Raw genomic sequence first — 55,714 nt, 5'->3', positions numbered from 1 at the left:
GCGGCGGCGCATCTCAACCTGTCGCAGACGGCGCTGAGCCACCGGCTGAAGAAGCTGGAGGACGACCTCGGCCTGAAGCTGCTGGCCCGCACCACGCGCTCCGTATCGTTGACGCCCGCGGGGGTGGAGCTCCTGCCCAAGGCGCGGCGGCTCATCGAGGACCTGCAGGCCTCGTTCGAGGACCTGCGCCGCCAGGGAAAGGCCCGGCAGGAGCGCCTCGAGATCGCCTGCCTCCCAACCCTGGCGGTGCACTACCTGTCCCGCGTGCTGAAGGACTTCGCGGCGGAGCATCCTCAGGTCTCGGTGCGGGTGCACGACAATTCTGCCGGAACCATCGCCGAACTGGTCCAGTCGGGCCAGGCGGAGTTCGGGCTCTCCATCGTGTCCGCCAACCGGTGGGACCTGGAGATCGAGCCCCTCTTCAAGGAGCCCTTCGTGCTCGCCTGCCCGAAGGACCACCCGCTCGCCCGGAACGACGTGGTCGCGTGGTCGGACCTGGAAGGCGCGCCGCTCGTGCGCATCAGCGCCCAGACGGGTAACCGCGCCCTGATCGACGATGCGCTGGGCCCGCGGCGCGAGCAGATGACGTGGCGCTACGAGGTCCAGCACCTGGCGAGCGCCGTGAGCCTGGTGGCGGCGGGCGTGGCGCTCGCGATCGTGCCGCGGCTCGCTGTCAGCGCCGCCGACACGCCCGGCATCGCCACCGTGACCCTGCGCAACCCCGGCGTGAGCCGCACGCTCGGCATCGTGTCGCGGCGGGGCCAGCCGCTCTCGCCCGCCGCGGCGGCCCTGCGGGCGCTCATCGAGCGCCGCATGCGCCAGGAGGCGGGGGAGGGCGGCCGCACGCGGAAGCGCCCGGCCCGCATTCGTGCGGCGGATGCATCAATGGACGCGTAAGCATCATTTGAGCTCACCGGCGGCTTCTTCCAGTTTGCGCCCAGGCAGGAGAGGCGCGCATGCCGGCACGGGACGGGCTCATCAGGATCGCGTTCATCGGGTTCGGGGAGGTCGGCGACCTCTTCGCCCGGGGCCTCAGGGCCACCGGCCGTGTCTCCATCGCGGCCTACGACATCAAGCTGGATGATCCCGCTGCGCGCGACGGCATGGCGGCGCGCATGCTCCGGGCGGAAGTGCGCCGCTGCGCCAGCACGGCGGACGCGGTTGCGGACGCCGAGATCGTGATCTCGGCGGTCACGGCCTCCTCGGCCGAAGCCGCCGCCCAGGCCGCCGCGCCCCACCTCGCCAGCCATTCCATCTTCTTCGACATCAACTCCGCCGCGCCCTCCACCAAGCAGCGCGCCGCCGCGGCCGTGACCGAGGGCCGGGGCGACTATGTGGAAGGCGCCGTGATGGCGCCAGTCTCCGAAGCGGGGCTGCGCGTCTCCATCCTGGCCGGCGGCTCGCGGGCCGCTGAACTCGCCGAAGCCCTGAACGGGCTCGGCATGAATCTCACGCCTGTGGCTCACGAGATCGGCCGCGCCTCCGCAACGAAGCTCTGCCGCAGCATCGTGATCAAGGGGCTCGAGGCCCTGATGATTGATTGCGCCACGGCGGCCCGGCATTTCGGCGTGCAGGACGACGTGTTCGCCAGCCTGAGCGCCTCCTTCCCGTCCATCGATTTCGCCCGCCTGGCCGAGCTGATGGCCGGGCGCGTCGCCCAGCACGGGGTTCGGCGCGCCGCCGAGATGCGCGAGGCCGCCGAGATGCTGGCCAGCGCGGGCCTGCAGCCGGGGCTGAGCCTGGCCATCGCCGACGCCCAGGAGCGCGGCGCCAAACGCTGAGCCAGGGCGGCATTTTCCGGAGACCCGCAATGCCTGACACGTCCAAGACCGGCCTGGTCATCACCGCCCATCCGGGCGATTTCGTCTGGCGCGCCGGCGGCGCGATCGCCCTGCATGCCGCCAGGGGCTACAGGATGAAGATCGTCTGCCTCTCCTACGGCGAGCGCGGCGAAAGCCAGTTCGCGTGGAAGACGGCGGGAGTCCGCCTGGAAGACGTGAAGGCGCAGCGCCGCGAAGAGGCCGAGCGGGCCGCCGCGATCCTGGGCGCCGAGATCGAGTTCTTCGACGCCGGCGACTATCCGCTGCGCGTCACGGAAGAGATACTCGACCGCACGGTGGACATCTACCGCGAGTGGAAGCCCTCCTTCGTGCTCACCCACGCGCTGGCGGACCCCTACAACTTCGACCACCCGGCGGCGGCTCACCTCGCCCAGGAGGCCCGCATCGTCGCCCAGGCGGCGGGCCACAAGCCGGACCCGAACCGCGCCTATGCGGCCCCGCCGGTGTTCTGCTTCGAGCCGCACCAGCCGGAGCAGTGCGGGTTCCAGCCGAACGTCATCCTCAACATCACCGAGGTCTGGGAAACGAAGCGCAAGGCCTTCGAGGTGCTCGCGGCCCAGAAGCACCTCTGGGAGTACTACACGCGCGTCGCCCTCAACCGCGGCGTCCAGGGCGGCCGCAACTCGGGCCGGCCCATGACGTACGGCGAGGCCTACCAGCGCCTGTTCCCGGACGTGGTGCAGGAGTTGGGCTAGGGCTGAAGCCGCTTCCGCTCCCCGCAGGCGCCCGCTTGCGCCGACGCAAACCCGCGACCCTGTTTCCTTGCGCGGGAGCGCTTATCTTGGCCTCAACGACGCGCGGCCCCCGTCCGCGCCCGGAGAGGACCCCGCCATGCAGCTCACCGGCATTCACCACCTCACAGCCGTCACGGCCGACGCCAAGGGCAACCACGACTTCTACACCCGCGTGCTCGGCATGCGGCTCGTGAAGAAGACCGTGAACCAGGACGACGTCAGCGCCTACCACCTGTTCTACGCCGACGCCGAGGCCTCCCCCGGTACGGACCTGACCTTCTTCGATTGGCCGGTCGGCCCCGAGCGCCGCGGCACGCACAGCATCGTGCGCACCGCGCTGCGCGTGGCGGGCGAGGACACGCTGCGCTGGTGGGCTGATCGGCTGGACCAGCACGGCGTCAGGCAGGGCGAAATCCAGACGCTGGATGACCGCCTCACGCTGGAGTTCGAAGACCCGGAGGGGCAGCGCCTCGCGCTCGTGGATGACGGCGGAGCCGGTCCGGCTCACGCCTGGGACCGCAGCCCTGTCCCGGCGGAACGCCAGATCCGCGGGCTCGGCCCGATCACCCTGAGCGTGCCCAACCTGGAGCCCACCCAGGTGGTGCTCGAGCACGTGATGGAGATGCGCCACGCGCGCAGTTACGAGCACGCGGGCCGGCCGGTGCACGTCTTCGAGATGGGGGAGGGCGGCCCCGCCGCCGAGCTGCACGTCGCCGTGGAGCCTGACCTGCCCATCGCCCAGCAGGGCGCCGGCTCGGTCCATCACGTGGCCTTCCGCACGCCGGACGCCGAGCAGTACCAGGCCTGGGCTGAGCGCCTACGCGAAATGCGGGTTCCCTCGAGCGGCCCGGTGGACCGGTTCTATTTCCAGAGCCTGTACTTCCGGGAGCCCAACGGCATCCTGTTCGAGATCGCGACGGACGGCCCGGGCTTCGCGACTGATGAGCCCAAGGAGACGCTTGGGGAGCGCCTCGCCCTGCCGCCCTTCCTGGAGCCCCGGCGCGCCCAGATCGAAGCCGGCCTCAAGCCGCTCTAGAGGCCAGCCATGGACAAGCTGTTCGGCGTGGCCATGGCCCTCGGGGCCCTCGCGCTCGTGGGACGCGGCATGGGCATGCGCACCGTTGCGGTGGGCGCAGCAGCCGGCCTCGCGCTCGTCGCCATCGTGCTCGCGCTCGAATGGCTGGGCCTGCTGGCGCGGTGAGGAGCGCTCGCGAATCCCTCTCCCGCAATAGCGGGAGAGGGGCAGGGGTTAAGGCCTCGACGGTGTGGGCTCAGGCTTCGAAAACTCCAGCGCCTCCGGCCGTTTCACCTCGATCTCGACAAAAGCCAGCGGCTCGGAGCCGCCATTCATCACGTCGTGCTGCACGCCCGCGGGCCGATTGTAGGCCTGCCCGGCCTGGAGCCGCGTCTCGATCACGGTCTCGCCGGAGTGGGCGTGGAGCACGCCATCCGTCAGCATGATCACGAAATAAGGCCAGCCATGCGTATGCCAGCCCGTCGTGGCGCCGGGGACGAAATCCCATCGCGTGATGCGCACGTTGTCGTCATCCTGCTGAACGGTGGGAACGGCCGGGGTGACGCATTTGAAAGTCATGCAAGGAAGGTCCTCTGAAAGCGAAGGCCCGCCAGAGTGGCTCCGCCCTCTGCTTAGCGCAAGCTGAGCCGGGTTTTTCGTCCTTGCGAGGAGAGCAGCGACGAAGCCATTCAGGGAGGCGGGCGGGCTCTGCTCGCTGGCCCCCTGAATGGCTGCTGTGACGGCGGGCAAGCCGTTGACGCCCTGAAGAGCCCCCCAACGGCTTGCCGCGTCTCACGCCTTCCTCTTGGCCGGCCGCAGTTCCAGGAGCAGCAGAGATCGGCCTGTCACCTCGTAGGCGTGGCCCAGCGGCAGGCGCTCCTCTTCCTCCTCGACGTCCGGGAGGTTCGTGTCCACGAGTCGCCGCCAGTCGCGCCCGCCGGCGACCTCGGGTAGCACGAACTCCACCACGTCGTGGTGGGCGTTGAGGATGAGCATCAAGGTCCGGTCGCTTCCGCGCCGACGGATGCCGGAGGGCTGCGCCCGACCGTCCAGCACCACCCCGAAGCAGCGGGCGTTGCCGTCGTTCCAGTGTTCCGGCGTCATCTCCTCGCCGGTCGGCGTCAGCCAGGTGACCTCCTTGATGTCCATCTCGGCGTTATAGGCGCCGCTGAGGAAGCGGCCACGCCGCAGCATGGGTTGCGACTGGCGGATGGCGATGATGTGCCGGACGAACTCGGTGAGCTGCTTGCCCTCGTCCGAAATGCCGTCCCAGTCGATCCAGGAGATCTCGTTGTCCTGGCAATAGGCGTTGTTGTTGCCGCCCTGGGTCCGGGCGAACTCGTCCCCGGCCAGCAGCATGGGCGTGCCCTGGGAGAACATAAGCGTAGCCAGGAAGTTGCGCATTTGCCGGAAGCGCAACTCCCGGATCTCGCGGTCATCCGTGGGCCCCTCGGCGCCGTGGTTCCAGGACAGGTTGTCCGAGTGGCCGTCCCGGTTGTTCTCGCCGTTCGCCTCGTTGTGCTTCTCGTTGTACGAGACGAGGTCGTTGAGCGTGAACCCGTCGTGGGCGGTGATGAAGTTCACCGAGGCCCAGGGCTTGCGGCCGCGCTTGTTGAAGAAATCGGCGGAGCCCGTGATGCGCGCCGCGAGCTCGGGCAGCTTGCCCTCGTCGCCCTTCCAGTAGGCGCGGACCGTGTCGCGATAGCGATCGTTCCACTCCGCCCATCCCGGGGAGAAACGTCCCACCTGGTACCCGCCGGGCCCGCAGTCCCACGGCTCGGCGATCAGCTTCACCTTGGCGAGCGTCGGGTCCTGCCGGCAGGCGTCGAGGAAGCGCCCGTCCTCCTCGAATCCGTGCGGCTCGCGCCCCAGGATCGTGGCGAGGTCGAAGCGGAAGCCGTCGATGTGCATCTCCTCCGCCCAGTAGCGGAGGCTGTCCGTCACCATCTGGAGCACGCGGGAATTGCTGAGGTTCACCGTGTTTCCGGTGCCCGTGTCGTTGATGTAGTAGCGCTTGTCCGGCGCGAGCCGGTAGTACGAGGCGTTGTCGATGCCCTTGAACGACAGCGTCGGGCCGAGCTCGTTGCCCTCGGCCGTGTGGTTGTAGACCACGTCGAGGATGACCTCGATCCCCGCCTCGTGGAAATGCGAGACCATCTCCTTGATCTCGTTGACGAAGGGCGTCGCCAGGTAGCGCGGCTGCGGGGCGAAGAAGCCGATGGAGTTGTAGCCCCAGTAGTTCCGCAAGCCTTTGTCCATCAGGTAGCTGTCATCCACGAAGGCGTGCACCGGCAGGAGCTCGATGGCGGTCACGCCCAGGCTGCGGACATACTCGATCACTTCGTGCTGCATCATGCCCGAGAAGGTGCCCCGCAGGTCCTCCGGCACGGCCGGGTGGCGCATGGTGAAGCCGCGCAGGTGCGCCTCGTAGACGATCGCCCGGTCCCAGGGCGCGGCTGGGCGCCGCTCCTGGCCCCAGGTGAAGGCGGGGTCGATCACCCGGCACCTCGGCATGAAGGGCGCGCTGTCGCGCTCGTCGAAGGAGAGGTCCTTGTCCGCGTGGTCCAGCGTGTAGCCGAACAGGGCGGGATTCCAGGTCAACTGCCCGTCGATCTGCTTGGCGTAGGGGTCCAGCAGCAGCTTGTTCGGGTTGAAGCGGTGGCCGGCCGTGGGCTCATAGGGCCCGTGCACCCGGTAGGCGTAGACGGTGCCGGGCCGCGCGTCTGGCAGATAGCCGTGCCAGACTTCGTCGGTGTATTCCGGCAGCTCGACCCGTTCCAGCTCCTTCTCGCCGCTGATGTCGAAGAGGCAGATCTCGACCTTCGTGGCGTTGGCGGAGAACAGGGCGAAGTTCACCCCCAGCCCGTCCCAGGTGGCTCCCAAAGGGAAAGGCTGCCCCTCCCGCACCCGCGCCTTTTTGAGGACCTGCGGGGCTGGCGTGGGCTTCGCCGCGGGCGGATTCCCCGACTGAATGTTCATGAAGGCCTCGGATGCGGGAGAGCGGGATTGCCGGCTCAACGCGCCACGAGGCAAGAAGCTCCACGGTCAGGCCTCAGTTTGTCGTGAAAGGCGGGCTTGTTTCACGACGCCCTGTGCAGCGTCAGTAGCGAGCGGAAATGATGGCCGGGTAGGCGACCGCCGCCGGGTAGACCGGGAAGGGCTGGTTGTAGAGCACGCCCGCGCGGTTGATCACCGCCACGGGACGCAAGGGAGCGCGACGCGTGTAGTCGGGGTAGACCGCCGGCGCCGTTTCGGCCACGACGAGCGGCTCGAACGGGCCCGACACCGGCACCCGGCCGTTGAACAGGTCACCGGCCTGGCATGTTCCAGCGGTGACGATGAGCGCTGCGGCGCAAGCGGCGCCAAGACGAGCCTTCATGGCGGTGCTCTCCTGATCGGAATTCTTCCCCGCCCCATCCTGGCGGCACAACCTTGACGCGTCCTTCAAGGTGCGGCGGAATCCAGCGACATGGTGAACGCAGTGTGATCGCCCAAGCCGAATCGCGGACGCGACAGGCTTGTCGGATGGGCCTAAACTTCCCGCCATGGTTGCGGCGGGAACGACTGGCGACCATCGCGCCGATCGGCCGCCGTGGCTCCACTCACGGGAGGTACGGCCATGGCGAATTTGCATGTCCTGTCGCACTACGGCGCGGTCCAGGCGATGCCGGCGGTGCGGCGGATTCGGACGGCTGACCTGAAGCGGGCCCTCGCCGAGGGACTCGAGGACTTCTGGGCCATGCCCACGCATGTCCTGTTCATCGGCGCGATCTATCCCATCGTCGGCCTGATCCTGGGCCGCGTCGCAATGGGCTACGACGCCCTTCCGCTCGTCTTTCCGCTGATCTCCGGCTTCGCCCTGCTGGGGCCGGTGGCCGGCGTAGGCCTTTATGAACTGAGCCGCCGTCGCGAGCTCGGCATGGACACCCGCTGGCGCCACGCGCTGGAGGTCGTGCATGCGCCGGGCTTCCCCGGCATCCTGGCGCTCGGCGCGCTCCTCACGCTGATGTTCCTGGCCTGGATCGGCATTTCGCAGGGCCTTTACGAGTGGCTGTTCGGCCCGCGCGGGCCGGTGTCCGTTAGCGCGTTCCTGCATGACATCGTTTCCACCCGCGAGGGATGGACGCTGGCCATCCTGGGCAACCTCATCGGATTCACGTTCGCCGCCACCGCCTTCGCCATCAGCGTGGTGTCGTTCCCGCTCATGCTGGACCGCGGCGTCGGCCCGGCGGTCGCGATCTCGACCTCGCTGCGCGCCTGCGCGGCGAATCCGGGCGTCATGGCGGTCTGGGCGGCGTTCGTGGCCGCCATGCTGGTGATCGGGTTCGTGCCGCTGTTCTTCGGCCTCGCAGTGGTGATTCCCGTCCTGGCGCATGCGTCATGGCGGCTTTATCGGCGCGTGGTGGTCTAAACAGGCAAGGCGGCGCCCATCGCCGCGCGAGCGCCGTAATCGCGAAGGGCCGAGGCTAGCGCTCGCGCACAGAATTGCAGAAGTAAACCGCAAGCATACGGCCGCGCGAAAATTGCAGCGCAAGCTTGCGACACTGATGGTCAGCGGCCCAACGCGGCGGCTTTTGGGGCGAATTCACAGCTTGTCCACAGGCCGGGGGAGCCGCGCAGCGAGCCATTAGGCGTCGATGCAAATTTGCAACAAGAGTGTTCAATCTGTGGTTGTAGGCGGCTCGCGCCGGCTTTCCCAATTGTTGCAACCATCGGTTGTGGTACTTTCCGACTCGCTCGACCGAGGGGGGGGGGCTTCCTCTCCGAGCACGAACCTGGAGCGGCGCTCGGCTGGTAAAACGCCTGCCAAATGCTGGCCAACAAAATCGAGACCTCCGCTTTGCGGGGCATCGCCAGTCGGACGAAACCGGCGGCGGCGCGCGCGGGGTGGATGCCTTAAGGAGCTGAAAATGAACATCAAGACGAGGCTGCTGATGGCCACGGCGGCGGGCATCGCCACCGTGTCCGGCGCGCAAGCCGCCGATCTGCCGTCGAAGAAGGCGGCTCCGGTCGAGTACGTTCGCGTTTGCTCGACCATGGGTGCTGGCTTCTTCTACATCCCCGGCACCGACACCTGCATCCGCGTCGGCGGCCGCGCCGCCTACGAGTTCCAGTACGGCACGCCGTTCGCTCGCAACGACGCCACGACCGGCTCGCGCACCACGGGCCGCATTTACATGGACGCCCGCACGGCGACCGAGTACGGCCTGGTCCGCGCTTACGTCCGCGTCGACGTCCGTCGCCGTATCGGCCAGATCTACTCCGGCTCGCAGCAGCGCACGGGCATCGCCTTCACCGGCACCAGCGTTGACTACGCCGGCCAGGCGCAGACCACGGTCGACCTGAACCGCGCCTTCGTGCAGTTCGGCGGCATCACCGCTGGTCGCACGCAGTCGTTCTACGACTTCTACTCGGGCGATCTCGAGTACGTCGGCACGACCGCCGGTTCGGCTCTCGTCAACAACCTCCTCGCTTACACCGCGACTTTCGGCTCGGGCTTCAGCGCCACGCTGTCGATGGAAGACTCGGTTGAGCGTCGTTCGGGCTTCTCCGGTCCGTTTGGCCCGGGCGTGGCGGCAGTCGGCGGCGTCGTGCCTGCGATCGCGGGTAACACGGCGAGCTATGCCTACACGGGTGAGGGCATGCCGGACGTGGTCGCCAACCTGCGCTACGACTCCGGTTGGGGCTCGGTGCAGCTGTCGGGCGCGCTCCATCAGGATCGCGTCGGAGCTTACTATGCTGGCCCCGGTCTCCCCGCGATTGGCCTGAACAACGGCAACTCGCCGGACGCCAAGTACGGCTGGGCTGCGAACCTCGGCGCGAAGATCAACCTGCCGATGCTCTCGCCTGGTGACGCCCTCTACCTGCAGGGCACCTACACCAAGGGCGCGCCGTCCTACATCTTGTCGAACCCCTTCGGAACGGGTAAGCCCGGCAACTGGAACTTCGGCGGCGCTGGTGCCCTCATTCCGGACGCCTACCTGGTTCCGACTTCGGTCGACGGCGCTGGCGTGATCAATGGCTACAACCTGTCGCAGCCGACGGTGTGGGGTCTGACGGCCGCCATGCTGCACTACTGGACCCCGACCATCCGTCAGGCGTTCCTGGCGTCGTACATCAAGAGCGACACGCCCACCGCGGCGACGATCTCCGGTGGCTTCGCTGGCGGCCCGACCTACACGAACCGCGCCCGCGACCTGACCTACTGGACGCTTGGCACGAACGTGACCTGGTCGCCGATCAAGGACCTCGATATCGGCGCGGAGGTGAACTACATCCACGCCAATGTCAACGGCGGCCTCAGCCAGTCGTTCATTGCGACCGACCCCACGGGTCTCTCGGTCCGCAACGACTCGATCTGGAACACCCGCCTGAAGATCCAGCGCGACTTCTGATCCGTCCTCACGGACGGGTCTGGGACCCCGGCGCTTGCGCCGGGGTCTTTTTTTGTGGACGTCCGGCCCTCAACGCAGAATGGGTTTAGGTGTGCAGAGCGCCGCCCATGCGTGCGATGAAAATGGCCCGCGTGGATCGAACAGTGCGCGCGCTTGAGTTCGCCCACTGTCGTGTGGGATCGTCCAGTAGGACTCGTCGGGCGTCCCGGCCGGGAGGTTAGGGCGCGCCGACTTTCTCAGCCCCAGCCGGCGCATATGGGGGCGCGACGGTGGCCGCCGACCACGACTTGCGCCAATCCATCAGCACCAGAACCGCCCAGAGCGGATGGCTGGCGTCAACGCGCTTCGAGAGATGATCGGCCCACGCCTGCCGAACGGGCTCCGGACGGACGAGACCGCTGGTCGCCAGACTGGCCGGCGCTAGCAAGTCCTCCGCCCAGTCCCGGAGTGGGCCTCGTAGCCAGTGAGCCATGGGAACGCCAAAGCCCTGCTTGGGCCGATTCACCAGTTCGTTCGGCACGTAGCGATCCAGGATGTGGCGCAATATCCACTTGCCTGTCCTGCCCCGCCGCTTCGACTCTGGTCCCAAGCGGAAGGCAAGTTCAGCCAGCCTGTGGTTGAGGAGCGGCACCCGAACCTCGAGGCTTGCCGCCATGCTGGCCCGGTCCATCTTGGCAAGCAGGGTGTCGGGGAGCAGCGTGCGGCAGTCCGCGATCTGGAAAGCCAGCTCAGGATCGCGCTGAGCGATTGGCAGGGCAAGCCAAGCCTCTGGCAGGGCTGGTTGTGCGAGCGCCGGCGACCGGCTCTCGGGCCAGAGCTCGACCAGGCTCCGGTAGACGTCCAGCCGCGAGCGCGCCCGGAGCGCCTGCGATAGACGGGATGCGCGCGTGGCGCCCCGTCCTGGCGCAAGCCCGGGCGAAAGGAGGGCGGCGATTCCGTTGAGGACCGTTGACGGGGTGGCGTCGATCAGCTCGGCCGCCGGGGCGCGAGCCGCTCTGGGAAGCCGGAGCAATCTGTCCGCCATGAGGGCGGCCTGGGCGTAGCGGTCATAGCCGCCAAAAAGCTCGTCCCCGCCATCGCCGGAAAGCGCCACCGTCACGGTTTTGCGAGCCAGGTGCGAGACCAAGTATGTGGGCAACTGGGCCATGTCGGAGATTGGCTCGTCGAACATCGCCGGCAGGCGATGAATGATGGTGGCAGCCTCCGCCGGGCCAAGCTTGACCTGATGATGTACGACGCCGAGATGCGCAGCAATGGCGGCCGCGTGGGGCGACTCGTCATAGCCGGCCTCCTCAAAAGCCACATTGAAGGTGTGGATGGGCCCACCCGCCAGGCGACGCATCAACGCGGTCACGAGTGTCGAATCGACCCCACCTGACAGGAAGCAACCGATCGGGACGTCAGCCACCATCTCCTGGGACACGCTCCGGACCAGTTCCGCTTCGATGCGGTCGACGAGCGCGGCGCCCTTTTCCTCAAGCGGGGTTGTTGCGGCCGCCCGGGCGGCTTTCTCGACGGACCAGTACGACTGAACGGAAGGCTCCTGGCCGGGGCTCCAGGACAACGCCGCGCCAGGCGGCAATTTTCGCACGCCGCGCAAGATAGATCGCGGGCTCGGCACGTTGCCGAAGCGCATCAAGAGCGCGACCGCGTCCGGATCGACCTCTGGCGCGAAGCCGGGCAATTCCCGGAAAGCTTTCAGTTCTGAGGCGAACGCAAGTCGACCCGTCTGGAAGTTCCAGTAGAGTGGCTTCACGCCCATCGGGTCCCGCACGAGATGAAGTCGCCGTTCCCGCCTGTCCCAAAGCGCAAAGGCGAACATGCCCTCCGCACAATTCAACAGGTCGGAGAGCCCGCGCCGGGCAATCCACTCCAGTATCACTTCAGTATCGGAATGCCCCCGAAAGACCAGGCCAGCCGCAAGAAGTTGGGCTCGCAGCATCGAATGATTGTAGATCTCGCCATTGTAGCAGATGAGCCAGCGGCCATCCGCCGACGCCATGGGCTGCAGGCCGGCCTCGCTGAGGTCAACGATAGCCAAGCGCCGGTGGCCGAACGCCACCGCGCCGTCCTCCTCCGCGCGCACGCCCTGTGCGTCAGGCCCGCGATGGGCAAGGCATCGCGCCATTGAACTGGCGATCCGCTCAGCTTCCCTGCCGCCGATGGGCGCGCCCGCAAATCCTGCAATCCCGCACATTCCTGACTTCTAGATGATGAACCAGGCCAGGCAAAGGGTAGGGCTGGTCCAAGTCAATGGGGGGCAAGGACGACTTCGTTCCAGAGTGCCATATAGCGCTCAGCGACGGCCTCCAAGGAATAGCGAATGGAGGCAAGGTCGCGGTCCCTCTTGCCGATCCGGGCTCGGGCCTCCGGTCCTGCGTCAAGCAGCCGCGCCACCGCGACGGCCAGCAGCTCCGCGTTCCCGGGCGGAGCAACGCGTTCCGGGTCGTCCAGGATGGCGGCGGCGTCGCCCACATCAGTGGTCACCATGGGCACGCCACAGGCCATCGCTTCGCCCACGACGTTGGGGAAGGCCTCTCCACGAGATGAACTGGAGAGCGCGACATCGAAGGCTGGCGTAATGCGATGGACATCGGCACGCCGTCCGAGCAGGAGTATGGCGTCCGCGACGCCTGCCATGGCAGCCGCGGCGGTCAACTCCTCGTTCTCGGTGTCCATCCCCTGGCCGACCAGGACGAGACGGGCTTCCGGATAAGCCTGCCTGACGCGAGCGAAGGCGGCCAACAGAGTAGCGTCATCCTTCATGGGATGCGAACGCGCCACGCGCCCGAGCAGTGGGGCGTCAGGGGGTATCCCGTGCTCGGCTCGGAACCGGACACGTGCCTGCGCGTCCGGCTGAAAGAGATGCAGGTCGAAGCCGTTAGGAATGAACACCCGCCGAGACGCGTCAAAGCCGATCCGCTCGTGCCACTCCGCCGACCGCTCTGCGTTGTAGATGATGCGCGCGGCCGATCGCTGCAGTGGAATGCCCGCCAAGAGCGCGGCTCCGGTGAGCAGGGTTTCATCCCTCAGCCGCGACGGCGTATGCCGGATATTCCATAGCAGGGGAGGACGCTCCCGCATGCCCGCGAGCGCCAAGGTTGAAAGTATGTTGGCGTGGTACATCCAGCTTAGGACGACCGAGGATCTTGCGCGAACCACGCTGCTCTTCAGGTCAGAGAGGGTAGAGAGTGTCCGCCAGGAGCGTGTGCCCCCCAATTCTTCCACTTTTGCGCCGGCGGCGCGGGCGTCATCGGCCAGGGCGCCCCCTGCAATGAGCGTCACGATGTGATGGCGGAAGCGCTCGCGCGTGGCGCCACAAAGCTTCACCAGCATGCGCTCTGCGCCGCCTACATGCAGGCTGGAAATGACGTGCTGGATAAGGGGGCGTTGCTTCATACGAGTTAGCGCTTGCGATCGAGTTGGTCCACGAACGCGAGAAGCTCCCGCGCGAACCGCTGCTGTCCGAAAACCCTTGCGATCAAGTCAGGGCTGCCCGGGTCAGCGCGGATCGAGCGCACTCGGCTGGCGAAGACCTCAGGACCTGGCCCCGCGACGGCGAGAGCTTTCGTGTTAAGGATGCTGCTGATTTCGCGATGGGCGGGAATGTCAGAGGCTACGACCGGTATGCCGGCACCAAGCGCTTCCAACACGGCCAGGGGCTGGTTTTCATAGCGCGAGGGCGCCAGCAGCACATCCGTCTCAGCCAGGGCCTCCCCGACCTGCTTATGCCCTGCGAGCCGAACCATGTCACCGAGCCCGGTCTCGTCAATCAGCCTGCGCAGGGCGCCGGCGTAGGCCGCTTCGACCTGCTCGCCATAAAGGGTGAGCCTGACTGACAGGCCAGAATCCCGCAGCACCCGGGCCGTATCAATCGCGAGAGCTTGGTTCTTCCGCCGGGAAAGCGACCCCACAACGGCGAGGCGCAGGGCTCCATCGTCGCGTGGGATAGCGCGAAGCACCGGGATTTGGACCGGGTTGCGGATGACGGTGTGCGGGAGAGTCTGCTCCGGCTGGACCGAAAACTCGGAAATGAAGATCTTGGCCGAAGCTAGGGCCTCACGGACATAGCGCGTCAGGCCAGAGCCCTCGCGCATGTGGACATGCCAGATCACCGGGATCCTGAAGCGCTTGGCCAACAGGCCATAGACATAGAGCGCGATCTCATCGTGAACGTGGATGAGATCCGGGCGGCGTCCCGATAGCCAACTGGCTTCCTGAAACGCGGCGCGAGCCAGAATCGGAGCCGCCGCCGCCTTCGCCGCAGCGCCGGATACGCTAGCGGGAAAAGCGAGGCCGTGCCGGGAGCTCGCCTCGGCAAGGGGGGCGCGAACGATTACCTCGTGCTTGGTCGCCAGAGCGCCCGCGGCGGCGAGGAGCACCTTTGTCGAGCCTCCCACCGTGTCGTAGAGCGTGGGAAGCAGGATCCTCATCTCAATCTCGGTCTGATCAGGTATAAACCGCGGTCTTACTTGAAGGATATTCGACCCCGATTATCGCCTTCACGCGATCACGCGGGCGATGTCAGGCCCTATCTCGTATCCGGCCGCCCCGGTGCGTTCCAGAAATTGAGCATGCAGCGTGGTATGGGCGATCGAAACTCCGAACATCCGGCGCAGTCCCAAGGCGGCGCTTGAAAACGTGGAATACATGCGTTCGGCCCCGATCACATAGGCAGCCATTTCGTTCCAGCCTTTGGCTTGATCCGTCAAATCGATCAAGTTGTCGAAGTGCTCCGCGAGGCTGTCGCGCTGGTAGGGATGCCGAAAGTACACCATGCGTTGGCGCGGGAGGATGTCTTTCAGAATGGCGAGCTTTTGTTCAAGCGTCAGCCAGCCGCTATCCACGTCATTGGTGTCGAAATAGACGGGAAGGCCACGATATACAGCCAGTGCGGCCAACGGCTTTGACAGTTCCGGCAGAACGGCTTGGAACGGTCTAGGGTCAAGCGGCTCGGGTCGGGGCGAAGCTGCGGCCATCTCTGGCCACAGGCTGACAAGCCGCACGTTGCGCTCTTGGGTTCGCATGGCGACATGGGGCGCATAGCGACCGCCATCCACCACCCTGTGAACAGCGCGGCGGAGGAGACCTTCTGCGGTCCAGGATCCCGCCTTGCGATAGCAGCCAATCCCGTCCTCGACCAGGGTCACCTTGCCGCCGGAGGCCAGCGCCGCGCGCTCGAGCCGGAGGGCCGTCCGGTTCCAGGGAGTGGCGTGGATCGCCGTGAAGGGGTCGTGGCACGCCTTGAGCATTCGGAGAACGCGATGGCGGTCTTCAATTGGCGCCACGGTGATGTCGCGTCGGCAGGCGAGGGCGGGGGCCAGATGCTGGGCCCCGCGCAGGATGATGACGCCGCCACGGGCCGGATCGATCTCGCAGATCGCTTGAGCGAGGTGTAGCGGCTGCAAGGCGAGCGCGACGTCGCCCTTCATGAGGCCGCCGTCAGGTTCGGTGAAGCCTTTCTGCTGGAGCGCTCAACGAGCCTTCCACCCTCCAGCTCATAAATGCGATCCGCCAACTCGAGCAGGGCGGGCCTGTGCGTCACAATTAGCATCGTGATCCGGCCTTTGAGCGAGCAGAGCGTCTGGGAGACCTCGGCCTCGGTCGCCTCGTCGAGTGCGCTCGTCGGCTCGTCCAGAACGAGAAGGCGCGGTTGACGTACGAGCGCCCGCGCCAAGCCGATCCTTTGCCTCTGGCCTCCCGACATTCCGACCCCCCGTTCGCCGACCAGCGCGTCATATCCGCCGGGGCGAGACTCAATCCAGTCCGCGATGCGCGCCTGTTGGGCGGCGGTCTCGATGGAGGTCTCGGAAGCATCTGGCGCGCCAAGCCCAATGTTTCGGGCGATCGTCTCATCGATCAGGAACGTCTCCTGGGCTACATACCCGATGGTGCCCATCCAGCTCCGACGGGTCGCAAGGTCGTCGAGCGGTCGCCCGTCAACTCTAATCGTCCCGCCCCCGGGTGTGATCAGGCCGGTCAACAGGTCGAGAGCCGTACTCTTTCCGGCCCCGCTCCGCCCGATGATCGCGACGCAGTCGCCCGGATCAATAGTCAGGTCGAGGTCTCGAACCGCGTGTTCGGTTGCCCCAGGATACCGGAAACAAACGCCGCTGGCCGCAATCCGGCCAGGCCCGGGCCAGAGCGACGGCTTCTGGCTGAGCGGGTGGTCGCCGACGGTCTCGAGTTCCCGCGCTAGCAGATGGAGGGAGTGCCGGCCGGCGCGCAACTGAGCGGACGCGGCGAATGCCTGCTGCAGCGCCGGTAGCAGCCGCGCCGCAGCGAAGGCGTAGGCTCCGACGAGCGGAAGCACCTGCGCCACCGGAGCCCCGCTGAAGAGCTTGGCCAGGACCACGAGGAACAATGATCCGAATCCAACTGTCTCGAGCAGGTAGCGGGGCACGATGGCTGCCATTTGATTGCGGGCCTCCAGCGCCGCTATGCGGCGGGAGGGGGCTCGGAAGCGGGCGGCCGCGTCGGCTTCTCCACCACAAAGTAGCAGCGCCTTAAAGCCTCCGAGCGCCTCCACCGCGGCCCTTTGCGCCTGCTCCCGAGCGGCCAGGGCCTCTCTGCTCCAGGCGCCGATCCGGCGGTGGAGCGCCAAGTAGAGCAGCGCGTAGGCCGTCATTGCCGTGGCGCCTGACAGCAGGGCGATGCTGGGGTCGACGGCCACAAGGAGCCCGATGATCATCGATGCGGCGAGGCTTCTCGCCAGGATTGTGACAAGGGGAATGTAGACGCTCGAAACGACCCGGATCGTCTCGGCAAAGAGCAGATTGAGGCGCTCTGCGTTGTGCCTTCCCGCGAATGAGAGCCAGGACTGCCCTAGCCAGCCTTCGAAGAGGCGTTCGGCCAGACGTTGGCCCTGGCCCCAGGTGAATCGCTGCGTTGCGAATGCGAGCGCCACGTTCAGTGCATTCGTGACGATGAACACCCCGAACGCCATCGCCCCGAGCGCGAGCACGAATTCGCGCCACTGGGTCAAGCCGAGCATCGTCTGCAGGCGCGCGAGCGGCGCGCTGACTGCGGCGCCTTCCGGCAGCGTGAGCACGGTCAGAAATGGCATGATTGATCCGACCCCGGCGAGTTCCGCCAGGGCTGTGAGGATGGAAAGGCCAAGCAGGACGCCGAACTGTCGCCGGCCAGCCTGGTCGAGGCATCGGAGGATCTGGCCGGTCAGGCCCTTCATCCGATCAGGTCCCAGCGCAGAGGCGTGCCCCGCACCACCGGCGCCTTCACGTGTAGCCCGAGCACCCGGTCCAGCTCCTTGGGGGGCAATCCAAGGCCCGGCCGGATAGCGCGGACGTTCTCGGGCGACAGCGCTTCGCCGGCGGCCATGTCCTTAACGACATAAAGCGAGCGGCGGAACACCAGCGAAGCCTTCTCCGCTTCCGTCGGACCATAGGTGATCCGCCCCATGGCCGCATGGGCGCGCCCCGTCTCGACCACCAGCGCCGCGAGTTCATGCGGCTCAAGAGAGAAAGCGGAATCCACGCCGCCGTCCGCCCGCGACAAAGTGAAGTGCTTCTCGATGACAGTGGCGCCGAGGGCCACGGCAGCCACCGACGCTCCCACGCCCATAGTGTGGTCGGACAGGCCCACCTGGCAGCCGAAAAGATCTCGCAAGTGCGGGATCGTGGCCAGGTTCGTGTTCTCCGGCGTTGCCGGGTAGGTGCTCGTGCACTTCAGCAGCACCAGGTCGCGGCACCCCGCCTCCCGGGCTGCGCGCACGGCTTCGTCCAACTCGGCGATGCTCGCCATGCCGGTGGACATGATCAGCGGCTTGCCGGTAGCCGCGACCTTGCGGATGAGCGGGATGTGGCTGTTCTCAAAGGATGCGATCTTGTAGGCGGGGACGTCCAGCGTCTCCAGGAAGTCGACTGCGCTCTCGTCGAAGGGGGTGGAGAACACCGCCATTCCGAGCAAGCGGGCTCGCTCCATGATGGGGGCATGCCATTCCCAAGGCGTATGAGCCTCCTTGTAGAGGTCGTACAAATTCCGCCCCGCCCAGAGGCTCTTGTCATCCTTGATGGTGAATTCCCCGCGATGGGCGTCGATCGTCATCGTATCGGCCGTATAGGTCTGCAGCTTGAGCGCATGCGCGCCGGCCTTCGCCGCCGCCTCCACGATAGCGATCGCACGATCCAGCGAATGATTGTGATTACCCGACATTTCGGCGATCACGAATGGGGCATGCTCGCAGCCAATGGGCCGTTGGTCGATCATGAACATCGGTGGGGGCCTCGCTTGGCGCCCTTAGGCGCGCGGTCTCGCATATAGCACTCTATCGGGTTCTTCTGAAACGGGCGCATATCCGGCGGTTTCGAAGAGCCGGCGCGAAGGCTGGTTCTCGGGCTTCACCCATGCATGCAGGAGCTGCGCTTGCCCAGGCAGCGCTGGATCGAGCCGTGCGGCTTCCAGCAGCCTTGAGCCCAAACCAACGCCCTGCGTTTCAGGAGCGACGGTAATTGATGCGGTGGCGACGTCCCCGTTCACGCTCCAGCGCACCGTGCCGCAGGGCCGTCCTGCAACCAAGCCGATCAGGACGACAGCTGAAGGGTCGGCAAGGGCCCGCGAGAACCAGGCCAGGTGGCTCTCCTCCGTGATTTCATCCTGCGAAAAGGACAGCGCGCGAACGCTCGGCTCGTTCCTCCACCGCAAAAGAAGGGCAGCGTCGTTCGGACGGGCGAGGCGCACGGTGACGCCGGCCGCCTCGGCCATGAGCGCCGCTGCGACTCGGTCGGCGCCGTGCCCGTCTGTTACGGATAGAGCTGCTTCCTCCATCCGGCGCCGCCGATCGGATGAACATGCCAGCGCCTCGACGGCCGAACCCAGGTCGGCGGCCGAGGCGGAGGGAGCGACCAGGGTCGCGCCTTGAGCTTCCAAGGCTCGCAGTCCGGGCTCTTGGTTGGGTGCGAGGGGCGCGGTCACGCTCGGCAATCCCACGACGCAGCGTTCCAGTGCAGCGCCCCCGCCCGCGCCAATTCCGAGATCCGCGTCCGCCATGAGTCTGGCCATGTCGGGTGTGTCGACGTGAAGGCGCGCGTTGTCTCGGCCACTCAACGCACGCGCAATGGCTTCTTGGCCTCGGTTCGCTGCGCCGATCACCACGTCGAGCGCGGCGTCGCGCAGCGCAGGTCCGGAAACAGCTTCGATGGCCGCCAGCGTTGGCGCGCCGACGTCGCCGCCGCCCATGAAAACATGGATACGCCGCAGTTGGGGACCCCGAAGCGTCGCGCCTCGCCGAGCCTGCGCGAACGCTGGCCGTATCAACGCGTAACGAGGACCCAGCAGTCGCCTGGCCTGCGACATAAGCAACCCCTCGTAACGGCCGGCCGTTTGCAAATTTTGGTCGAGCAACAGATCGGCGTCATGGGACCGATTGGCCAAGTCGTCGAGAGCGGCAATGCGTGGTGCATGGGGGCGCAGCAGCCGCTCCCATCGGGCATCGAGCGCATAGTGATCAACAATGAGCCAGTCAGGATCCCGGGGGAGCGCTGCCGCGGTAGCCGCAGCATCCGCTTCCTGCCCCCAAGAAGCCCAACCGCTATGGCTCGGCTCACGCTCCACATTCAGAGCGCCTGCCTCAAGCCGCAACGAAACGAAAGCGACGCCACGGGATTCGATTTCGCGCCTCCAGGTCGCCGTGGATGGAGCTCCGAGAAGGACGCAAGCAACTCCATAGGCCTGAAGCGCTTGGGCGAGCGTGAGACATCGCATCACGTGTCCAGCGCCGATTTCAGGGGACGCGTCCGCTCGAAACGCGACCAGGCGTCCCATTGACTGCATCACCGCACCCGGAAGAGCGGCTGTAGCGGCTCGCAGCGCAGGTACTGCTTCAGCGCCCGGTTATGAACGGCGTCAGCCAGGATAGGGAAGACCTCTCCATATACCTCAAGAAGCCGATCCAGATCGGCGTCGGTATGCGCGTAACTCATGTTGTGGGTGCCCAGGGTCATCACGCCGCGCGCCAACACCTCTTGCAGGAACAACGTCTTGATCTCGAAGGCGCTGTATCCGTTCGCGTCCTTGATGTTGAGAAAAGACCAAGAGGGGTGGCCAGAAACGGTGATCACGTCCTGAAGCTCGTTTTGGGCGAGCAGCTTCGCGGCTCCGTGCATGGCGACCAGGCCGCGCTGCGCAATAGTCTCCACTACGGGCTCGCGGCGCAGCTTGTCGAGGGTGGCCTTGGCGGCGGCTAGGGAAAGCGTCTCGCCTCCCATCGTGAACGAGAAGAAGATATCCTCCATCAGGCTCATGACGTCGGCTCGTCCGGCCACCGCCGATAATGCATATCCGTTGGCGATGCCCTTGCCGAATGTCGCGAGGTCCGGGGCGACCCCGAACAACTCCTGGGCGCCGCCATTGGCGAAGCGGAAGCCCGTTATGGTCTCGTCGAAGACTAGCAGCGCGCCATGGCGGCGGGTGAGCTCCTTCAGGCCCTCGAGGAAGCCGGGCTGGGGCTCGGCCACGTTCATCGGTTCGAGGATGACGGCTGCGAACTCGCCCGGGTGCGCGGCCAGCAGGCGCTCCACGGCGGTCAGGTCGTTGTACGGGAAGGTGTGCGTCAGCTCCTGCACGGCCTTCGGCACGCCGCGGTTGCGGGGGGTGGCGCCGATGTACCAGTCCTGCCATCCGTGATAGCCGCACACCGCCACCCGGTCCCGTCCTGTCCAGGCCCGCGCCAGGCGCACGGCGCCGGACGTGGCGTCTGAGCCGTTCTTTCCGAACCGGACCTTCTCGGCGCACGGGACCATCTCCACGATGCGCTCCGCCACCCCCATCTCGAGAGGATGTGGCAGGGAGAAGATCACCCCATCCTTGAGCTGCTCCTGGACCGCGGCGGTGACGTCGGGATCGCCATGTCCGAGTGACACCGACAGAAGCGAGTTGATGAAATCCACGTACTCGTTGCCGTCGGCGTCCCACACATGAGCGCCTTGGCCGCGCACGATGAAGTAGGGTGAGACCCCGAACGGATACTGCGTCTTGGACTTGGAGAAAGTCTGGCTGCCCAGCGGGATGGTGCGCTCGGCGCGGGCGAGCAGTTCTTCCGAACGGGCGTAGCGTTGCGACATTGCGATCATCTCTCACAGGTGCGGGCGGTCGCCCAATATTCAGGTTCAGGTGGGGGCCGACTCTGCGGCCAGTGATCGAAGGAGGCCCTCATTGCGCGTAATGTCGCCGTTCATGGAAGCGAGTTGCGGCTCGCGCGCGAGCAGCGCGAGTACGTCCTCGGTGTTGAATGCCGGATTCGCCGCGAAAAGCCGGTCGTAAACCGCCCGGACAAAGACAAGGTCGCGGGGCTCGTCCACCGTCCAGCGCAGGCTCGAGAGATCCCGCTGCTGTCTCACATGCGTCACCTTGAACCGGCTGGGCCGGCGATGAATGGCGAGCGTGACATGTTCGCGCTCCGCCTCGGTCCGGGGTTCTGCGGCGACGACCTGCAGCACCGTCCAGCGGACCACCTCCACGTCGAGCCCGTCGGGCCAAGTGGGCTCGACGGCGTTCGACGCGTAGTCGGCCTCCGCGGCTATGGCCGCCTCGATGACCCCATCGATCACGTCGGGATCCGCAAGCGGGCAGTCTCCGGTTAGGCGCACCACCCATTCGGGATGAAAAGGCTGGGCGGCCCGGATGAATCGGTCGAGCACGTCATCGAGCGATCCCCGGCTCACATCGACCCCGGCGCGGCGGCCCAGGTCAGCCACCGGGTCGTCGCTGGGATCGACGCTCGTGGCCAGGACGAGCCGGTCGATGCGTCGCGAGCGGCGAACGCGCTCGAGCTGGCGCAGCAACATGGGCTGCCCGGCCAGCGGCTCGAGCACCTTGCCGGGCAGGCGGGAAGACGAGAATCGGGCCTGCAATACGGCCAGGATCATGCCGGATCCTCCCTGTACGGCTCGACGAGCTTCTCCAGGACCGTCACCGCGCAGCGGTCACCGTCCGGGATTTCATCGCCCTTCCGCACCTCCGGCGCGCCATGGGCGAAATATGCGCGGTTCAGGCGGGCGTACAAACCCAAACCTTCGAAAGCCAAAGCGTAGTCTTGCTTGTAGGTGAAGAGCGCAACATCCTCGCGGTGATGGTAGCGCCGCCGCGTGGGCCGATCCGGCAGGAAATCAGCGATCAACAGCGTGCCTCCGGGCGCGACCATCCGGTCGATTTCCGCGACCGCCCGGCTGAGAAGCAGCCGGTCGATCCAGTGCATGACGAAGCAGACGGACACGCAATCGAACCCGCCCGCCAGAGGAAGCTGGTCGATCGGTGCGACGGCGAGTTCGTAGCCCGGATGCAGTTTCCTCCCCTCCGCGATCGCCTCGGGGCTGATGTCCGCGCCCGCGATGCGCACGAATGGTCCGAAACGGCTTTCCAGGGCGCCCAGTCGATAGCCGTTGGCGCAGCCGAGATCCAGCACGGACCGCGGGCGGCGGTCTCGGACCACCTGCTCCAGGGCGCCCTGGGCGGGGTCATGCAGGCGCCGCGTCATGGCGACTTGATTGCGCCGAAACCAGGCGTCCCCTTCGCCCGCGCGGAACGCTTCCGCCTGCATCGCTTCCTTGGACATCATGAGTCAGCGGGTCTCTATGGCGCGGCTACGGATACGTGAGGCGCCGCTGCGGGCGCTTCCGGCAGGTGAACCAGTCATGGCGGCGCCCATGCCGCCTCGTGGCTGGGCCACTGCCTTGGCCAGCTTCGCTCCACGCAGGATGACCGGGATTTCCAATCGCCGATGAATGACGATCGAGAGCACGATCACGGCGGGCGTCAACGCTAGCGACCCAGCCCATCCGGGTTCGACGAACAACCTTAAGCTCTCGTACGCCAGCGGATGGATCAGGTAGACGGGATAGGACGCCTGCCCCAGAAGTTCGGCGACGCGCTCCAGGACGCCCGCGGATTCCCGGCGGCACGCGCCCGCAGCCATGAGCGTCAGCGCGACAAGAAAGCAGAACCGCGGCGCCGGCTGAACCAGTGACACGGCGTCGGATCCGCCGAAAGCGAGCGCCGTGGCGAAGAAAGTGAGCCCGCCCACAGCGACGAGGGCGACGGAGGCAGGGCGAGGCAGTCTGCTCAGTGGCGTGGCCGACAGGCCAAGAGCCATGCCGCAAACGAAAAAGGCCGCGTGCTGGCGCAACCGCACGTAGTCGGCCCACTGCGGCGTCAAAGACCCATTTCGGTCGAGATGCGCAGCCCCCACGAGCATCGCAAAGGTTGCCGCCGCCGCAAGGACCGGCAGGGACCAGCGGCCGAGCCGCACGGTGAGCATGGACGCCGGGAACAGCATGTAGAACGCCACCTCCACTGCCAGCGACCATCCCCCGACTGGAATGGCCTTGGACGGGTCGAGCCATCCGAAGGCCAGCGTCAGGTTGACGAGGACGAGCTTGCCGAGCCCCGCTCCGAATGGCGCGCCGTTGTGGATCAGAAGGGCCGCGGCGATCAGGGTCGCGACAGCATAAAGGGGCCAGATCCGGAACAGGCGGCGGATGAAGAACGCGCTCCAGTCTCGCCAGCGGGTGAAATCCGCATGAGCGCTCGCCACCGCGAGGCTCAGTCCGCTGACCACGAAGAAGCCGTCGACGTCCCACCGCCATGGCGACCGAACGCCAGGGCCCAGGGGCTGGCGGAGCCGTCCACATGGTGAAGTGGTAGATCATCACGCCCAGGGCGAAGACGCCCCGCAAACCGTCGAGCGCGAGAAGTCGCGTGGGCGACCCAGGCCGGGCCGCGCTGGAGCGTGATATTGCTACCGGATGCATCGCAGGGTTTTGCTACTGCAAAATGCCACCAGGAGCCAGCATCGCGGCAACCCGGCAGGAGTTATCCCCGGGCAGGCCACAGTCTCGGATCCAGCAAATCGGCGTCGTCGCAGGCCAGGTGGCCCCAGTCGAGGGCGGCGCCGGCGTCCCAGGCGGCCACGCCCGCGGCGAATTGCTCCGCGCTTTGCACGCCTATGACCGCCCGTTCGATCTCGGTCGTCGCTTTGGCGAAGCCAAGCGCCGCTTCCAGTCGGGTCACGCCGGCGGCCCGGCAGGCCTCATCCCAGCGGGCCAGCGCGCGTGTGGCGGAACTGCTCGTCAAAGGCGAGGCGGAGGGTTGCAGCAGCAAACCTTGCAGGAACAGGGATCGCGCATGCACGGCGACGCCGCGACGCCGAAGCAGCGCAAGTGATCCGTCGCGAAGCAGCCGCTGGTCGAGCGCGCTCAGCGGCAACTGGACCACTTCGACAGGGTAGCGCTCCAAAAGTTGCTTGATATCGTCTCGACCGTAGACGGATGCGCCGATGCGCCTCACGCGACCAGCCGCCTTTTCGCCCTCCAGGAAGGCCCACAGCCGGTCTCCTCCTGGAGCAAGCAGGTCGTAGGCTTGATGCACGAGGAGCGAGTCGACCTGGGGGCGCCCCAGCCTCTCGAGAGAGCGGCGGAAGCCCTCGCGCACGATCACGACGTCCTCGGCGTCGATCTCGGAACGGCGGAGCGGAACGGTTTTGGTCACGACCCGAAAGCCGGACAGCCCCGGCGTGCGGCCGAGGACTTCTTCGCTCGCGCCATAGGCGGCGGCCGTGTCGACCGTGTCGAGCCCGGCGCGCCTGGCTGCGTGGAGAATGGCGTCCACCTCCGCGGGCGGCGTCTGCCCCGCCGCATTGGTGACGCCGTACGCCAGCCCAAACTGCACCGCCCCGAGCGCCAGGCGCGCCCGCGATCCAGCGTCGCTCATGCGGAGCGCGCGTCCATCACCGCCGCCCGCACCGCCTCCACAACCTCGTCCTGCTCTGCATCCGTCATCGCAGAAAATAGTGGCAGCGAGATCGCTCCGGCGTAGTAGGCCTCTGCGTTCGGGCAGTAGCCTGGCTCGAAGCCGCGCTGGCGGTAATAGGGCTGTGTGTGGACGGGGATGTAATGCACGTTAACCCCGATCCCCGCGGCGCGAAGCGCGTCGAAGATGCGCCTGCGCTGCTGGGAGTCGACGTGGATCGGGTAGAGATGGAAGGCCGACCGCCCATCCAGGTCCTGCCAAGGACGTGTCAGCGGGAGATTTCCAAGGAGATCGTCGTAGCGGGCCGCGAGCGCCCGGCGGCGTGCCACGAAAAGATCGATGCGCCGCATCTGGCTGGCCCCGAGCGCCGCCTGGATGTCGGTGATCCGGTAGTTCATGCCCAGCATCGTCTGCTGGTAGTACCAGGGACCTTCGCTCTCGCCTTCCATGCGCGAGGAATCCCGGGTCATGCCATGGCTACGCAACTGGAATAGGGTCGCCGCCGCTTCCGGGTCGCGTGTGGTGACGACACCGCCTTCGCCCGTGGTCACGATCTTCACCGGGTGAAAGCTGAACACGCACATGTCGGAATAGCGGCAATCGCCGACCTTTCCCCCAAGATAGTCCGCCCCGATGGCGTGGGACGCATCCTCGACCACTTTGAAGCCGTAACGTTGCGCCAGCGCGTGAACCCCCCGCATGTCGCAGGACTGCCCGGCGAAGTGCACCGGCGCCACGATCGCAGGCAGCCGTCCCGTCTTTTCGGCCTGATCGAGCTTGCGGGACAGCGCCTCCACGGAAAGATTGTAGCTTCGCGGGTCTGTATCCACGAAGTCGACCTCGGCTCCGCAATAAAGCGCCGCGTTCGCCGTCGCCAGGAAAGTGTTGGGAACCGTCCACAGGACGTCTCCCGGGCCAAGGCCCAGCGCCAGATAAGCGAGGTGAAGCGCGGCCGTGGCGTTGCTGACAGCGCAGCAATGCGGCGCCCCCACATACTCCGCGATAACCTTCTCGAAATCCTGTACCGCCGGACCCTGGGTCAGGAAATCCGAGCGCAACACCGCCACAACGGCGGCGACGTCGTTCTCATCGATGTCCTGGCGACCATATGGGATCATGGAGTGCCTTCCAGAAGCTCCCGGATCTCCGGGACGGACAGGAAATGAGGGTTGGTCCCGGAGTTGTACTCGAACCCGTCCGGCACTGGCGAGCCGGTCTCTCCGATCGGGTTCCTGGTGTAGTCCGGATGGCTGATGAACGTGATGCTCGGCTGCAGGACGAAATGATCCTGGAATTCAAGCGTAAGGTGAGCATCGTCGATCGGGCACATGATCTCGTGAAGCTTTTCGCCGGGGCGGATGCCCACGATCTTGTGGCCGAGGCCCGGGCCCGCGGCCTCCGCCAGATCGGTGATACGTGAGGACGGGATCTTGGGCACGAAGATCTCGCCACCCACCATCCGTTCGAACGACTTCAGCACGAAATCCACACCCTGGGGCAGGGTGATCCAGAACCGCGTCATCCGCACGTCGGTGATTGGCAGTTCCCTGGCGCCTTCCCTCACGAGCCTGCGGAAGAAAGGCACGACCGATCCGCGGGAGCCCACCACGTTGCCGTAACGCACCACGGCGAACCGTGTCTCGCGCGTGCCCACCATGTTGTTGGCGGCGACAAACAACTTGTCAGAGGCCAGCTTGGTCGCGCCGTACAGATTAATCGGGTTGGCCGCCTTGTCGGTGGATAGGGCGATCACCTTTTTCACCCCAGCCTCGAAGGCCGCGTGGATCACGTTCTCCGCGCCGTGCACATTCGTCTTGATGCACTCGAGTGGATTGTACTCCGCGATAGGCACATGCTTGAGAGCAGCCGCATGCACGACATAGTCGACGCCGTTGAAGGCTGTGACCAGCCGGTCGCGCTCGCGGACGTCGCCGATCAGGAAGCGCAATTCCTGCTGGGGGAACTGCTGGGCCATTTCGTACTGCTTGAGCTCGTCTCGCGAAAGTATGACCACTTTTCGGGGCCGGCTCCGCTCGAGCACGGTCCTGACGAACTCGCGCCCGAACGAGCCTGTCCCGCCCGTCACAAGCACGACCTTTCCGTCGAACATGGACATGTCAGTTGAAATCCTTGGAAGCTCTGTGCTGCGTCATGCGCAATCGTAGCGCGTGTCTTGAACGCTCCGGCCAGCGCCGTCAATGGCCCCGCCACCGACAGGATGGGCGTTCCCCAGGAGCAGCCTTTTCGGCCTCGGAGATCTCAGGCCTCACATCTTGCGCCGCTACCTATACGCGAACTATTAACCATGACGCCGCGGGTAGTAGAGGGGCGCCGGCCCTGATCCGGCCCATCCGCAAGCGTATTGGCCGCGCGCGGATGGCGCGTCGTATCAGGCAGGCGAGGGCTCCATGACTGCGACACTGCCGAACGCTGGCCGGGGCGAGTTGGCACCCGGGGGGGCGGATGCGCCCCTCACCCGTGCAGTGGGACCAGCATACTCTCATGCTGCGCTGGACGGGGTAAGGGGCATTGCCGCCCAGGTCGTTTTTTTCGGCCACGCACTCAATCTGTCGCTCCATGCACATCTGCCCGAGAACCTCGTCGTGGTCACGGCCTGGACATCGCGGCTGGCTGTGATGGTGTTCTTCGCCCTGAGCGGATTCGTTGTCGCGCTGAGCCTGCGACGATTGTCGTCCGGGAAAGCCGGCGGGGCGAGTTGGACCACCGATTACGCAATCCACAGGGTGGCCAGGATCTTGCCGCCTCTAGTGCTTGCCGTCGCGGTTTCTATGGCGGTCGGATGGCTGGGCAAATCGGGCCTTGTCGATCTCGTGGATGTCCGCAGCGCCGAACTGACCACCGGACCCCTGGCGTTCGTGCGCGGGATCACGCTGACCTTCCTGCCCACGGACGCGACCTTCGCGGTTGACGGGCCGCTTTGGTCCCTGCGCCAGGAGGTGTTCCTCTATGTTGTGGCTGGTCTCCTCGCCTTCGCCACGGTACGCCGGGGCGTCCTCGGCTGGATTACGGCCGCTTGCGCCTGTGCGGCGGCGGCGATTGTCTCGACACGGTTCTTCTACCCGCAAAGCCTTGCTCTGTTCGGTTGCGGAGCCTTGGCCGCACTTTACGGGACGCGTCCAATTGTCCTGAAATGCGCACGATCGCCAGCCGTGCCCCTGACGCTATGCGCGATTCTGCTCGCTCCCATTGCTCTGGCCGGGAGCGCCCCCCGGTTCGCAGAAGCCTTGAGCGCAGATCGGCTCTTCCTGACCTTCCAGTTGACCACAGCGCCGGTGATCGCTCTCGGGTTGCTGCGGGTGGCGGTTCCTGAGAGCGGGGCGGACGGGAGCCTCGCGCGCCTGCAGCCGCTCGCGCGTTATGCCTACACGCTTTACGTGCTGCACAATCCGCTGTTGCTGGCGTCTATCTCTATTGCGTCTCAACTCGGCTGGGCCGCGAACCCGGTCTCCGCTGCGACCATGGGACTGATAGCTGTTGCGCTCACACAGGCGATAGCCTATGCGGGCGCACTCGCCCTTGAGCAGCCGACAGTGTTCCGGCGCTGGATCCTGGCCTTTCTGTCAAGGCCCGGTGCCGCGATCCCGAGGGTTCGCGCCTAGTCAAGCCGTTTCTTCCCGGTGAGTACGAAGCACGCGGTTCGGGCCGCAGGATACGCGCCTTATGAAAATCGGTTATTGGTTCGACTACGACCAGACTTGGACCTTCACCGCCCTGCATAAGGTATTGGCGGAGCGGATTCCCGGGCTTCAGACCTGCGGCTTCGTGATGAACGACCGCTACTGGGCCCATGCGGTCGAGAGCCTGCCGCCCGGAACGCGTTTGGTTCGCTTTTATGAGGAATATCGACGCGGTATGGCGTTCCGCCCGACGGCGGACCAGGTCGCGAGCTTCCGGAAGTTTGACGAGCGCGTGAAACTTGCGCGCATCGCCTATTCCGACCGGCACATCCTAATGTTCGATCACGCGACCTTGATCGCCGTGAACATCCACCTGAAGAAGGTGTTTGAGGAGTTTCTCGACGCGGAGCAGCCCGATGCTTTCGTGTTCAATTGCATCGCCAGCCAATTTGCGCATCTTTTTTACGAACTGATGCGCGAACGTGGAATCCAGGTTATCGTGCCAACGGCCTGGGGATTGGAAGACCTCTTCTATATTGCCGACAATCCGTACTTCGCATGCGAGGACGCCTGGGCCGCCTATCGCGGGTTCAAGGAGGGGCTTGACGGGCCGACCGCAGAGGAGAGCGCCTTCGCTCGCGGCTTCATTGAGCGGATCCGTAGCCACAAGCCGGCTTACGACAACGCGGCAGTGGCCACAGAAGAACGCAAATTTCAGATCCCAGGTCCGGCAGCTGTCGGCCGTTACCTGATCAACCACTATCGCTACTACAGGACGGATCCGACCCAGCCGGGCATCATCGACCGCGCACTCAAGCCCCTAACGCTCAAGCGCCAGCTGGCGAGGGCCCAGCGCTACTTCGCCGACCGCTCTGCCTTGGAGGACACGCCGTTCGTCTACATGCCGCTGCACTACGAGCCTGAGATCGCGACTCTCGTGCTGTCGCAGTGTCGCCAGACGAGCCTAATCGACATTATCGCCCGCCGCTTGCCTTTGACCTGGAGGCTCGTGCTCAAAGAGCACCCCGCGCTGGCCGGCCAGCGCGAAATCTCCTTCTATGAGGAGATCGCGCACCGCTATCCCAATGTGATGTTCGTCGACGCCAGGATCCCCTCGCTCGATCTGACGATACAGAGCCGGCTCGTCTTCACACTGAATGGCACGGCGGCCATCGAGGCGGCCTCCCTAGGCAAGCCCGCCTTGCTGCAGGCCCAGGCCCGGTTCGGCGGCTTTGGCGTGATCCCGCGTCTGGTGGATCCGTTCGCGTTCGAGACCGTGATGCAAGACGCCATCGACAATCCGCCGGGTTTAGCGGACGTTGAACTCATGCTTGCCGCCTGCCGTCGGTTTGGCCGACCGATGAAGTTCGCCGAGCCGCTTGCCAATTCCGGGGTTCTGGAGCCCGCCAACATGGCGAAGCTCGCCGATGCGATCCAGGGCTCCCTGCGCTCTCAGTAGTCGTCGTCCATATAAGGCCGACGGCCATAGTAGCCGTACGCGCGGCCGTAGGGCGGAGCAGCGCGATAGTAGCCGTCGTAGTAACCATGCCGAGCCCGCCAGGCGGCGCGCTGCTCGTCTCTTTGCATCTGGTAGATGAGATCCGGGCTGTATTTCCATTTTCCTGTGCGCCGTCCCGCCTCCGCCGGGCCGGCGACGGCCGCCAGGATCGCAGCGCCGGCAAGCCCGGCCGCCAGCCCCTTGGCAAATAAGACCTTCATGTGAAGCTCCACCTCTTGTTGGTCCTAGATCACCAACGCTCAAGCCGCGCGTGAGATCCCGCCCGCGCGCGTTTCGTCGCTCCGATACCCATTTCGAGGTACGTCGACGGTGAAAACGACCTTGAGTTTCGATTTAGCCAGAGTGATGGTGCGCTAAGATAGGGGACGGGCATGGAGCACGGGCGCAAAATCGCCGTAGTGGGGCTCGGCTATGTAGGATTGCCGGTCGCCGTCGCTTTTGGCCGGTCCGGCGCAGACGTGGTCGGCTTCGATATCGATGGACGCCGCATCGCCGAGCTGAAGGCCGGTGAAGACCGCACGCGCGAGGTCGATCCGGATAGCCTAGCCGAATGCCAGGTTGCGTTCACCAGCGACCCGGTCGCGCTGAAGCGCGCCGACTTCTTCATCGTGACTGTACCGACGCCAATTGACGACGCGCGGCGGCCGGACCTCACGGCCTTGCGCAAGGCTTCGCAGACTGTCGGCGCGGCCCTGAAGCCGGGTGACATCGTGGTGTACGAATCCACGGTCTACCCTGGCGCCACGGAAGAAGACTGCGGGCCCATCCTGGAGAAGGCTTCCGGCTTGGCCGCCGGGCGCGATTTCACCCTGGGCTACTCGCCCGAGCGCATCAACCCGGGCGACCACGCCAACCGCTTCGAGACGATCCGCAAGGTGGTGTCCGGCCAGGACGCCGCCACCACCGCAGTTGTGGCGAACGTTTACGGGTCGGTGGTGGAGGCGGGGATTTACGTGGCGCCCTCCATCCGCGTCGCCGAGGCCGCCAAGGTCATCGAGAACAGCCAGCGCGACCTCAACATCGCCTTCGTGAACGAACTCTCGGCATTGTTCCAGCGGCTCGGCATCGACACGCTTGACGTGCTGGCGGCCGCCGGCACGAAGTGGAACTTTCTTCCGTTCTCGCCCGGCCTTGTCGGCGGCCACTGCATCGGGGTGGATCCCTACTACCTCACGCACCGCGCCGAGCGGGCGGGATACCATCCGCAGGTGATCCTGGCAGGGCGCCGCATTAACGACTCGGTCGGCTCCCGTATCGCCAGCGACGTCATCAAGCATCTCCTGAAGGCGGGGCGGCGCACCGGGCGGGTGACGGTGCTCGGCCTGACGTTCAAGGAGGACGTGCCCGATATTCGCAACACGCGGGTGGTCGACATTGTCCGCGACCTGGCCTCGGTCGGGCTCGAGGTGCAGGTCGTCGATCCCTTGGCCGCGCCCGAGGACGCGCGCCACGAATACGGGCTCGCGCTGGTCGGGGAGGGGGACTTGCAGCCTGCCGACGCGGTCGTCCTGGCCGTGCCGCATCGCGACTTTGTCCGGCGCGGCTGGGACCTCGCCCGCTCCGCCCTGCAGGACGGGGTCGGCTTGGTCTATGACGTCAAGGGCAAGCTCGACCGCGCCGCGCGCCCGGGCGGCGTCACCCTGATGCGCCTGTGACCGCGCTCTCCGGGCTTGCCTCGGCCGCGCATGCGGGCCAGTGAAAGCCAAGGCCGCAACAACACTGGACCTCGATCATGCACGTGCTCGTCACCGGGTCTGCCGGCTTCGTCGGTTTCCACCTCTCCCGCCGGCTCCTCCGCGACGGTGCGACCGTGACGGGCGTCGACGGCATGACCCGCTATTACGATGTGAGCCTCAAGGAGAAGCGGCTTGAGTTGCTGGGCGAGACCGGCGCCTTCGCCCGTCACGACGTGATGCTTGAGGACATGGACGCCCTGTCGCGCGTCTACCGCGACGCCAAGCCGGACGTGGTGGTCCACCTCGCGGCCCAGGCCGGGGTCCGTTACAGCCTCGAGAACCCGCGCGCCTATGTCGACGCCAACCTGGTCGGCACGTTCAACGTCCTGGAGCTCGCCCGCGAAGGGGCGCCGCGGCACCTGCTGATGGCCTCGACCAGCTCGGTCTACGGCGCCAACCGCGAGATGCCGTTCCGCGAGGACATGCGCGCCGACATGCCCATGACGCTCTACGCCGCCACCAAGCGCGCGACAGAGCACATGGCCCACAGCTACGCCCATCTGTGGAACCTGCCCACAACCATGATGCGCTTCTTCACGGTCTATGGGCCCTGGGGCCGGCCGGACATGGCGCTGTTCAAGTTCGTGGAGGCCATTGAGGCGGGACGGCCGATCGACGTCTACGGCCACGGCGACATGCGCCGCGACTTCACCTATGTGGACGACCTCGTCGAATCCATGGTGCGCCTGATCGATTGCGTGCCGGAAACGGGCGGCCCGGGCGCCTCGGAAGCCGCGCCCTTCCGGGTCGTCAACATCGCCGGCGGCGCCCCGACGGGTCTCAACGACTACATCGCCGCCGCCGAGCGCGCGCTGGGGAAGAAAGCCATCCGCAACGAATTGCCCATGCAGGCGGGCGACGTGCGGGCCACCCACGCCGACAACGCCCTGCTGCTTCAGCTGACTGGCTATGCGCCGTCCACTCCGGTGGACCAGGGCGTGGCTGAATTCGTCCGGTGGTGGCGCGGCTGGCGCGGTTCTAATACGTATTAGGCTCCCGCCTCACGCGTAACGGGCCGCTCAAGCCCGAGCAGAGAGAATGGGCGGAGGGGCAGGGCCGCCATCCCGATATATCTGCACTGCCATGCCCCGCGGCTTCCATCCTGCGGATCTCTATCCCGTTGGTGGCGGTTGCCTCGCGAAAAGCGACAGTCGGCGATTGAAGCAGACGTTTGGGCGGCGTTTCTTCCGCATGCTCATTAGTCAGAATGCAATTGTTCAGCCAAGATAGCAGGCGGGAACTGGCGGCTCTTGGCCTGCTGAGGATGACTGCTAGTCCGTTGGTCCGCGGTTGACACCGCCTCCGACTGGCCCGATACCAGCCGTGCTTGTCCCTGCTCCGCCGCTTTGACCACAAGAAGGCTGGTGGTCGCGTATGACGTCTTCATGACGGCTTGCGCCCTGGTCGCCGTCTTCCCGTTGCTGCTCGCGGCGCGGTGCGCTACGTGCCGGCCCTGATCCCCGGGTTCGCGGCCTACGCCAGCCTCGTCTACTGGTATTTCGGCCTCTACAAGTCCCGCTGGCGCTTCGCCTCGCTCCCTGACCTGTCCGGGATCGTCACGGCCGTGACGGTCCTGAGCCTGTGGCTGCGGTGCTGGACGATGGACTCGCTTCGCCAATGAGATCCTGTTCGACCGGGCGGAGCCGACCCTCGAGACGGACGTGGAGGGCGTGATGGCGGCCAAGCCGCTGTTCGCCGACATGGCGCGAATGCAGGAGTGGCTCGGCCAACTGCGGGCGGCGCTCGAGTCGGAGAACCAGCAGGCGGGCCGCCGCATCCTGGCGGAGGCCGTCCCGGCCTTCACCCGCGCGGTGATTCCGCCGCCAGCCAGCGCCGAACCCCCTCCTGCGTCGACGCAACCGGAGGTCGCGAGAACGGCACCGGCCGAGGCCACTCACCACGATCGCGAAGTCCTGAAGAGGTATGAGTTTGCGGATGCTGCCAAGGGCGTTGCCGGCATCGCCCGATGCGCGGACACTCTCCTGCGCGGCTTTGACTGACGGAGAACAGGGCGAGGGACAAGGTATCGACTGCTATCCACCAGCCTTGCCGCGCTCTGGGCAGAGGCGTCGGTCAGTACGGTCACCCACTGCGCATGTGGTGGGCGGCGCGGCCCCCAAGGGGGTGGTCGTGAGGCGGCGCGAACGAGGCAAGGGCGGAGATCAGCGCGTCCTGCTCCGGCGGGGGCACCTCGCCGGCGTCCCGGTGTTCGATGGTGTAAACAGCCGCGCTTTCGGCAACGCACGCCGGGCGAGCGTGAGCTGTCAGTACTTCTCAGGCCCGAGGGGTCACTGCCGCACTCGGCTGCAGGCGCCTGAACAGGAGTACGGGCAAGGTCACCGTAGCAATCCACCACGCCTGCCAGGCGCCGTGGCTTTCCACGCCGATGGCCACGGCCGCCGCCAGGCAGGCGATCGCCTCGGGCCGGCGGTCCTCCGGCAGGCGGCGGATATGGCGCGCAGCCATGAGAAGCAGCAACAGCGCGAACGCGGCGCCCGGCGCGCCGAGTTCGCTCCAGACCTGCAACAGGGCGTCGTGGGGGTGCCCGACGCCCAGCATCTCTCGATGCTGCGCAGGAACTTCCGCCACGACCGGATCATTCGGCAGTTTCGGCGAAGAGCCGAAGCCCGTCCCCGTTCCCAGCCGCCGCATCGCGACCTCACCGAAGGAGATCCAGATGTCCACGCGCTCGCGCGCGTGCGCGGACGCAAGCGCATCGAACGCCCGCGCGGGCGTCACGCGCTCCACGACCACCCCAAACACCGGCTGAATGAGCAGGAGCGCGGCGAGGACGGGCGCGAGGCACGCGCCGGCCAGTCGCGGCGTCGCCAGGCTGATCGCGTACGCGCCCGCACCGACCAGGACCGCGAGCTTGGACGTGCCGCTTGTGGATAATACGGCGCCGGCGGCCACCGCGGCGAACACGGCAAGCGCCAGACCACGTCGACCCTGAGACCTGAGCGACGCCGCCAGGGGCCAGAACAGCAGGGCCACGGTGACGATGGGCCGGTTCATTACGAATGTCTCCATCCGCCCCGACCACAGGCGCCGTAGCGGGAAGCCTAGGCGGACTTCGACGGCGACCAATGCGGAGGTGGCCACAATCGCGGCCGCGAGCGCCAGGGGCGCCCAGCGGGGCAGGCGCTCCGGAAGGCAAGCCGCGAGCAGCACGCCGGCCGCGAGAGGCGCCATCAGTTCGGCATAGGCCGCCAGCGATTGTCGCCGGTCTACGCTCCAGGCGATCGAGACCAGAGCCCAGGCCAAGAGCAGGAGGCTCGCGATTCCCTCGGGTGACAGCACGATGCGCTTGATCGCCGCAAGAACGCGCCCCGCGCCCCACTCCAGGACGGCGCCGCCAACGCAGAGGAGGGCCGCGATCCCCATCACCAGGGGTGAGGAGCGGTTGGCGAAGGCCATCAGCACGGGCAGGACGGCGACGAGGAGCGCAGCGGCGCCGTCGAGCGCAAACCGGGCGCCCTGGTGCGAACATGGCGTGGAAGCGGAGTCGGGACTCTCGGCCGAGGTCTTGGGCAGGACGAACATGAGCTTCCGCTTTATGCTGGGCCGCTGACGAGGGCGCAAGCGGAGTCTGCTAAAGCAAGGCGCCTTGCCATCAACAGAAACGAGATGAGTTGAATTTCGAAGCGCCTCGCCAGGGTGAATGGGCGGCTCGCACCCGCGATGGTACTGGTACGCTCAGTTCACGGCGCGCGCTGTCTCAAGGACGTGATAGACGCCGCCATCACGGTCCCCGCCGCCTTTGACGGCCTCGTGTAATCCCGTCGCGATCCTCTCGGCGATGGGCAAGCGATAGTGAAGACTGTCCCAAAAATTTTCATCGCGGCGCGTAATGGCCGAGGGGAACCGGAAGTCTACAACCGTTGCCCGTCCGGCGGCCACTTTGGCGACCCTCGCCTTGCATTCGGCGTCCCGCGCCTTGCCCAGGCTGCCCTCGGCATCCTGCCCGTTGACGTGGCGGGGCGGGAACACCAGGACTGCGCGTGTTTCGGGCGGCAGGCGGCCGAGGAGGGACGACAACCAGTCCAGGGCCGGGAACCTCCACGATGCTCGCTGCTCACCACTGACCTGTACCGGCGGGCGAAGGGCCGATTGTGGCCCCCCGCCCTCATAGATATGGCTGCGCGCCTTTTGCAGATCGTACTGACTCTCCGGCGGCGTGAAAACCTCGTAGCCGTTGGCGCCGAGCCTCTCCCGCATCAGCCCGAACTGGTGCGCGGCGAGCCGCCACGCTACTTCGAGGCCTTTCAGGTTGAAGAGGTGCGGCCAGTCGTTCCAGCGGTTGTCGTCATAGAAGCTGTCCGGGAACGCCCGGAAGGTCAGGCGCTTCGCCGGGCTGTCGGCGTCCTCCTCGCACCAGAGGGGATCGAGGCCCATGATGATGAGCTTGGGATGCGGCGTTTCACGCAGGAAGAGGTCGGCGATGCGCGACTGCTCCCAGGCCGTCGCTGAATTCATCGCCAGGTTGGCGCTGCGAACCCCAAACAACTGGTCGATGCGGTCCGGATTCAGCAGCCGGATGGTGGAAGTGCCGAACACGGCCGAGTCAAAGCGATGGGATCGAACCACCTGCGGGTACATGAACCGCTGGTTGAGATCCATGAGGGCAGGGGGCTTGCCCCCACTCCAGGGCGCCGCGCCGTAGGGATCGAAGGCCAGCAGGAAGGCCGCCGTCAGGCCCACGAGCCCCACGAACGCCAGGGCCGCCTGGGCCAGCATCGAGCGCCACGCGCGCGAATTGACGGGAACGGAATCCATCACGGCTCGCTCCATCGCCCGCCGCGCGCCCGCGATCAAGTTGAACTTGTCCAACCCAAGGTTCGCCCGCCGGGTTGAAGCGGCGAAACCGTCAAGTGCCTGGGTTGCCCAGCGCCCGTGCGATCTCCGGCTCAAGAGCACGGGCGGTGTTCTGGGTGATGTGGGAATCGTCCCAGAATGCCTTGGCATCGCGAGTGAGGGGAGTGTCGGTTCGGAAATCCAGCGCCGCAACATTCGTCCGCGCACGGGCAAGCGCCCCAATGGCGGCCTTGCACGCGGCCTCCGCAAGGCCTGCAGGAGAAGCCGAATCCGGCTGTACGGCCGCAAGGATCGGCGTGATCACCAGGGCGACTCGGGTTTGGGACGGGATCTCGTCCAGCATCGCGGCGAGAACGTCCAGCCCCGGGTAAGGTCCGGCTTGCTCGGCAAGCGGCAATTTAGCCTTGCGGTTCACTCTGGCGCGGGTTCGTTCATCATACAGCTTCTGGCCCTCGTAGTCCCAATAGCCATCGCGACCGGCGAGCGTCAGCGGCCTCGTCCCGCCCATGAGGGTCGCCAGCGTGTCCTCGATGGCTTTCGTGCGGAAAATTCCCCGCGCATAGGTCAGGAAATCGGGAGCGTAAAGCCAGAACGGGAACGGGACGGACTGCAAGCGATGCTCAGCGCCTGGCCCGCTTCGACAATCGAAATCATCGATGCCGATGACCACCGCTTTCGGGGGCGTCTTGCGATGCTGCAGGAAATAACCCAGCAGCGCCTTGTGCTCGCGCACTCCAGTCGCCGGCGTCGCCAGCGAGACGAAGTGGAAGCCGGTGAGCGCGTTCAGCCGCTCCGGGCTATAAAGTTGGACATGCGAATTGCCGATGATGGCCGCATCGAATTGCGGGTCGCGCGCGCGACTGGCGTGAGCGGTGCGCGGTGCCTGCTCGCGCGTGCGCCCGAGTCCGAGCCCGGGGACACGCCCCGTGTCATACGGATCAACGGCGAGAATGAGGCCGTAAACGACAGCGATGGCGGCGGCGGCCGACAGCGCCCAGGTCCTGACAAATCCTGACCAACCCGCATCTGATCTCGCGTGCAATGGCCCTTACTCCTCAGACCTTGCCATGCTTCGTCCAGTGCGCGAAATACGCCTGACTTTACCCGCAGAGCGAGCAAATACTAGCTAAATCGGTTTCCGCGGTCAGCCCCGAACTTGATAGAGCCGCTTATGGCGGGCAACGCACCACGCTTGACCAGGCGGGGCATTGACGGCAGCACAACAGCTCGCTGCATTACCCGGCGCGCGTCCGCCTGCAAATCGAACCTTCGGGGCCGGAACAAAGGTATATTCTTCGCCGATATAGGTCGTGTTCGCGAACTTGTCGGGGGAGAGATGGCGAGCGGCTCAGGCTGGCCAGGTTCTCACCGCAGTGTCCTTTCTGGGAGAATCCTAGGCATCCCTGAAACGAACAAGCGAAAGGCCAGGATGCTGGACGGCCTTTCCTATTGCCGAGGCGAGCGATGCCGGGTCTGCGGCCTCCAGATAGATCGCGTCAAAGGCCCGCGCGACCAAGGCTAGGTTGGGGCCGCTCGGATCGACGCCGATTGCCGGAATGTTGGCCCGCTCCATTCCGTCCCGGATCATGCCGTTTCCGTTGTTGTCATACACGAGCACGACGAGAGCGCGGCCCAGTTCGGCCGCGCAGGCGAGTTCCGGAAGCGTGAATTGCAGGCCGCCATCGCCGATAATTGCGACTACCGCCCGATCCGGACAGGCGATCGCGGCACCAATGGCCGCCGACAGCGCGAAGCCCAAGGTCCCGTACCCGCTGGGATGCAGAAAACGCCTGGCCGCGTAGGATGGAAAGACCGAGCAGGCTGTATAGGCGAGCTTCGTCATGTCCGTGGCTAGGATGGCGTCGCGCGGCAGCCCCCCACGCAGCGCGTCCAGAAGCGCCACTCGGTCGGGGGCTAGCCCGCGCTGCGCGTCGCGGACCAGCCGGCGCACGGCGGCGGCCGGGCTCGAAGCCTCGTCGAGGTCGGAGACCCCCTCCGGCAGCGCGTCACAGAGTGCCTGAAACGCCAGGGTGGCATCCGATTGAAGAGCGACCTCAGCCTCGCGATCGGTGAGTTCGGCCAGGTCCAGATCGATGCGGATCAGAGGCGCGACAATGGGGAGGCTGTCCGTCCAATGGTGCGTTTCGGCCAACTCGGTTCCGGCGGCAATGACGAGGTCGGCCGCGGCCAGCGCCTCGCGTCCGGCGCTCGTCGCCAGGCAGACGCCCGCGCTCAAAGGATCGTCGGCGGGCAGGACGCCCGATCCGGCGACTGTGGTCATCACCACTGCGCCAAGGCGTCGGGCGAGTTCGAGGGCCTCGGCGGCAGCATTGACCGCGCCGCCACCCAGCAGCAGCACGGGTCGGCGAACTGCGCGAAGGCGCGGTCGAGCAGCCTGGGCGCGGCGCCCGGGGTTAGCGCAGTCCGGCTCCAGGCCACCAGCGGCGCGATGGCGTTGGACTGGTTCTGCAACTCGTGCAGCTGCCCCGAATCGAGCGGGAGGTCTCCCCGGGCGCTCACGCTGGATAGCGCCAGCACCGGGCTCGAATCCGAATAGGCCTAAGCCAGGGCTGTTGCCGCATTGGTCATTCCCGGCCCGCTGGTCAAAACGCAGGCGGCGGGCCGCCCGCTGGCGCGGGCGTAGCCGTCCGCCATGAAACCCGCGCCCTGCTCGTGCCGCGGGGTCACGTGACGGATCGCGCTGCCCGCGAGGCCCCGGTAAAAGGCCAGCGTATGGAGCCCCGGAATGCCGAAAACAGTGTCGACGCCGTGTTCCGAGAGCCGCTGGACCAGTGCCTCGCCGACAGTGCAGCCGGTCTCGCTTATGCGCGCCCCCCGGCGACCCGGACCAGCGCATCGGCAGCACGGCGCCTTCGCCGGCGGGCATCACCATCAAGGGGTTCACGTCGAGCTCGATCAGTTAGTCGCCCTGCGCGACGGCGTAGCCCGCAATGGCTTCCACCGCGGATGCGGCGGCTTCGAGATCGCCCGCGGGCCGCCCACGGTAGCCTTGCATAAGACGACCTAAGGCGCCGCGTGTCAGCGCCGCGACAATGTCGTCGCGTCCGGCCGGCAGCAGCAGCGTCGTGACCTCGCCGATAAGCTCCACCAGCACACCCCCGACCCCGATCGTGAGGGTGAGGCCGAATTGCGGATCGCGCTGGATCCCGACGAGCGTCTCCAAAACCGGGTGCGGCAGCATGCGCTCGACCAGGAAGCGCTCGAGCCGGATGGAGGGATCACGCGTCGCAACCGTCCCGACCATGCGCCGGGCCGCGTCCTGCGCGGCTTGGGCCGTCTCCAGCCCGAGCGCCATGGCGCCAGCCTCGGTCTTGTGCGCCAGCTTCTCGTGCAAGCCTTTGACCACCACCAGCCCGCCGAGGCCCCGGGCAGCGGCGGCCACCTCTGATAACCCAACGACGCGGCCCTCCGGCGTGCGCAGGCCGTGGGCGGCCAGCGCCGCCTTGCCCTGAGCCTCGTCCCGGAAGCGGCCGGTCCGCTCCTCGAGCGGGCCGACCCCGGCCAGCGGGGCCGGGCGGCCGCGCGACGCGAGGCTGGCGCGCCATTCGGCGTGGACCGCCGCGCCGTTGATGGCCCGCATGGCGTCGTGCAGCCCCTGCAGGGGCGCCAGCCCGGCCCGCATCAGCGCGCGCGCATGGCGGGCGGGATGGATTCCGGATTGACGCTGGAGACAGCGCCGGGGACGCCGGTCGTCTCCGAGGCCTGTTCCGGCGCCTGGATCATGGCCTCCACGGCGGGGCTGACGCCTTCCGCCTGCTGCGGGTGATCGACCACGAGCACGGCCTTGTCGGCGCCTTCGCGCATAAGAGCCGTGAAGGCGCGCGCCAGCGGCTCGCGCGCGCCCCACATCACGGCGGTGAAATCGAGCGGGTTCGAGACCTGGCCATAGGGCGGAAGCTCCGAAAGTACAGCGGCGGTCTGCTCCGCCGTGGGCTGCGGCAGTTCGAGGCCCGCCTGGGTAGCGAAGTCCGCCGCCATTCTGGAGTCGCCTCCTGACGAGGAGAAGGCGACCAGCCGCCGGCCCGGCTTCGCGCCCCAGACGGCGACGAGCTTTAGAGTCTCCTCAAACTCCGGCAGGGTGGCGCAGCGGATCACGCCGACACGCCGGAACAGGGCGTCGTAGAAAGCGTCGGCGCCAGCCAGCGAACTGGTGTGGCTCATGGCGAGGCGGGCGCCCACGGCCGTCACGCCCCCCTTGAGCACGACAACCGGCACGCCCCGCTCCGCCGCGGCGAGCGCTGCCTCGTGGAAGGCCGGCGCGTCGCGCAGGCCTTCCAGGAACACGCCGATCACCTTGACCTCGGGGTCGGCCAGGAAGCCGTGAATGTAGTCCTCGATGCCGAGCACGGCCTGGTTGCCGGCCGACACGATGTAACGCCACGGCAAGGACCGCTGGCTCTGGGCCCTGCGCCGCCCCCACCGCAGCCGCCCCGTGGGCCGCGGGCCGGCATGCGCGTGGAGCGTGAGATGGCGAGCGCCCGGCAGATCGCCGCCAATCGGGCAATGCGCAGCGCAGCATCGGGCCGCGCACGGCCGAGGGCAAGGCGCGGGCGCGGCGCAACGCCCTCAAGCACGGCCTGTGCGCCCTGCAACTCGCCGCCACCGACCCGGCGAGCGCCGATCAGCAGGCTCTCGCCGCCGCCCTGGCCGGCCCCGGCGCGCCGGCGCCCGTCCGCGTCGCGGCGCGCAGGCTCGCCGCCTGGCTCGACCTGACCCGAGCTTGCAAAACTGCGCTGGCGCGCGTGCTAGCCGCGCCGGACGCGGACCTTAAGCTGGCCCTCACGCTCGACCGTTACGCCCATCGCGCGCGACGCGCCCGCGCAGCCGAAGCGGTTGCGCTGGCGCAGCTCCGCCAGCGGGGACCTCGTCCTGGGCCGTCCTGAGCAACTGAACGGGACGCCGGGTCGCGCGGCCGGGCGTCGAGCTGGCCCGCCGGGCACGCCCGGGCCGCGGGGCGCGCGCCCGGGCGAGCAGTCGGGCGCGCCGGGTCTCGCCGTGACTGGTTGACGCGATCGGGAGAGTATAATGAGCCGCGGCGGTCTCGCTGGCGAGGCCCCGGCTCGGCCGCCGAGCTCCGGGGCCGCGCCGGCCAAACGAAGCCAATGCGGCTGCGCCCCCGCCGCGACCGTGGGAGCGTCCGCCGCCGCGCCCGCGGTCGCTTGGGACAAACCAAGCCAGTCAGCGGGTGGTTCGGCGCGGGCCGCCCTGCTGGCGCCGGCCTCGGGCGAACTTGCGCCGGGCCCGTGCCGCCCGCCGTTGAAGCGCGAGCCGGCGCTGGGCGAGCCGATCTCAATCGGCCCAGGCGGGGACGGATCGGGAGCGCCGCCGCGCCCTCGTCCGGCCCTGCCGGCGACTAACCCCAAGCCGCCGGCAAGAACGTTAGCGGGGCCTGCGCCGCGCTGGCGGCCCGGCGCCGGCAGCTTGGCCGAGCCGCTCATCCCGCGCCGCCTCGCAGTCGAGAACCGGCTCGTTGCGGGCGTGCCGGTCTTCGAGCTCTTGGCCCACCTCCGCCGCCCGCCTTCCCGCCCGCCCTAACGGCGCCTGGCTGCAGCGGAGCAGCACGTGGCCCTTCGCAGCCTGCGACGCGGTCAGTCGTCCGCGCCGTCCGAGATTGCACGCCGCCCGAGGGGACCGCGAGGTCCGACGCGTAAAGGCTGTCGTTCTGGGGCCTCGCCCTCAAGCGCATGAATGGCCACCCGTTCGGCGCGTCCTCGGAGCGAGCCGAAGCCAAGAGGACGACATCGAAAGGCGCCTTCCGCGCCGATCGCCACTGCTTCGCTGACCACGATCGACACCCCGAAGCTCTTGGTCAATTCCTCTAGCCGCGCCGCCACATTGACGACGTCGCCAACCGCGGAATAGTCGAAGCGCATCGCCGATCCGATGTTGCCGACGTTGGCTCTCCCGGTGGCGATGCCGACGCCCAGCTGCAACGACCCGGGTTCAAGCGCGGCGCGGATCCGCTCGGGCAGGTCCGCTTGGACGGATTCGAGGCAGGCCTGCATGTCCAAAGCCGCCCGACAGGCGTGGTGGACGTGCTGGTGGTCGTCCATCGGGGCGTTGAAGATGGCCATCAGCCCGTCTCCCAGGTACTTGTCGATGGCGCCGCTGTTCGCAAGAACCGCTTGGGTCAGCGGGGTGTGCAACGTGTTCAGGAAATGGACGACGTCCTCTGAGCTCAGGCGTTCCGACAAAGAGCTGAAACCACGCAGATCCGCGAATAGAACGGTGATCTCGCGGTTCTCGCCGCCGAGCCGAAGGCGGCTGGGGTCTCGCGCCAGACGCTCGACTATGACAGGCGCAACGTAGCGGCCAAAGGCTTCGCGAACGCTGGCGCGGGCGTGCTCGGTGCTGCGATAGGCCAGCACGGTCACGGCGCCATAGGCAAGCGCGCCCGTGGCTGCAGGAATTGTCGGATCCAGCAGCAGTCCGAGGTCGCTGAACGCGAACCAACTGCCTGCGGCCGCTGCGACAGGGAGGGCGAGGGAGCCCAAGGCGCCCCCCAGGGGGCGCAGATGGCGGCCGAACAGCCATCCCGACAGAGCGAGGAGGAGGCATGCGGCCGCCTCTGCGCCGCGCGCCCAGTCGGGCCGTTGCAGGCTGATTCCGCTCAGGGCTTGCTCGATGATCTCGGCATGGATGTCGACCCCCGGAGCCGCTGCGTCCAGCGGAGTCGCGCGGGTGTCGGCGAGCGCGGCGGCGGTGGATCCGATCAGCACGATTTTGCCTCGGAAACGGTCCGGCGCCGCTGCGCCGGACAGCGCCTGCCAGGCAGGAGAGTGCCGCTCCGGCTTGGGGCCCGCATAGCGCACTCGAAAGGCGCCAGAGGCTTCGGTCGGAATCGTCAGGTCGCCGACACGAACCGCATCCATCTCCGCCGCGCCCCGGCCAGGAAGCCCCCCGGCCTTCGAGGATCGGATCAGGATCGAAGGCGCGCCGGCGGCGACGCGAAGCGCCTCAAGGCCCAGGGAGGGAACCACCACCGTCCCGACCCTGAACACGAGCGGCGCCGTGCGGACCACCAGGTCGCGGTCCGGAATCCAGTTCAGGGCGCCAACGCCCTTTGCGGCGTCGCTGAGCCGCGGCAATGGAGCGATCGCGCCCTTGAACGCCGGAAGAGATGGCCTGGGATCATCGCCGGCAATCGCGAGACCCGACAAGACGGGAGGCTTCTGGAAGGAGGCATCGGTCAGCACGGTTCCGACCACGGCGCCTGTGCTGCGCAGGGCGTCCGCCAGGGTTTGGTCGTGAGAGGGGGCGAGTGAGGCCAGGGCGGAGATCAGAGCGTCCCGCTCCGGAAGGGGCGGCAGCTCGCTCAGAGCGCGCTCCGGCGAGGTGCGATCCGGCTCCGCCAGCAGCATGTCCAAGACGACTGTCGCTGCGCCGGCGTCCCGCAACGTTGCGATGAGCTTGGCGATTCGATCGCGGGGCCATGGCCATTGCCCCAGGCGCGCGAGCGATTCGTCGTCGATGTCCACAATCTGGACCGGCGCTTGGGCGTCCCATGATCGCGGCGCAAGTTGCTGGTAGCGGTCGAACAGAATGTCCCGGACCGCCTTCAGCGGCTGCGGTTCCACGAGGCAGAGGGAGATCCCTATCGCCAGCGGGACGGCGATGGCCACAGCGTCGGCAAGTCGTCCGATCCAAAGACGAAGGGGCACGTCGGCTCGTCTTTCCAAGATCCGAGATGGAGGAGTGATCATTCCCTGGAGGGCCGCTTCGAGCGATGTTCGCCCACATGGAGGTGCGTGCGAGCCCTGCCGTCCCGCTTAGCGCAGCAGCCCTCCGGACGGCAGCCGAACCGGCGGCTGGATGGACGGGAGACGCTGTTCCAAGGGGGCGGGCTCCAAAGGCGAGGTGGGCGCCACGGGCGCCAGCCCAGGGGTCAGGCTCCCGGCGGGGAGGCCGTTCCGCAGCGGCGAGAGGAAAGGGCCCGTGCCTGGAAGCGCCGGGGTTCGGATGCGCCCTATTGGAAGCGCCAGATTATTCAGGCCGCCGAGCCGGGCGCCTTTCGGCGTGACCCGGACGCCGCGGCCGGCTGGCACGGACTGGCATTTCCAGTCGCCTCGGCGGTTGGGGCAGACCAGGACGCGCCCCTGGCTGACGTCCATGGACAGTTGGCCATCGCGCACCCGGAAGACGAAAGCGGTGCCGCGCACCCCGATCGTGGCGACGGGCGTCCTCAGCCGATAGGCTTCGTGCGACGATCGGCCGGTGACGAAACTGAAGACGCCCCGGGAAGCGTCCACGGCGAAGTCGAGAAAGCCGCCTCGGGGGGCGTAAACGAACCGGTCGAGCTTGGCCCGCGATGACGGCCCGAGCGTGAGGCGCGTCTCGTCCAGAAAGCGGATATCCACCTGGCCCCGCGCGTCCGTCTCGATTGTCGCCTCGGAAACAACCTTGTCGTTGTTCTGAACCGGCGCAGGCGCCTGTCCTGGCAGGGCGCTCGTGACGGCTGTTGCTTGAACATGCGCCACTCCGATGCCCTGGTCTGCCTGGCTCGTCCGGGGAACGGATGCGCTTGCAATCGTCGCGGCCAGAAATCCTGCCGCCCATCTCCGCTTCATCGGGGGAACTCGTTGCTGGAGGGGACGGCCCCGAAAGGCCGTCCCCCGACCCATTAGCGGAGACGCAGGCCGCCCGCCAGACCGCCGGCTGCAGCCAGGCCACCGCCGGAACCGCCCAGCCCCGCGCCGGCGCCCAGGCCGGCCGACGCGCTGGGGCCGAGGTAGGAGACGGAGCTTCCCGCGCCGGCGCCGGCCGCCAGGCCATGTCCGCCGCCGATGCCGAGCCCCCCGCCGGCTCCGATGCCGGCTCCGGACCCGCCCCTGCTTCCGGTGGAGCCGCCTGCGAACGGCTGTACTCCGCTGCCGTCGATCCTGATCCCGCCACCAAACATGGCTTCGGCGGCATAGGCCGATGTCATCGCGAAAGATGAAAAGATCAAGACGGCAGGAATGACCAGCTTTTTCATGTAACGTTCCTTATTTGTAAGGCGAATCAACGATCCGCCTTCTGATCCTTATCGATCCGTCATCTTCATCATGTGCTGAATCGCACATCGGCCGGACTGGGTATTGCTGTCGGTTCGAAGGTCCACCTTCGCCCGCCGCGCTCACGCTAGGGGCGGATGGTCGAAGCCCTCCCCACGCCAACCCGGCTCCACCCCCTTTTCAGAGCCTCCAGGGCGAGGAGCAGGGCGATGGCGCTCGCCGCGGCGGCGCCGAGGTCGTCGGGGTGGAGGGGGGCGAAACGGAACAGCGATCGCAGGGCCGGCCAGAGCAGCAGGGCCGACAGGGTGGACGCCGTCGCGGCGAGGACGGCCAGCAGGACGGCGCTGGGCCGCCGCACCGCATTGAGCAGGGACGCGGAGAACGAGCGGTTCACGAACACGAGCGCCAGGATCGACAGAACCAGCGACACGAAGGCGACGGCGCGCACTTCGTCGGGACCCATGCCCCTGGCGGACGCCGTCCAGACCGCGCCGGCGGTGGCCACGAAGGCCAGCCCGCCCTGCAGCAGGCCCCAGCCGATCAACGCGGGCGTGAACAGGGGCGCCGCCGGATCACGCGGCGGCCGGCGCATGACGTCGTCTTCCTCCGGCTCGGCCTCGAAAACGAGGGAGCAGATGGGGTCGATCACCATCTCCAGCACGGCGATGTGCACCGGCCCGAACAGCGGCGGCCATCCAAGCATGAGAGGGGCCACCGTGAGGCCCGCGATCGGCACGTGGACGGCGAAGATGAAGCCCATCGCCTTGCGGAGGTTGTCGTAGATTCGCCGCCCAAGCCGCACGGCGGCGGCGATGCTGCCGAAGTCGTCGTCGAGCAACACCAGGGCGGCCGCCTCCCGCGCGACGTCGGTTCCGCGTCCGCCCATGGCGATGCCGATATGCGCCGCCTTGAGCGAGGGAGCATCGTTCACGCCGTCGCCCGTCATGGCCACGACCTCGCCGTTGGCCTTGAGGGCCTGAACGATCCGAAGCTTCTGCTCCGGCATGATGCGGGCGAAGACCGTCGCCGCCCGCGCCCGGTCCCGCAGGGCCGCGTCATCGAGGGTGGAGAGTTCGTCCCCCGCGAGGAGGCAGTCTCCGTCGATGCCGGCCTGCCGGGCGATGGTGCGCGCCGTGGCCGGGTAGTCGCCGGTGATCATCACCACCCGAATGCCGGCTGCGCGGCACTCGGCCACCGCGGCGGGCACGGCCGGGCGCAGCGGGTCCGCCAGGCCGACGAGGCCCAGGAATGCGAATCGGAACCCCGTTTGGCTCTCCGGCAAGGGGCCGCTCGGGCTCACGGCGCGGGCCACGCCGAGAACCCGCAGGCCCTCGGCCGCCATGGCCTCGGCCCCGGCCGCAACCGCCTGCGCCTGGTCGGGCGCGAGCCCGCACAGGCGGGCGATGGCCTCGGGCGCGCCCTTGGCGGCGGCCACCTGCTCCGGACGGTCGGGGGTCCGCCACACCTGGGTCATCGCGAGGAGGTCCGGCCGCAGCGGATAGGAGCGCGCAAGCTCCGCCGGGGCCGCGCGCTCGACGCCGAGCCTGAAAAAGGCCAGCTCCATGGGGTCGCTCGGGCGCGGGGCGCTCGCCAGCATGCCCGTCTCGATCACCGCTCGCACCCGCGGGTTCGCGGAGGCGGGCGCGTGCGCGCCGCCGTCGGGCAGGCGGATCTCCGCGATGCTCATCCGGTTCTCGGTGAGCGTGCCGGTCTTGTCCGTGCACAGCACGGTGGCGGCGCCGAGCGACTCGATCGCCGCGGCCCGTCGGGTGAGCACCCGGGCGCGCGAGATGCGCCAGGCCCCCATCGCCATGAACACGGCGAGCACCACCGGGAATTCCTCCGGCAGCAGTGACATGCCGAGGGCGATGCCGGCCAGGAAGCCGTCCAGCCAGCTGCCTCGCGCCACGCCGTAGATGGCCACCACCAGCAGGCAGACGGCGGCGCTGGCGGCGGCGAAGGCCCGCACCACGCGCCGCGTCTGGGTCTGCAGGCGGGGAGCCTCGGTCTCCAGGCCGCCCAGGGAGGCGCCGATGCGACCGATCTCGCTGTCCGCGCCCGTGGCCGTGACCTCCGCCAGTCCCGAGCCTCGCACCACCAGCGATCCCGAGAACACTTGCGGCAGGTCGTCCCCACCGGGACGACTGGAGAAGGGCTCCTCGCCCGACCCGGTCTTTTTGCGCACGGGGACGGATTCGCCCGTGAGCAGCGACTCGTCGACCTGAAGGTCGGACGACTCCGCCAGCAGGGCGTCCGCCGGCACGCGGTCACCCTCCGCCAGGAGGATGAGGTCGCCGCGCACCACCTCCCGCCCCGGGATGCGCGTTCGCGTCCCGCCCCGGATCACCAGGGCACGTGGGCTGGTGAGGTCGCGAAGAGCCTCGAGCACCCTTTCGGTGCGGCTCTCCTGCACGATGGTGATCACGATGGACAGGGTCGCGAACACGCTGAGCACGAGCGCTTCGACCGTGTCTCCCAGCAGGAGATACACCAGCCCGCCCCCGGCCAGCAGGGCCAGCATGGGTTCGCTCAGGACGTCGCGGATGATGCGGAGGAGGGTTCGCCGCTCGGGGCGAGGCAACTCGTTGGGACCGTCACGACGCAGGCGCGCGGCCGCCTCCTCGGCGCTGAGTCCTACGGGGGAGGTCGCCCGTGTCATGGCGTCGGCTATGTCCGTTCGAACGCGCACAGAATAGGGCGCGAATCAGAAGGTTGTGTGTCGGCTTGCATGAGTCTAGCGTAGGCGCAAGTCCTCGAGGAAAGGAGCGTCGAGCATGACGATCCGGATCAGAGCGGACAGGCAGTCTACGAGTACAATCTCGTCGCCAGCGGCCCAGCGGGCCGGCCTGGATGGAAGCGCCTTCCTCCGGCTTTTCTGGGCCGCAATTCTTGGGATGTGCTTGATTATGGTCGGCCGTGTTTATCAGTCCGGCTCGGAGATTCAGCCGCTCGCCGCCGCCCGCCTTCAACAACCTGTCGTTGCCGCTCCAGAACCGCCGAAGACGCTGCCGCCCGCGCTGACCCCGGCCGTGGTGATGGCCCGTGCAAGCGCCCCACAGCAGCCCGCGTCGCCGCAGCAGCCGAAGGCCATGGACTTCACGACGGGCGCCGTACTGGGCGGGAACCCGCCCCTGATCCCCACCCGATCCGTTCAGGTCGTCTCGATCCCGGTCGCGAACGCCACGTCCGTCCCGGCCTCCACCCCGTCCCCGAGTCCGCCGCAGGCAGCCCCGCCGCAGGTCTTGGCCGCCGTGTCGGCTCCTGTGGCGTCGCCGAACACCGAGCAGGCCTCCGAGCCGACATCACTCTCGTCCGCCGCGGCGCCCCGCCAGGATGCGCCTGCCGTGCAGGTCCGCGGCTCAGCGCGGTCCGACGCGACGGAGAAAAGCGAAGCGCCGCGAGCCTCTCACCGGCGCCTCAGGGTCGCGTCCGCTGCTCCGGCCGGAGGACCCCGCTGCACGCGCTACCGCACGTACAACGCCCAGACCCACACCTACCGGAGCTACGACGGCAAGGTGATGGCCTGCCGCTGATGGCGGTCCGGGAGAAGCGTCATGCCGCAGGCCGCTCGCCCCGTCTCCCTCACATGGCGAGGTGCAGCTTGGCGATCTTGGCCGAGATCTGGCTGAACACGCTCGTCAGGTCGGCCGAGTTGGCGACGTTGTAGAACATGCTCGGATCGCTGGCGCAGCTCTGGAGCAGGCTGCTGCTGCCGGTGGTCACCTCCACCCGGACAGTGAAGAGCTGGACCCCCTGCGCCTTCATGTTGGAGCACAGCGTCTTGAGCCGGTTGTCCATGGCCGTCTGGCGCTGGCCCGCCGTGCCGCTGCTGATGCCGAGCCGGTTCTGCCAGATATAGCCGATGCCGGAATAGATGCTGTCGTCGGCGTTGCTCGTGTCCGTGTTGGTGTTGTCGCCGTCCGTCATCAGGATTGCGAACTTGGTGAGGTCCTTCGTCCCATACGCCGCCCCGTCGGCGAAGGGGGCGTTGGGCGAGAGCACGTGCCAGCCCCAGGCGAGGCCCATGGCGATGTTGGTGTCGCCCACCGCCACCATCTGGTCGATGGCGGTTTTCGCGCTGTCCAGGTTGTTTGTCAGCCGGGTGATGGGCGCCAGGGCGCAGCCGGCGTTGGGGCCATAGGTATAGCCCACGCTGTTCGTGCCCCTCTTCGGGGCCTTGGTGTACTTGCGCGGATCGCCCTGCCGGTCGCGCCAGGTGGAGGTTCCGGACGCGTCCGAGAGATAGTTGTTGTAGTAGGCGCCGCCCGAATCGGGCTCGTCGGGCGCGAAGAAGGGCACGAACAGGGTCGCCGGCGTGGCCTGCGAAGGCGGCGTTTCCTGGACGTCGTAGGGCATTGGACGGCTCTCCACGCACCCGCCCCAGGCCACCCCCATCTTGTTGAACAGGTCGAACCGGTTCGCCGCGCTGGTGAAGATCTCGCCGTGGATGGGCGAGAGCGCCTTCGTGTCCATCCAGCTCGCGTTCTGGTACGCGCCGCCGACGTTCACCGTCATGGAAAAGGGCACGATGCCCACCTTCACGAGCTGCTGGTCGTTCTGGGCCTTGCCGAGCTGGTCGATCAGCGACTTGGCCGCGGTTTTCAGGTTGGTGAGCTTCGTCCCGGCCATCGAGCCCGTGTTGTCCAGCACCAGCGCGACCTCGACCTTGCCGATGCCCCATTGGGCGATGGAGGCGGCCGCCACATCGACCGTGTGCACGGCGAACAGCCCGGACACGGTGGTCTTCTGTGTTGCGGTCGTCTGCAGGTTCAACACCCCTGCGCCCTTGGTGAGCGACAGCTTGAGGGCGATATAGCTGGCGCCGCTGAGGCCGGTGGCGACGAGTTCTTCCGCTCTGGCCTGCAACTGGGCGTCAGTCAGCTGCGCGGCTTCCTTGCTCAGGTTGAGGGCGGCGCTGTCCGTCGCAGCCTGGAGCCGTGCCCGCAGGGTGACGGAGCGTGTGTAGTCGACGCTCACGCCCACGGCGCTCAGCAGCGCTGCAAGGGACAGAGCGAACGCGGGCGCGAACGACCCTTCGTCGCGCTTCCAGAAACGCCGGGCGGCCAAATTGAGCATTGTCGCCTCCATGCAACCTTAGCGCGAGTTTGCCAGGAGGCGATTAGCAAACCGTGCAACTTCAAGTAGAAAAACCATCCCAGTTTGGACCGGATTGGGTCAAGGCGAAGATGGTGGGAGAGACGGCTCCTTAACCATGGCGACTGGCGACGGTCATTCAATCGCCGCATTGCTCGAGACGCGCTCTTCAAAGTTACCCGCCGGTAACCATGCCGCCCCTAACGTGTACCCATAACGACGGTGACGGCGCGGCGTGCGCGGGTGGTCTTCACGCCCGTTTGGCGGAAAGGATTGAGTGATGGCGGCGGCATGGGCGGTCCTCGCGGTGGTCGGCGGAGCGGCGGGTTTCGCCGTGGGCTTGAGCTGGGGGTGGATGACGGCCGTCGTCGACGCTTTCATCGGGGCCTGGATGCTGACGGGCGTCGGCGTCACGCTCTCGCTCGTCCGAAGCACCCCGCCCAACGCGGCGGCCCGGGCGTCCGGGCACGAGGTCGACCTGGGCGAGGCGACGGACCAGATGGTCGCCGCCCTGCGCTCGGCCATGGAGATATCAGAGCGCATGGACGAGCGGGCTGCCGCGTCCCCGGCCGCTCCCGCGGCGGATGCGAAGACGCGCGCCAGCGCCTGAGCAGGCTCAGCGTCCCTCGGATCGGCGCCGTCGCGCCTCGTAGGCGCGGTACGCCACGTAGCAGAGCCCCAGAATGGCGACCGCGGTCAGCACGGCCGCGGTGGCGTTCGGCTCCGTCGCCAGGCGCGGCGCCTCGTAGCCCAGTAATCCGCCGCATACGATGACGACGATGGTGGCCCGGTGCAGCGGGTGACGGAAAAAGCGCAGCATGCTTCGAGAACGCCGCTCGCGTTCAAGCTGTTCCGGGGATCTCAGCGCCGCAGGCGGTCGCCCAGTTTGTCGAGATCCCGTCGAAGGGCTTCCAGGCCTCGTTGCATGTCGCGCATCGCCTGATCGGAGATGATGGGCGAGCCGAGCGACAGGCGCGCCGCGCTGTCCGGGCAATCCGGCGCGCCGTCGCGGCGAAGCCTGGGCGCGATGCCGCCCTGGGGCGTCAGCAGGTAGGCGCAGCCGGTGTCGTCCCGCCATACCATGGGCTCGTCCAGCGCCGACGCCGGCGTCGCGAGCAGGAGGGCGGCCAGGGTCGCCCAACCGGTCCTTGCGCTCATGGTCCAGGCTCCGGGATCGTGGGTCCCCGAGCTTACAGCCATTCACGGGCCTGGCGATACCGAGAGCGGCGGCCTGGGCGGCGGGCACGGCTCGCTTTCCCGGCGCTCGATCCTGTCCATGAGGTGCACGAGCCGGACCAGATAGGGCGGCAGCGGCTGGCGGACGGTCTCCTCCAGGATGGGGGAGGGGGGTGGCGCGACCGCCATATCGAAGCGGCCCGCAGGCGTTGCAATCTTGTCGTGCATGCTTTTTCCTCTGGACCGGAGGCAAGCACCACATGGTTAATGAAGGGTGAACGCCGCAACCAGAAGGAGAGGCGCATGAAGGGGCTGGCCTTCGCCTGCATCGTGAGCCTCGCCATGGCGCTGTCCGGGTGCGGCCATTGCTTCGACCTTCGCCCGCACGGCTCCTACAAGTCGTGCCAGGACGACGGCGCGAAATAGCGCGGGCGCCGGCGATGCAGGTCACGCGCTTCGACACAGCCATCGGGCCCTGCGCCATGACGTGGTCGGATCGGGGCGTGCGCGCCGTCCGGCTCCCGAATGCGGCAGGCCCGGCGTCGGCGCGCAAGGCCCAGGACGATGAACCGGGCCAAGGCGCTCCGGAGTGGGTGGGGCGCGCGGTCCAGGCCATGACCGCGCTGCTCGCTGGGACGCGAACCGACCTTGGCTGGATCGAGGTCGATTGGGCCGAACTCCCGGCCTTCGACAGGCAGGTCTACGCTGTCACCCGCAGGATCCCCGCCGGGCGGGCCATGACTTATGGCGAGGTGGCCCGGGCCGTCGGCGCGCCGGACGCCGCGCGCGCGGTGGGGCAGGCCCTGGGTCGCAACCCGGTTCCGTTGATCGTCCCCTGCCACCGGGTTCTGGCCGCATCCGGCCGGGCCGGCGGCTTTTCCGCCCCAGGCGGGGCGCGCTCCAAGCTCAAGCTGCTGGAGATCGAGGGCTACATGGGGGAGGGCCCCACTTTGTTCGACCGCCAGGACTGACCAGCCCGCCGTGGCTCATTCCGCGGCTCTGGACCGCGTTCTCCGGGCCAGCATGGTCCCGGCCGTGGCGGCCGCGAGCGCCCCGAGCCCAGCGCCGGCCGAACTGGCCAGCCAGTCGATCACCTGCGCGTGCCGGCCTGGAATGGACAACTGCGCAATCTCAAGTGCGCCCGAGAGCGCGACCAGGGTCGCGAACCAAGCCATGCGCCGTCGGGCCGGGTCGCCGAAGGTCAGCAGGAACGCCACGCCCGCATAGGCCAAGAGGTGCTCGAGTTGGCCTGGCGCGCCGGTATGTGGCCGGTCGGCTGCGGGAGCCACGGAGAGGGCCACGATCACCGTGAGCAGGCATGCCGCGAGCAACGCGCGGCGACGAACGGCGGCGCGGCCCAGGGTGGGGTTGAACTCGGTCATTCCGTCTCCGGCCAAGCAGCCGCCCCGGAAGGGCGCGCCAGGGTGGAGGTAAAGCGCCGGCGTTTCGCGACGTCAACTCGGCAAAACGAGCGGCGTGATTTCGGCCAGGAGAGGGAGGACGTGGCGCAAATGGAGACAATTGGCGATTAGTGCGACCGAAACGTGATCAGGATCAACATTGCAACCTAGAAGTGCTGTTTCTCATAAAGACACGCTGCGCGAATTACGCGTTCCCGATCGGGTCATCCGCAAGCGGCCGATCGTTTGCAGCAGGTTCAGGGCGAACGTCTCTCGATTTATACGGAGCTTCAAGCCGTGAATGTTTCTTCCAAACCTGACTTGTCCAGCGCCATCGCGATGAACTGGGGGCCGACTGACGTCGACGTCCTGGTCATCGAACGGCGGAAGATCCTGCGTGATCACCTGGTCCAGGCCGTCGAGGAAGCCCGGCTGGCCCGAAGCGTCCAGTCCTTTCCGAAACCCGAGGAGGCCATCGTCGCCGCCCCCGCCGCGCCGGACGGCAAGCCGCTGATCCTCCTGAACTCCGATCAGTCCGGCGACGGCGTCGCGGCCGAGATCGGCGCCCTGCGGCGCGCCTATGGCGATCACGCGCTCATCATCGCCCTGTGCCGCGAGTCCGACGCCGAGGCGTTCGCCGCGGCCGTGGCGGCCGGCGCGCCTGCGGTCGCGCCCGACCACATCGGCCTGGACGTGCTCGTGAGCGTCATGCGCCTCGTGCTGGCGGGCGGCACCTACGCGCCCTCGACCGCGCTCGTGGCGCTCGCGTCCCAGCCCGCGTCGCCCGCCTGGGGCGCCCTCGCGCTCGCGCCCTCGCCCGCGGGCGCGCCCGCGGACATCATCCCCACCCTCACGCGCAGGCAGCGCGACGTGCTGGAGGCGCTGTGCCGCGGCAAGCCCAACAAGGTGATCGCGCACGAGCTGAACCTGTGCGAGAGCACCGTGAAGGTGCACCTGCGCAGCATCATGCGCATGACCCGGGCCCGCAGCCGCACCCATCTCGTGGCCATGCTGGGGAGCCAGCTCGCGGCGATCCCGCGGACCCGGTGAGCGACGCCCGCATTTACCCAAACGGTGATCGCATGTATTTGGAAAGGGGAAACCTGATTTGAGTTAGGCCGACAGGAGGCGTTTGAGAGCATGAAGATCGAGCCATTGGATCTCCAAGGGCTCCGGCTCGTCCGCCCTGTCGCCTTCCGCGACGACCGCGGCTGGTTCGCCGAGACTTTTCGCCGTGATTCCCTCGCGGCCGCGGGCGTGACGGACGATTTCGTCCAGGACAATCAATCCTTCTCCGTCCATCCCGGCACCGTGCGCGGGCTGCATTTCCAGCTCGCGCCCTTCGCCCAGGCCAAGCTCGTTCGCGTGCTGGCCGGGGCCATCCTGGACGTGGCGGTCGACCTGCGGCGCTCCTCGCCGACCTTCGGACGCCACGTGGCCGTGCGGCTCGATGCCGAGACAGGCGAGCAGCTCTATATCCCGGCCGGCTTCGCCCACGGCTTCTGCACGCTCGAGCCGAACTGCATGGTGGCCTACAAGGTCAGCGCCTATTACAGCCGCGAGCACGACCGCAGCCTGGCCTGGGACGACCCGGAGCTCGGCATCCCGTGGCCGGTGGCGGCGGACGCCGCCGTGCTGTCCGACAAGGACCGCGCCGCGCCGCGCCTGGCGGCGCTCGGCCCCGTTTTCGAATGACGTGAAGGATTGGCGATGCGCGTTCTGGTCACCGGCGGTTGCGGCTTCATCGGCTCCGCCCTCGTGCTCCACCTGGTGCAGGACCTCGGCCACGAGGTGCTCACCGTTGACGGCATGACCTATGCGGCCAACCCGCTGTCGCTCGCGCCCCTGGCGCAGGACCGGCGGCACCGGCTGGTGGAGGCGGACATCTGCGACGCCCCGCGCATGCGCGTGCTGGTCTCCGAGTTCCGGCCGGACGCCATCATGCACCTGGCGGCCGAGAGCCACGTGGACCGCTCCATCACGAGCCCCGGCGCCTTCGTGCGCACCAACGTGGTCGGCACGCAGGCCATGCTGGACGCCGCGCGCGCCTACTGGGACGGCCTGCCCGCGGCCGGCAAGGACGCCTTCCGCTTCCTGCACGTCTCCACGGACGAGGTCTACGGCTCGCTCGGCCCGGAGGGCTTCTTCACGGAGGAGAGCCGCTACGACCCGCGCTCGCCCTATTCGGCCTCCAAGGCGGCCTCCGACCACCTGGCCCGCGCCTGGGGCGAGACCTACGGGCTGCCGGTGCTGGTCTCCAACTGCTCCAACAACTACGGGCCGCGGCAATTCCCCGAGAAGCTGATCCCGCTGATGATCCTCAACGCGCTCGCCGGCAAGCCGCTGCCCGTCTATGGCGACGGCCTCAACGTGCGCGACTGGATCCACGTGGAGGACCACGCCCGGGCGCTCTGCGCCATCCTGGAGCGCGGGCGGGTGGGCGAGACCTACCTGGTGGGCTCGCGCTCCGAGCGCGCCAACATCCAGGTGGTGAAGGCGCTCTGCGCCGCTTTCGACCGCTTGCGGCCGGAAGGCGGCCCGCACGAGCGGCTGGTGACCTATGTGGCCGACCGCCCG

General features: G+C 67.5%; 55 protein-coding genes (1 of these 55 cut by a window edge). 20 read left to right on the top strand and 35 right to left on the bottom strand.

Annotated elements, in window-relative coordinates; all coding sequences use genetic code 11:
• From SLNSH_RS17485 to SLNSH_RS24945, 5 genes are all read left to right on the top strand, one after another.
• Positions 1-897, top strand: the 3' portion of a protein-coding gene (locus SLNSH_RS17485; RefSeq protein WP_158266805.1) for a LysR family transcriptional regulator. Its footprint begins 66 nt before the window's first position; 897 of the gene's 963 nt are visible here — the last part of the coding sequence; its start codon lies beyond the left edge, outside the window; it ends in the stop codon at positions 895-897.
• Positions 898-956: 59 nt separating this feature from the next.
• Entirely contained in the window at positions 957-1,781 is an 825-nt protein-coding gene (locus SLNSH_RS17480) for an NAD(P)-dependent oxidoreductase (protein WP_106338304.1), read from the top strand.
• Between the two features lie 29 nt (positions 1,782-1,810).
• On the top strand, positions 1,811-2,536 hold the full coding sequence (locus SLNSH_RS17475; protein WP_106338303.1) for a PIG-L deacetylase family protein: 726 nt from the start codon (positions 1,811-1,813) through the stop codon (positions 2,534-2,536).
• A gap of 136 nt (positions 2,537-2,672) precedes the next feature.
• The gene (locus SLNSH_RS17470) at positions 2,673-3,611 is read left to right on the top strand and encodes a ring-cleaving dioxygenase (protein WP_106338302.1); all 939 of its coding nucleotides are present in this window, start codon (positions 2,673-2,675) and stop codon (positions 3,609-3,611) included.
• Positions 3,612-3,620: 9 nt separating this feature from the next.
• Complete coding sequence (locus SLNSH_RS24945; RefSeq protein WP_158266804.1) at positions 3,621-3,776, top strand: hypothetical protein; 156 nt, start codon at positions 3,621-3,623, stop codon at positions 3,774-3,776.
• A 48-nt stretch (positions 3,777-3,824) separates the two neighbouring features.
• Here SLNSH_RS24945 and SLNSH_RS17465 read toward each other — a convergent pair whose 3' ends face one another.
• The 3 genes from SLNSH_RS17465 to SLNSH_RS17455 form a co-directional block, all read right to left on the bottom strand.
• Positions 3,825-4,169: a cupin domain-containing protein gene (locus SLNSH_RS17465; RefSeq protein WP_106338301.1), complete on the bottom strand. Its 345-nt coding sequence runs from the start codon at positions 4,167-4,169 to the stop codon at positions 3,825-3,827.
• A 213-nt stretch (positions 4,170-4,382) separates the two neighbouring features.
• On the bottom strand, positions 4,383-6,569 hold the full coding sequence (gene glgX, locus SLNSH_RS17460) for a glycogen debranching protein GlgX (protein WP_106338300.1): 2,187 nt from the start codon (positions 6,567-6,569) through the stop codon (positions 4,383-4,385).
• Between the two features lie 121 nt (positions 6,570-6,690).
• Complete coding sequence (locus SLNSH_RS17455) at positions 6,691-6,969, bottom strand: hypothetical protein (protein WP_106338299.1); 279 nt, start codon at positions 6,967-6,969, stop codon at positions 6,691-6,693.
• A gap of 240 nt (positions 6,970-7,209) precedes the next feature.
• Between SLNSH_RS17455 and SLNSH_RS17450 the strand changes: the two genes are divergently transcribed.
• Positions 7,210-8,001 (top strand): DUF2189 domain-containing protein, encoded by a 792-nt coding sequence (locus tag SLNSH_RS17450; protein WP_106338298.1) that lies wholly within the window; start codon positions 7,210-7,212, stop codon positions 7,999-8,001.
• 499 nt (positions 8,002-8,500) lie between these two features.
• A complete protein-coding gene (locus SLNSH_RS17445; RefSeq protein ID WP_158266803.1) occupies positions 8,501-9,985 on the top strand; it encodes a porin in 1,485 nt (494 codons plus the stop codon).
• A 217-nt stretch (positions 9,986-10,202) separates the two neighbouring features.
• On the opposite strand, the gene asnB is transcribed toward SLNSH_RS17445, so the two are convergent.
• The 14 genes from asnB to pseB form a co-directional block, all read right to left on the bottom strand.
• Positions 10,203-12,182, bottom strand: a complete 1,980-nt coding sequence (gene asnB, locus SLNSH_RS17440; protein ID WP_106338296.1) for an asparagine synthase (glutamine-hydrolyzing) — start codon at positions 12,180-12,182, stop codon at positions 10,203-10,205.
• Between the two features lie 53 nt (positions 12,183-12,235).
• A complete protein-coding gene (locus SLNSH_RS17435) occupies positions 12,236-13,384 on the bottom strand; it encodes a glycosyltransferase (protein WP_106338295.1) in 1,149 nt (382 codons plus the stop codon).
• A gap of 5 nt (positions 13,385-13,389) precedes the next feature.
• Complete coding sequence (locus tag SLNSH_RS17430) at positions 13,390-14,418, bottom strand: glycosyltransferase family 4 protein (protein ID WP_106338294.1); 1,029 nt, start codon at positions 14,416-14,418, stop codon at positions 13,390-13,392.
• A 69-nt stretch (positions 14,419-14,487) separates the two neighbouring features.
• A complete protein-coding gene (locus tag SLNSH_RS17425; protein ID WP_106338293.1) occupies positions 14,488-15,417 on the bottom strand; it encodes a hypothetical protein in 930 nt (309 codons plus the stop codon).
• Positions 15,414-17,174 (bottom strand): ABC transporter ATP-binding protein, encoded by a 1,761-nt coding sequence (locus SLNSH_RS17420; protein WP_106338292.1) that lies wholly within the window; start codon positions 17,172-17,174, stop codon positions 15,414-15,416. The genes SLNSH_RS17425 and SLNSH_RS17420 overlap by 4 nt, the downstream gene beginning before the upstream one ends.
• Positions 17,171-18,217 carry a pseudaminic acid synthase gene (gene pseI, locus SLNSH_RS17415; protein WP_106338291.1) on the bottom strand — a complete coding sequence of 349 codons (1,047 nt, stop codon included), beginning with the start codon at positions 18,215-18,217 and terminating at the stop codon, positions 17,171-17,173. The genes SLNSH_RS17420 and pseI overlap by 4 nt, the downstream gene beginning before the upstream one ends.
• A gap of 24 nt (positions 18,218-18,241) precedes the next feature.
• Positions 18,242-19,765: a UDP-2,4-diacetamido-2,4,6-trideoxy-beta-L-altropyranose hydrolase gene (pseG, locus tag SLNSH_RS17410; RefSeq protein ID WP_158266802.1), complete on the bottom strand. Its 1,524-nt coding sequence runs from the start codon at positions 19,763-19,765 to the stop codon at positions 18,242-18,244.
• An 8-nt stretch (positions 19,766-19,773) separates the two neighbouring features.
• Entirely contained in the window at positions 19,774-21,063 is a 1,290-nt protein-coding gene (locus tag SLNSH_RS17405) for an aminotransferase class III-fold pyridoxal phosphate-dependent enzyme (RefSeq protein WP_106338289.1), read from the bottom strand.
• 45 nt (positions 21,064-21,108) lie between these two features.
• Positions 21,109-21,867, bottom strand: coding sequence for a cytidylyltransferase domain-containing protein (locus SLNSH_RS17400; protein ID WP_106338288.1), 759 nt, complete (start codon positions 21,865-21,867; stop codon positions 21,109-21,111).
• Positions 21,864-22,556, bottom strand: a complete 693-nt coding sequence (locus SLNSH_RS17395; protein ID WP_106338287.1) for a class I SAM-dependent methyltransferase — start codon at positions 22,554-22,556, stop codon at positions 21,864-21,866. Before SLNSH_RS17395 ends, SLNSH_RS17400 begins: the two co-directional genes overlap by 4 nt.
• Positions 22,557-22,559: 3 nt before the next feature.
• Positions 22,560-23,606, bottom strand: a complete 1,047-nt coding sequence (locus SLNSH_RS17390; protein ID WP_106338286.1) for an acyltransferase family protein — start codon at positions 23,604-23,606, stop codon at positions 22,560-22,562.
• Between the two features lie 203 nt (positions 23,607-23,809).
• A complete protein-coding gene (locus tag SLNSH_RS17385) occupies positions 23,810-24,706 on the bottom strand; it encodes an aldo/keto reductase (RefSeq protein ID WP_106338285.1) in 897 nt (298 codons plus the stop codon).
• Positions 24,703-25,863: a UDP-4-amino-4,6-dideoxy-N-acetyl-beta-L-altrosamine transaminase gene (pseC, locus tag SLNSH_RS17380; protein WP_106338284.1), complete on the bottom strand. Its 1,161-nt coding sequence runs from the start codon at positions 25,861-25,863 to the stop codon at positions 24,703-24,705. Before pseC ends, SLNSH_RS17385 begins: the two co-directional genes overlap by 4 nt.
• Complete coding sequence (gene pseB / locus SLNSH_RS17375) at positions 25,860-26,855, bottom strand: UDP-N-acetylglucosamine 4,6-dehydratase (inverting) (RefSeq protein ID WP_106338336.1); 996 nt, start codon at positions 26,853-26,855, stop codon at positions 25,860-25,862. The genes pseC and pseB overlap by 4 nt, the downstream gene beginning before the upstream one ends.
• 298 nt (positions 26,856-27,153) lie before the next feature.
• Between pseB and SLNSH_RS17370 the strand changes: the two genes are divergently transcribed.
• Together SLNSH_RS17370 and SLNSH_RS17365 are read left to right on the top strand one after the other, a co-directional pair.
• Positions 27,154-28,365: an acyltransferase family protein gene (locus tag SLNSH_RS17370; RefSeq protein ID WP_106338283.1), complete on the top strand. Its 1,212-nt coding sequence runs from the start codon at positions 27,154-27,156 to the stop codon at positions 28,363-28,365.
• A 61-nt stretch (positions 28,366-28,426) separates the two neighbouring features.
• Positions 28,427-29,842: a hypothetical protein gene (locus tag SLNSH_RS17365; protein WP_106338282.1), complete on the top strand. Its 1,416-nt coding sequence runs from the start codon at positions 28,427-28,429 to the stop codon at positions 29,840-29,842.
• On the opposite strand, the gene SLNSH_RS17360 is transcribed toward SLNSH_RS17365, so the two are convergent.
• Positions 29,836-30,102, bottom strand: a complete 267-nt coding sequence (locus tag SLNSH_RS17360) for a hypothetical protein (RefSeq protein ID WP_106338281.1) — start codon at positions 30,100-30,102, stop codon at positions 29,836-29,838. The genes SLNSH_RS17365 and SLNSH_RS17360 overlap by 7 nt on opposite strands.
• A 171-nt stretch (positions 30,103-30,273) precedes the next feature.
• Here SLNSH_RS17360 and SLNSH_RS17355 point away from each other — a divergent pair, with 171 nt between their 5' ends.
• The 4 genes from SLNSH_RS17355 (at position 30,274) to SLNSH_RS17340 (ending at position 33,638) form a co-directional block, all read left to right on the top strand.
• A complete protein-coding gene (locus SLNSH_RS17355; RefSeq protein ID WP_106338280.1) occupies positions 30,274-31,557 on the top strand; it encodes a nucleotide sugar dehydrogenase in 1,284 nt (427 codons plus the stop codon).
• Positions 31,558-31,634: 77 nt separating this feature from the next.
• Positions 31,635-32,630 (top strand): NAD-dependent epimerase/dehydratase family protein, encoded by a 996-nt coding sequence (locus SLNSH_RS17350; RefSeq protein ID WP_106338279.1) that lies wholly within the window; start codon positions 31,635-31,637, stop codon positions 32,628-32,630.
• A gap of 452 nt (positions 32,631-33,082) precedes the next feature.
• Positions 33,083-33,259: a hypothetical protein gene (locus SLNSH_RS24940; protein ID WP_158266800.1), complete on the top strand. Its 177-nt coding sequence runs from the start codon at positions 33,083-33,085 to the stop codon at positions 33,257-33,259.
• Positions 33,260-33,311: 52 nt separating this feature from the next.
• Positions 33,312-33,638, top strand: coding sequence for a hypothetical protein (locus tag SLNSH_RS17340; protein WP_146140296.1), 327 nt, complete (start codon positions 33,312-33,314; stop codon positions 33,636-33,638).
• 274 nt (positions 33,639-33,912) lie between these two features.
• On the opposite strand, the gene SLNSH_RS17335 is transcribed toward SLNSH_RS17340, so the two are convergent.
• The 12 genes from SLNSH_RS17335 to SLNSH_RS17280 form a co-directional block, all read right to left on the bottom strand.
• Positions 33,913-35,181, bottom strand: coding sequence for an O-antigen ligase family protein (locus SLNSH_RS17335; RefSeq protein WP_106338276.1), 1,269 nt, complete (start codon positions 35,179-35,181; stop codon positions 33,913-33,915).
• Positions 35,182-35,334: 153 nt separating this feature from the next.
• A complete protein-coding gene (locus SLNSH_RS17330; RefSeq protein ID WP_106338275.1) occupies positions 35,335-36,468 on the bottom strand; it encodes a hypothetical protein in 1,134 nt (377 codons plus the stop codon).
• A 37-nt stretch (positions 36,469-36,505) separates the two neighbouring features.
• Complete coding sequence (locus SLNSH_RS17325) at positions 36,506-37,495, bottom strand: hypothetical protein (protein ID WP_106338274.1); 990 nt, start codon at positions 37,493-37,495, stop codon at positions 36,506-36,508.
• Between the two features lie 351 nt (positions 37,496-37,846).
• Positions 37,847-38,812 carry a thiamine pyrophosphate-dependent enzyme gene (locus SLNSH_RS24635; RefSeq protein ID WP_146140295.1) on the bottom strand — a complete coding sequence of 322 codons (966 nt, stop codon included), beginning with the start codon at positions 38,810-38,812 and terminating at the stop codon, positions 37,847-37,849.
• Complete coding sequence (locus SLNSH_RS24630; protein ID WP_146140294.1) at positions 38,734-38,991, bottom strand: hypothetical protein; 258 nt, start codon at positions 38,989-38,991, stop codon at positions 38,734-38,736. Before SLNSH_RS24630 ends, SLNSH_RS24635 begins: the two co-directional genes overlap by 79 nt.
• 21 nt (positions 38,992-39,012) lie before the next feature.
• Positions 39,013-39,279 carry a thiamine pyrophosphate-binding protein gene (locus SLNSH_RS25735; protein WP_106338273.1) on the bottom strand — a complete coding sequence of 89 codons (267 nt, stop codon included), beginning with the start codon at positions 39,277-39,279 and terminating at the stop codon, positions 39,013-39,015.
• 94 nt (positions 39,280-39,373) lie between these two features.
• Positions 39,374-40,096 (bottom strand): acetate--CoA ligase family protein, encoded by a 723-nt coding sequence (locus SLNSH_RS17305; RefSeq protein ID WP_106338272.1) that lies wholly within the window; start codon positions 40,094-40,096, stop codon positions 39,374-39,376.
• Positions 40,096-40,860: a hypothetical protein gene (locus tag SLNSH_RS17300; protein ID WP_158266799.1), complete on the bottom strand. Its 765-nt coding sequence runs from the start codon at positions 40,858-40,860 to the stop codon at positions 40,096-40,098. The genes SLNSH_RS17305 and SLNSH_RS17300 overlap by 1 nt, the downstream gene beginning before the upstream one ends.
• 1,202 nt (positions 40,861-42,062) lie before the next feature.
• Positions 42,063-44,177: a CHASE2 domain-containing protein gene (locus SLNSH_RS17295; protein ID WP_106338271.1), complete on the bottom strand. Its 2,115-nt coding sequence runs from the start codon at positions 44,175-44,177 to the stop codon at positions 42,063-42,065.
• Between the two features lie 66 nt (positions 44,178-44,243).
• On the bottom strand, positions 44,244-44,951 hold the full coding sequence (locus SLNSH_RS17290; RefSeq protein WP_158266797.1) for a FecR family protein: 708 nt from the start codon (positions 44,949-44,951) through the stop codon (positions 44,244-44,246).
• A 143-nt stretch (positions 44,952-45,094) separates the two neighbouring features.
• Complete coding sequence (locus SLNSH_RS17285; RefSeq protein ID WP_106338269.1) at positions 45,095-45,448, bottom strand: hypothetical protein; 354 nt, start codon at positions 45,446-45,448, stop codon at positions 45,095-45,097.
• Between the two features lie 146 nt (positions 45,449-45,594).
• Positions 45,595-48,126 (bottom strand): cation-translocating P-type ATPase, encoded by a 2,532-nt coding sequence (locus tag SLNSH_RS17280; protein ID WP_106338268.1) that lies wholly within the window; start codon positions 48,124-48,126, stop codon positions 45,595-45,597.
• A gap of 247 nt (positions 48,127-48,373) precedes the next feature.
• On the opposite strand from SLNSH_RS17280, the gene SLNSH_RS17275 reads away from it, so the two are divergent.
• On the top strand, positions 48,374-49,000 hold the full coding sequence (locus SLNSH_RS17275; protein WP_146140293.1) for a BA14K family protein: 627 nt from the start codon (positions 48,374-48,376) through the stop codon (positions 48,998-49,000).
• Between the two features lie 49 nt (positions 49,001-49,049).
• Here the strand turns inward: SLNSH_RS17275 and SLNSH_RS17270 are convergent, their stop codons facing one another.
• Positions 49,050-50,543: a VWA domain-containing protein gene (locus SLNSH_RS17270; RefSeq protein ID WP_158266796.1), complete on the bottom strand. Its 1,494-nt coding sequence runs from the start codon at positions 50,541-50,543 to the stop codon at positions 49,050-49,052.
• A 298-nt stretch (positions 50,544-50,841) separates the two neighbouring features.
• Between SLNSH_RS17270 and SLNSH_RS17265 the strand changes: the two genes are divergently transcribed.
• A complete protein-coding gene (locus tag SLNSH_RS17265) occupies positions 50,842-51,171 on the top strand; it encodes a hypothetical protein (protein WP_106338265.1) in 330 nt (109 codons plus the stop codon).
• A gap of 6 nt (positions 51,172-51,177) precedes the next feature.
• On the opposite strand, the gene SLNSH_RS17260 is transcribed toward SLNSH_RS17265, so the two are convergent.
• From SLNSH_RS17260 to SLNSH_RS17250, 3 genes are read right to left on the bottom strand one after another with little or no spacing between them, the layout of a single operon-like run.
• Complete coding sequence (locus tag SLNSH_RS17260) at positions 51,178-51,381, bottom strand: hypothetical protein (protein WP_106338264.1); 204 nt, start codon at positions 51,379-51,381, stop codon at positions 51,178-51,180.
• A 41-nt stretch (positions 51,382-51,422) separates the two neighbouring features.
• Positions 51,423-51,719, bottom strand: coding sequence for a hypothetical protein (locus SLNSH_RS17255; protein WP_106338263.1), 297 nt, complete (start codon positions 51,717-51,719; stop codon positions 51,423-51,425).
• A gap of 42 nt (positions 51,720-51,761) precedes the next feature.
• Complete coding sequence (locus SLNSH_RS17250; protein WP_106338262.1) at positions 51,762-51,965, bottom strand: hypothetical protein; 204 nt, start codon at positions 51,963-51,965, stop codon at positions 51,762-51,764.
• A gap of 75 nt (positions 51,966-52,040) precedes the next feature.
• Here SLNSH_RS17250 and SLNSH_RS25595 point away from each other — a divergent pair, with 75 nt between their 5' ends.
• Both SLNSH_RS25595 and SLNSH_RS17245 read left to right on the top strand, forming a co-directional pair.
• Complete coding sequence (locus SLNSH_RS25595) at positions 52,041-52,163, top strand: hypothetical protein (protein ID WP_280954483.1); 123 nt, start codon at positions 52,041-52,043, stop codon at positions 52,161-52,163.
• 14 nt (positions 52,164-52,177) lie between these two features.
• Complete coding sequence (locus SLNSH_RS17245) at positions 52,178-52,708, top strand: methylated-DNA--[protein]-cysteine S-methyltransferase (protein ID WP_106338261.1); 531 nt, start codon at positions 52,178-52,180, stop codon at positions 52,706-52,708.
• A gap of 15 nt (positions 52,709-52,723) precedes the next feature.
• Here SLNSH_RS17245 and SLNSH_RS17240 read toward each other — a convergent pair whose 3' ends face one another.
• Positions 52,724-53,119 carry a VanZ family protein gene (locus tag SLNSH_RS17240; RefSeq protein ID WP_106338260.1) on the bottom strand — a complete coding sequence of 132 codons (396 nt, stop codon included), beginning with the start codon at positions 53,117-53,119 and terminating at the stop codon, positions 52,724-52,726.
• Between the two features lie 315 nt (positions 53,120-53,434).
• On the opposite strand from SLNSH_RS17240, the gene SLNSH_RS17235 reads away from it, so the two are divergent.
• From SLNSH_RS17235 to rfbB, 3 genes are all read left to right on the top strand, one after another.
• Positions 53,435-54,187, top strand: coding sequence for a helix-turn-helix transcriptional regulator (locus SLNSH_RS17235; protein ID WP_146140292.1), 753 nt, complete (start codon positions 53,435-53,437; stop codon positions 54,185-54,187).
• A 90-nt stretch (positions 54,188-54,277) separates the two neighbouring features.
• Positions 54,278-54,832: a dTDP-4-dehydrorhamnose 3,5-epimerase gene (gene rfbC / locus SLNSH_RS17230; protein WP_106338258.1), complete on the top strand. Its 555-nt coding sequence runs from the start codon at positions 54,278-54,280 to the stop codon at positions 54,830-54,832.
• A 15-nt stretch (positions 54,833-54,847) separates the two neighbouring features.
• Positions 54,848-55,714, top strand: an 867-nt coding sequence (rfbB, locus tag SLNSH_RS17225; RefSeq protein WP_106338257.1) for a dTDP-glucose 4,6-dehydratase, incomplete at its 3' end; no start/stop codon positions are given.

Source organism: Alsobacter soli (assembly GCF_003004785.1).
GTDB classification, from domain to species: Bacteria; Pseudomonadota; Alphaproteobacteria; order Rhizobiales; family Beijerinckiaceae; genus Alsobacter; species Alsobacter soli.
The sequence above is the reverse complement of the archived record's forward strand: the minus strand, read 5'-3'. Positions and strand labels throughout refer to the sequence as shown.

Bases quoted from the DNA above. Each gene is read 5' to 3' on its own strand.
- SLNSH_RS17340 (WP_146140296.1), top strand. From the start codon at position 33,312: ATGGCGGCCAAGCCGCTGTTCGCCGACATGGCGCGAATGCAGGAGTGG.
- rfbC (WP_106338258.1), top strand. From the start codon at position 54,278: ATGAAGATCGAGCCATTGGATCTCCAAGGGCTCCGGCTCGTCCGCCCT.
- SLNSH_RS17470 (WP_106338302.1), top strand. From the start codon at position 2,673: ATGCAGCTCACCGGCATTCACCACCTCACAGCCGTCACGGCCGACGCC.
- SLNSH_RS17360 (WP_106338281.1), bottom strand. From the start codon at position 30,102: ATGAAGGTCTTATTTGCCAAGGGGCTGGCGGCCGGGCTTGCCGGCGCT.
- SLNSH_RS17445 (WP_158266803.1), top strand. From the start codon at position 8,501: ATGAACATCAAGACGAGGCTGCTGATGGCCACGGCGGCGGGCATCGCC.
- SLNSH_RS17260 (WP_106338264.1), bottom strand. From the start codon at position 51,381: ATGCTGCGCTTTTTCCGTCACCCGCTGCACCGGGCCACCATCGTCGTC.
- SLNSH_RS17425 (WP_106338293.1), bottom strand. From the start codon at position 15,417: ATGAAGGGCGACGTCGCGCTCGCCTTGCAGCCGCTACACCTCGCTCAA.
- SLNSH_RS17450 (WP_106338298.1), top strand. From the start codon at position 7,210: ATGGCGAATTTGCATGTCCTGTCGCACTACGGCGCGGTCCAGGCGATG.
- SLNSH_RS17295 (WP_106338271.1), bottom strand. From the start codon at position 44,177: ATGATCACTCCTCCATCTCGGATCTTGGAAAGACGAGCCGACGTGCCC.
- SLNSH_RS17270 (WP_158266796.1), bottom strand. From the start codon at position 50,543: ATGCTCAATTTGGCCGCCCGGCGTTTCTGGAAGCGCGACGAAGGGTCG.
- SLNSH_RS17385 (WP_106338285.1), bottom strand. From the start codon at position 24,706: ATGAGCGACGCTGGATCGCGGGCGCGCCTGGCGCTCGGGGCGGTGCAG.
- SLNSH_RS17355 (WP_106338280.1), top strand. From the start codon at position 30,274: ATGGAGCACGGGCGCAAAATCGCCGTAGTGGGGCTCGGCTATGTAGGA.
- SLNSH_RS17350 (WP_106338279.1), top strand. From the start codon at position 31,635: ATGCACGTGCTCGTCACCGGGTCTGCCGGCTTCGTCGGTTTCCACCTC.
- SLNSH_RS17285 (WP_106338269.1), bottom strand. From the start codon at position 45,448: ATGAAAAAGCTGGTCATTCCTGCCGTCTTGATCTTTTCATCTTTCGCG.
- pseG (WP_158266802.1), bottom strand. From the start codon at position 19,765: ATGGGACGCCTGGTCGCGTTTCGAGCGGACGCGTCCCCTGAAATCGGC.
- SLNSH_RS17280 (WP_106338268.1), bottom strand. From the start codon at position 48,126: ATGACACGGGCGACCTCCCCCGTAGGACTCAGCGCCGAGGAGGCGGCC.
- SLNSH_RS17430 (WP_106338294.1), bottom strand. From the start codon at position 14,418: ATGAGGATCCTGCTTCCCACGCTCTACGACACGGTGGGAGGCTCGACA.
- SLNSH_RS17335 (WP_106338276.1), bottom strand. From the start codon at position 35,181: ATGTTCGTCCTGCCCAAGACCTCGGCCGAGAGTCCCGACTCCGCTTCC.
- SLNSH_RS17265 (WP_106338265.1), top strand. From the start codon at position 50,842: ATGGCGGCGGCATGGGCGGTCCTCGCGGTGGTCGGCGGAGCGGCGGGT.
- SLNSH_RS24945 (WP_158266804.1), top strand. From the start codon at position 3,621: ATGGACAAGCTGTTCGGCGTGGCCATGGCCCTCGGGGCCCTCGCGCTC.
- asnB (WP_106338296.1), bottom strand. From the start codon at position 12,182: ATGTGCGGGATTGCAGGATTTGCGGGCGCGCCCATCGGCGGCAGGGAA.
- pseB (WP_106338336.1), bottom strand. From the start codon at position 26,855: ATGTTCGACGGAAAGGTCGTGCTTGTGACGGGCGGGACAGGCTCGTTC.
- SLNSH_RS17240 (WP_106338260.1), bottom strand. From the start codon at position 53,119: ATGACCGAGTTCAACCCCACCCTGGGCCGCGCCGCCGTTCGTCGCCGC.
- SLNSH_RS17465 (WP_106338301.1), bottom strand. From the start codon at position 4,169: ATGACTTTCAAATGCGTCACCCCGGCCGTTCCCACCGTTCAGCAGGAT.
- SLNSH_RS17405 (WP_106338289.1), bottom strand. From the start codon at position 21,063: ATGTCGCAACGCTACGCCCGTTCGGAAGAACTGCTCGCCCGCGCCGAG.
- SLNSH_RS25595 (WP_280954483.1), top strand. From the start codon at position 52,041: ATGAAGGGGCTGGCCTTCGCCTGCATCGTGAGCCTCGCCATGGCGCTG.
- SLNSH_RS17480 (WP_106338304.1), top strand. From the start codon at position 957: ATGCCGGCACGGGACGGGCTCATCAGGATCGCGTTCATCGGGTTCGGG.
- SLNSH_RS17245 (WP_106338261.1), top strand. From the start codon at position 52,178: ATGCAGGTCACGCGCTTCGACACAGCCATCGGGCCCTGCGCCATGACG.
- pseI (WP_106338291.1), bottom strand. From the start codon at position 18,217: ATGTTCATGATCGACCAACGGCCCATTGGCTGCGAGCATGCCCCATTC.
- SLNSH_RS17250 (WP_106338262.1), bottom strand. From the start codon at position 51,965: ATGCACGACAAGATTGCAACGCCTGCGGGCCGCTTCGATATGGCGGTC.
- SLNSH_RS17475 (WP_106338303.1), top strand. From the start codon at position 1,811: ATGCCTGACACGTCCAAGACCGGCCTGGTCATCACCGCCCATCCGGGC.
- glgX (WP_106338300.1), bottom strand. From the start codon at position 6,569: ATGAACATTCAGTCGGGGAATCCGCCCGCGGCGAAGCCCACGCCAGCC.
- SLNSH_RS17275 (WP_146140293.1), top strand. From the start codon at position 48,374: ATGGTCGGCCGTGTTTATCAGTCCGGCTCGGAGATTCAGCCGCTCGCC.
- SLNSH_RS17420 (WP_106338292.1), bottom strand. From the start codon at position 17,174: ATGAAGGGCCTGACCGGCCAGATCCTCCGATGCCTCGACCAGGCTGGC.
- pseC (WP_106338284.1), bottom strand. From the start codon at position 25,863: ATGATCCCATATGGTCGCCAGGACATCGATGAGAACGACGTCGCCGCC.
- SLNSH_RS17370 (WP_106338283.1), top strand. From the start codon at position 27,154: ATGACTGCGACACTGCCGAACGCTGGCCGGGGCGAGTTGGCACCCGGG.
- SLNSH_RS17400 (WP_106338288.1), bottom strand. From the start codon at position 21,867: ATGATCCTGGCCGTATTGCAGGCCCGATTCTCGTCTTCCCGCCTGCCC.
- SLNSH_RS17455 (WP_106338299.1), bottom strand. From the start codon at position 6,969: ATGAAGGCTCGTCTTGGCGCCGCTTGCGCCGCAGCGCTCATCGTCACC.
- SLNSH_RS17435 (WP_106338295.1), bottom strand. From the start codon at position 13,384: ATGAAGCAACGCCCCCTTATCCAGCACGTCATTTCCAGCCTGCATGTA.
- SLNSH_RS17255 (WP_106338263.1), bottom strand. From the start codon at position 51,719: ATGAGCGCAAGGACCGGTTGGGCGACCCTGGCCGCCCTCCTGCTCGCG.
- SLNSH_RS17395 (WP_106338287.1), bottom strand. From the start codon at position 22,556: ATGATGTCCAAGGAAGCGATGCAGGCGGAAGCGTTCCGCGCGGGCGAA.
- SLNSH_RS17365 (WP_106338282.1), top strand. From the start codon at position 28,427: ATGAAAATCGGTTATTGGTTCGACTACGACCAGACTTGGACCTTCACC.
- SLNSH_RS17305 (WP_106338272.1), bottom strand. From the start codon at position 40,096: ATGCGGGCCGGGCTGGCGCCCCTGCAGGGGCTGCACGACGCCATGCGG.